The organism is Aliidiomarina sp. (assembly GCF_022565475.1).
Classification (GTDB): domain Bacteria; phylum Pseudomonadota; class Gammaproteobacteria; order Enterobacterales; family Alteromonadaceae; genus Aliidiomarina.
This window is the reverse complement of record NZ_JAIUMR010000012.1, coordinates 1-57671: the sequence shown is the minus strand read 5'-3', so window position 1 is coordinate 57671 and position 57671 is coordinate 1. Positions and strand designations below refer to the sequence as shown.

Below are 57671 nucleotides of genomic sequence, written 5' to 3'. Positions count from 1 at the left end.
CAAGAAAGCATAGAAAGCACAGAAAACACGACAAGCACAGAAAACAAGCAAGTAACGACACAAAGCGACGCACCTAAATCGGTTTTACCCGTTTCGCGCCGTGCTAAACGCAAGTTAGCGAACATGTTTGGACTACGGAAGGCCGGACCGATTAAGCAATCCGATCCAGAACGTGAGCTGCTTGATCAGCAAATCAATTTAGTCGAAAACTCCAGTTACTTTGACCGTCAATGGTATTTACAGACTTATCCTGACGTGGCTGAAGATGTACTGAAAAACGACGCAAACCCAGTTGAGCATTACATTCGCTACGGCGGATTTGAAGCGCGCAACCCAAGCCCGCGTTTTGACAGCCAGTTCTATTTGGACAGCAATCCGGATGTCGCCGAAGCGGAGATGAACCCGCTGGTGCATTATTTGCAATACGGCAAAGAAGAAAGCCGACAGCCGCTGCCGACAACTGTTGTAACAGGATCTTAAGATGGCGCGTCAACTGATTTATATTGGTGCGGGTCGTGCACAGCCGATTAAGGCGTTACAACAACGATTTCAGCCGTCGCGGACGATACTGGTGGAAGGGCAAGAGCCACTCGCTAGTCAGTTAACAACGAGCGACGTTATTGACGTTCAGCAGGCGTGGGTGAGTGCGGATGGCCAGCCGGCGACGTTTTATCATTACAATTTGGTGGAATTTGACGGCTTGCTAAAGGCCTCTGGTTTATATGAGTTGTTTCCGAGTTTAAAAGTCAAGGCGAGTGAGCCGGTGACGACCACCGCCCTCACCGACTTGGTCAAGAACGCATTGGACGACGCGGACAGCAAAGACCATGTGTTAGTGCTTGATGTTCCTGGGCAAGAGCATGCACTGCTGAGTGCCTTAGCTAACGCAGATCTGCATCGTCGGTTTGAGCACATTGAAGTGGTGACATGCCAAGACGCGTGGTTCGACGGTGTAAAAACCACACCAGCGACACAAGCACTGCTGAATGACATGGGTTTTAAAGCGACGGAGATCAGCTTAAGTACCGACCCTGATTTTCCTGTCATTGCTGGCTACCGAGATGCGCTAGCGGATGAGAACCAAGAGCTGAAAGCGCAAGTTAAGACGTTGCAGAAGCAGCTGGAAGAGGCGAAAAAGGTTGCAGACACGCACTTGAAAGATTTAGGGGCAGCTCAACAAGCAGTTAAGACCAAAGAGCAAGATCTTGCTGAAACACAGCAATTAGCCGAAGCGCGGAAGAAGCAAGTTGATGAGTTGAAGCCAAAGCTCGAAGAGGCCAGTAGGGCGAAACAAACACAACTTGAAAAAGCTGAGGCGCTGCAGAAGCAATTAACGGAAGCGCAAGAAGCAGCACAAGCGAAGAGCAAAGCGTTTGAAGCACTGCAGAGAACGCACGAAGAAGAAAAACGCGCGTGGGAAGTTGAGCGTCAGAAGCATACCGAGTGGGCGCATTCCCTAAATAAACAGCTCGACGAATTAACGCCTAAGTATGAGGAAACGAAAGATAAGTTGACCAAGCTACAGGCACAAAGCGAACAGCAACAAGCGCAACTACAAAAATATGAGAAAGAAATTGAAAGCGCACGGGAAGACGCGCGCAACGCGCTACGCCTAGTAACCATTCGTGATGGTGACTTAAAAGATTTACAAGAGAAGTACGCAAAGTCGCTCGACATACAAGCGCGTCAGTTTAAGCTGCTCGACACCATGCAAGATCGTCTTGAGCAAGCGTCAAATTATTTACTAGAACTCGACGGCGATAGTGTAACGGCCGAACTACTTCTGGCGGACGATTATGACGCGGAACAAGACGAGGAAATGATTACAGAAGCTGTTGCAGAAAAAAAGAATAGTCCCGCAAACAAAACCTCGGCACCGCAAGCTTCAAGTACAAAGCCAAACACAAAAAAGCGGAGCTCAGCGCGCCGTGGCAAATAAAAAACATCATATTTCCAGTTACCAGCTCGCTGAGCATTTGAACGAGTCGTTGGACTTGCTGAAACATGAGCTAAATGCGCTCGGTGGCAATCCAGATCGAATTGAGCTAGCCGAAATCGAACGGAATATTGTTCAGGAGTTACAGTCGTTAAGACATGAGTCGGAACTACTCACTCAGCAACCAATACGCACCATTCACCATTTGTCTTGTACTGGCGGTACGTTGATAGCCAAGTGCATTGCCGCACTACCCAATGTGCAGTTGCTCAGTGAAATCGATCCGCTAAGTACGTTACAAGACAAGAGTAAGCCCATGTTCGGGCCAACAGACCTAATTAAGCAATGGCGACAAAGCTCTCGTGGAGCGAGTAATGACGACATCATTGAACTGTTTTTGACGGACATGAAAGTTATACTTAAAGCTGCCACGCGTGCAGGCCAAAATGTCGTGATACGTGACCACTCGCATAGTCATTTCAATTCAGGCCCAGAAATACCTGAACGCCCAACTATAAGGCGAATATTGCAACGTGCGTTTGATGTGAAGTCTTTGGTGACAGTAAGGCATCCAGCGGATAGTTACGTGTCTATGGTAAAAAATGGCTGGCATACGCATTTTCAACCATCTGATTTTAAAGAATATTGCGATCGTTATTTTTTCTTCCTAGAAAATTATTCAGACGTATATCTAATCAAATATGAAAACTTCGTAAAGTCCCCTTCAGATATCATGAGAAAAGTGGCTAACGAACTTGCTCTTGATTACGCCGATACTTATTTATCGACGTTTTCAGCAATAAAGTTAACAGGCGACAGCGGTAGAACTCAAACAACGATTATAGAGCACGAGCCAAGGAAAGAAGCGATAACGCTTCGTGAAGAAAATGCGGAGTTGGTGGTTTACAAAGAATTATGCTCAAAACTCAGTTATGACCTTGTCTAGAATTAGTTGGTTGAAAAATCGTCATAAGGATGAGACTTGTGTCATTGTTTGCAATGGCCCATCACTCAATGAAATGGATTTAAAGTGGTTGCGCGACTATACGGTCATTGGCCTTAACAAGATATTTCTCGGTTTTAAAAAGTTTGGGTTTTATCCAAAGTACCATGTTACCGTGAATCCGAAAGTCGTCGAACAATCGGAAAAAGAACTGAAAAAGCTCACCTGTGTGAAGTTTATCGGAACCCGAGGAATTTCTGAGAACAGCTCCATTCAAGAAGACGCGCTTACGCATTTTATCAATACCAAACAGCCAAGATACCGTTTTTGTAAGGACCTCAATGACGGATGTCGCGAGGGTGGTACTGTGACTTATGCTGCTTTGCAGGTCGCATACCATTTGGGATTCAAAAAGGTCATTATTATTGGCATGGATCATAACTTCGAATATGAAGGGAAACCGAACGAAGCTAAGGTCATGTCCGGCGCTGATCCTAATCATTTTATTGACAATTATTTCGGCTACGGGCAAACCTGGGATAACCCCGATTTAGAAAAGTCGGAAGAATCTTACCGGATCGCAAAAGAAATTTTTGAGCAAGATGGGCGCGAAATCATTGATGCAACAGTGAATGGCAAATGCACCATTTTTCCTAAAGCAGATTATCGAGAGTTTATTCGTACGTGAATGTATTTCATGATCACCCTTACCCTTTAGCTGAAGGCCCATTATGGCTTCCTCAACTCGCCGCGTTTTTCTGGGTAGATATTATTGATAAACGAGTGTGCGGAAAGAAATTTACCAATCAGAGTAGCCTACTTGATTTCGAGCTAGAGCTTGAAGCAATTCCGACCGCATTATTGCATGACAGTCATTCTGAAGAGCACATTTGGATCGTGACTAACCAAGGTCTTTTGCATTGGCATCCTGTAAATCATGAATTGAAACTGTCACTTCCTTTCGAATTACCTGTTACTCACCGCACAAACGATGCAGGTGTCGACGGAGTTGGCAACCTCTGGATTGGTGTCATGGAAAAGAAGCCTACGGGCAAAAATGGTTGGGTATTTGTCATTAACGGCCATGGCGACGAAGTTTTTCGAGTTCAGGAGGTGGGTATCGCAAATACGTTCTGCTACCTATCATCGAAAAACAGCATGTTAGTATCTGACTCATTTCAGCAATTAACGTTTGAAGTTCCCTGTTCAGAAGTGACCTCAGGAGCGTTTATCAATGATTATTCGATATGGCAAAATTTGAGTCAGTCGAAAGCAACACCGGATGGCGGCTGTATAGACATAAACGAAAATGTTTGGAATGCGCACTGGGACGGTTCCTGTGTCCATCAATTAAAGCCTGATGGCTTAAAAGTTGGTAACGTTGATATTCCTGCAATACAGGTAACCTCGTGTTGCTTCGGTGGCCCAGACATGGAGCATCTTTTGATTACTTCTGCAAATGACGGTTTAATTCATTTAGACAATGACAATAGCCTACAGGGTCGAATTTTTATTACTAAGGTGGAAGGCCATCATGGCACCACTCCGAAAGGATTTGGTTTGAAGGTAGTTACATGAAAGCAAGCGTAGTTATACGTACCTATAACGAACAAAAGTATCTCGACCGTTTACTTAGAGGGGTTACCTCGCAAACAAGTGATCTGGTTGAAATCGAAGCTGTCATCGTAGACTCAGGCTCAACGGACAAAACCCTTGAAATTGCGGCTAAACACAACTGTCGCGTGACACATATCAAGAAAGAAGACTTTACCTTTGGGCGCTCCCTGAATGTAGGATGCGAATTTGCTGATGGAGATTTTTTGATTTTCGTCAGCGGTCACTGTTTCCCCGTGAATGATGACTGGGTGCATGAGCTTGTCAAGCCACTCGTAGAAGGTTTAGCTGACTACAGCTATGGGAAACAGGAAGGTGCGGAAACAACCAAGTTTTCAGAATATCAGCATTTTAATAAATTTTTCCCCGATTGCAGTCAGATTCCGCAAAAGGGATTTTTTTGTAACAATGCAAACGCAGCAGTGACAAGAAAGGTATGGGAACAATACAGGTTTGATGAGTCTTTAACCGGACTTGAAGATATGTATTTGGCCAAACAGCTTGTCGCTGATGGCGGTAAAGTAGCTTATGTTGCAAGTGCTCCGGTTTATCACATTCATAATGAAAGTTGGAAGCAAGTGAAAACACGCTATGAGCGTGAGGCCTATGCACTTCAAAAAATTATGCCCGAAGTACATTTTACCTTGGGTGATTTTATGCGATTTACCACGTCTTCCATTCTAAATGACTTCTCCGCAGCATTGGCGCAAAAGCAGTTTCTGCGAAAATTCGGAGAAATCGTCAAGTTTCGCACCATGATGTATTGGGGAACTTATAAAGGTAACCATGAAGTCAGAAAACTTTCAGCTGAAATGAAGCAGCGTTACTTTTATCCAAAGAATTCGTCCACAGAAGGAACAAATGAAATATGAGCAAGCGCAGAATAGTCGCACTGTTACCCATGAAGGCGAACAGTAGTCGTGTACCCGGGAAAAACTTCAAAGACTTTTGCGGTAAGCCTTTATTTCGTTGGATTCTGGACAGTTTGCTAGCGGTTAAAGAAATTGATCAAATTGTAATCAATACTGATGCTCGTGATATCTTAGCTGAAAATGGCTTAGTAGATACTGATCGGGTGAAAATTCGCGACCGCAAGCCAGAAATTTGTGGTGACGATGTGTCGATGAATATTGTATTAGGCGATGATGTTGCTAACGTTGATGCAGACATTTACCTAATGACGCATACAACGAACCCGCTATTGAGCTCAACAACGATGCGCAAAGCGATTCAGCAGTACGCGGACGCACTCGACGCTGGCAGTGCTGATTCGCTATTTACTGTGAATAAAATTCAAACGCGGTTTTACCGTGAAGACTGCTCACCCATTAATCACGATCCGGACAACTTAATCCCGACCCAGAATTTAGAGCCGTGGTATGAAGAAAACTCCAATATCTATCTGTTCAATCGTGAGAGCTTCGCAAAAACCAACGCGCGTATTGGTAAAAGGCCCATGATGATGATTACACCAGCAATGGAGTCTTCTGATATAGATACTCCAGATGATTGGGATAGAGCTGTGGTTACTACACACTACTTTATTCAAAAGGGCCTCATTGAGGTTTAGGGGGCAAACATGAAAAGAGTTTTAGTCACATGCCCTCCAATGTTGGGTATGTTTGAGCAGTTTATCGAACCTGCAAAAGAGCTGGGCTTGGAGCTAGTGCCTGCACAAACCACACAAGTACTCAGTGAAGAAGAGCTCATCAAGTTATTGCCGGACTATGATGGTTGGATTATTGGTGACGACCCTGCAACACGAAGAGTTTTTGCGGCGGCGAAAAGTGGCAAGCTCGTCGCGGCGGTCAAGTGGGGGATTGGTGTTGATAATGTCGATTTTGAAGCCTGTAAAGATTTCAATATCCCAATTATTAATACACCGAATATGTTTGGAACCGAAGTGGCCGACGTTGCGATGGCCTATTTACTCGGTTTAGCACGACAAACGTATTTTATTGACCGTGAAATTCGGCAGAACCACGCATGGCCAAAACCCGCAGGAATGAGTTTGACCGGTAAGCATATTGGCGTCGTGGGCTTTGGTGATATTGGCTACAATGTGGCTAAACGCTTAATGGGTTTTGATGTGACGGTCACCGCTTATGATCCGGGCGTTGAAGGCAATCGGGACCTCCAATATGTTCAACGAAAGTCATGGCCAGAAGGACTAGAAGAGCTCGATTTTCTGGTATTTACTTGCGCCTTGAACAAGCACAACTTTCACATGTTAAATGCAGAAACATTAAGCCAACTTAAGGCTGGGGCGCATGTTGTAAATGTGGCTCGAGGTCCATTGATTGACGAGAAAGCTCTGATTGCTGCGTTAGAGAGCGGGCATATTACTGCTGCGGGGCTTGATGTGTTTGAAGTAGAGCCGCTACCCAAAGAATCGCCACTACGAAAAATGCCTCAATGTATTTTTGGATCACACAATAGCTCAAACACCAAAGAAGGTGTGATTCGAGCAAGCCATAAAGCTCTTACCGAAATAGCTCGATTTTTCAAAGAGGTGTCAGCCAGATGAGTAGCCAAGAGCGCCAACAAAAGTTTGTTGTGATTACCGGTGCTAACGGCGGTATAGGGGAAGCGCTCTGCGAAACGTTTGCGGCTAAAGGCTACAATGTGATTGCTACCGATATTCAAGACGCAGCAAAAAGTGGACTACAACACCGTCATTACGTGTCAATAGACCTCAATCGTTTCGTTGCAGATGAAGGTTATGGGAATAACAAAACGGCGGAAATACTAACCTTAGTCGGCGAAAGCAAGCTACATTGTCTAATAAATAACGCCGCTGTACAGATTCTTGGTGGCGTTGATTCACTTTCTCGAAGCGAATGGCAAACAACACTGAATGTTAACCTTCAAGCGCCGTTTTTCCTCGCTCAGGCGTTCACAAATAAGTTGGAAGCAGCGAAGGGCTCAGTTGTAAATATCAGTAGTATTCACGCGAAGTTAACAAAGAAAAATTTTGTTGCCTATGCAACCAGTAAAGCGGCACTTAGTGGAATGACACGAGCTATGGCCGTGGATTTGGGCCCACGAATACGAGTGAATGCTATTGAGCCAGCAGCGATTAAAACAGCGATGTTAATAGATGGCTTTAAAGATAAGCCTGAAAAACTAGAAGTACTAGAGTCTTTCCACCCTGTTGAGCAACTTGGAAAGCCTGCGGAGGTTGCTCAGTTGGCACATCTCCTTGCCGAAAGTTCGATGCGATTTATGAGTGGTGAAGTATTGAGTATCACCGGTGGAATCAGGAATGTACTGCACGATCCAGCATAACAGTCAAATAATGGCTAAAGCACATGGAGAACATCATGAGTGCCGTTAAACAATTAGAAGAGTTTTTACGCGAGGGTAAAACTGACAGTGCAATTGAGTTCTGTAAAAACCAGCTGAAGAACAACCCTCAAATGTCCTACTATCAATTTTGGTTGGATAGGCTAACTAAAACATCCCGTCGCTCCGACACTCGCTCTCTACTTCCGGCGAACGTAGAAAGCGAAACTGAAACTTCAGCGTTGACGATCGATGATGCTGTGGCGTCATTCCGAAATGCATTTAAAGATCTTCAATACCAATCAAACGAACAGTATAAAAAGATCATCTCAGACCAAGATGAAACCTCAGTACAACGTGAGAAATTGGTCAAAGCGTTACCATACAATGGGGACATTTACCTCCCCACTGAAAAAATAGGCACTTCAGAGCAAATTGAAGGATTAAAGTCAGTTCATGAGCTGATAACACCTGAAAATAAAAAGGTGACAAAACTTCGATTCGATCAGCTAAAAAATGCTCTTCAAAAAACAGGGAAGAGGCGTATTTTTGTTATAGGTAACGGGCCTAGCCTGAAAGAGACTGACTTAAATCTTTTGAAGGACGAAATTACTATTGGCTTTAATGGTATATTTCTGCATGAAAGTTTTACGCCTACAATTTTTGTTGTGGAAGACCATTTAGTTGCAGAAGATCGAATTCAAGAAATTACAGATTATCAGTGTCCAGTCAAAATATTCCCCTCTTACCTGCGTTATTGCCTCCCTATACAAGAGAATACAATATTTCTTAATCACCTGCCCCGCAGAAGCTTTCCTGTAGACACTGATTTTTCCGATGATGCAGGGACGATTACTTACACGGGTGGAACCGTTACATATACAGGACTCCAGTTAGCAGCTTCATTGGGTTTTGATGAGATATACCTTGTCGGAGTGGATGCTAGTTACAAAGTAGAGAACGTTGACCGTTCGACGGATTACGGAACAGGCGTGCTTTGCTCAAAGTCTGATGATGTGAACCACTTTGACTCAAGGTATTTCGGTAAAGGATATCGATGGCATGATCCTAATGTAAACACAATGCTTCAAGCATATCGGAAAGTGCGTAATTACGCTGAACTAAACAATAAAATTGTTCGAAATGCGACCATAGGAGGTGAGCTCGAAGTGTTCCCTAGGGTCAATTACTACGACCTATTTGATTTTAGGCGCGTATATCCCAAAGTAGCGGTTGTTGATTTTACGCACGTGAACTGGTTGTGTGCGACTGGAATAGTAAAGCGGAACATGTTTTCAGGCTGGTCAAAACATTCGCTTTTGCATGTTCATGCTCAGAATCCTAAAACCATATCAGCATTTCAGTCTGTACCAAATGACTGCTATGCAGCAGGAGCAGACAGTACAGGTGCATGGGCTGCATTGCGTTCCGTCATCGAATACGACCCGGATATTTTGTATTTGCGTCCGACCCCTGATCGTCCATTACTTACATTATTGCAACTAGCGCTACCAAGCCTATTAGGTAAGCCATTTGTTGTTCACTATATGGATGATTGGTTAAGTAAAATCGAAGTTACGATTGGAGCAGATACAGCTCAAATATATCGAAGAGTGATGGAGTATCTATTCACACATGCTGCGAAGGTTTTGACGATCTCAAGCAAGATGTCAGACTATCTAGAAAAGGAGTTTTCAATTGAAAAGTCAAAGCTGCAAATTGTGCATAACTATATTCAAAATGACAGTCAATTAGTTCTTCCTAAGAATAAGGACGTAAAAATCATCCGCTATTTCGGTGGTATTCAGCCAGATATGAGTTTAGCTAGTGTAATCGAAGCTGCTCGCGTTGTTGAGGAACTCAATAAAGATGGTGAGAAAGTCCGATTTGAAATCTACACGGCTGGTGACCATATCAAGAAGTTTGGTACTGAGCTTCTAGCATTCGAGAATACGTCAGTATTTGAGCAGCACGACGATTACCAAGTCTATCTAGCGTTATTAAAAAACTCTGACTTGAATCTACTATGTTATAACTTCGATGAGGTCTCTCAACGCTACTTGCGGTACTCAATGGCTAATAAATTGCCAGAAATAATCGGTGCTGGGGTGCCGTTTGTTGCCATCGGTAGCAAAGAAATCGGTACTATTAGCTATTTATTGAACGCAGGGTACCCTATGGTAGCGTCTGAAAACAATAGACGCAGAATTTACGATTTATTTCATAGAGCGCTGATGTTTCCCTTGATTCAAACTGACGATTACAAACAGTCGTATACGGCGCTACTGTTAGAATTTTCGAAAAATAAGAACTGCGATGAATTTCAATCTATATTGCGAGACTTAGGTAATAGTGACTGTAGTGAATTTAATTACTTTGATTCTAAAAAATCAAGCTTAATTGACTTGCTAGATCTGTACATTAATGAGAATTTAATTGACTCAAATTTTTCTTCTTATATTAACAAGCTGCTGGCTCTGCCAATAAAGGACCGGCTTGGCTACCTTTCTGACATTAAATCACATGGACATACATGGCAGTTTAAAGATATAAGTGTGGATGTAAGCACGGATGTTTCTGCTATTCCCCAAGTCGAGCTCCTTAAGTTTCTGCTGGTTTCTTTAAACCATGACCGATTCTCAGAAGTTAATACGTATTTATTTAAAAGTTTCTTGAAATTGAACAATGATTGAATTATTTAGTTTGGGAAAATTAACTGGTTGGCATGATTCAGATTGTGCATTCAAGACCAAAAATTAACGGAATTATTCTTATGTTGTTGTCTTCTGTTGAGTTGGTGGAGTTATACCTATTGAGCGGGGATTTAAAATGAAAGTAGTGTTAAATGTTAATGCAACTCCACGTATATTAACATACATACCTTTATATCTTCGCCTCAAGAAAATAGCAGATGAAGTTGTACTATTGTTCCCTCCCGGAACTGACGTTTCCGAGGTTATAAGTCTGGGCGTTGGGGAGAATGACATTTTATTTCTCGAATCTGATAGATTATCAGAGATTAAGGGCTTAGATGTATTTGTTAGTGCTGAAAGTACAATGTCTTCGATTCCAAATAATTGCGTGGCGATCGGGCTTATTCATAGTCTTCCTCTGAAAGGAGAACTTAACTTCGACTACTCGACAGTTCTTAGGTTAAAGCCAAATATTCTTCTCAATTTTGACTACTTAATTCTACCGATACGCCAAGAGGACGAGTTTTGGTGTCCTCATAGATATGAGAGGCATGTGAGAGGAGTTGTCCCTGATAGAATGAAACGATCGAGTAGGTTGGGTATTTTGCAGGGCGGATATCCAAAAATTGATTTTTTGAAAAATCAATTTGCACAACGGAAGTCATGTGGTAAGTATATTATATACTCGCCAACAAATGCTAATATATCTGGTGGAGAAGTTTTAAAGTACGGTGAGTTAATAATAAGTGTTTTGCTCAATGAATTTCCAGATAAAACAGTTGTTTTTAGACCCTACCCTGGGAATTTAATTCCTTTTATATCGTCTTTTAAAGAGAATTCAAGGTTCATAATTGATAATTCAGAAACCGGCTTGAAGTATCAGAAAGATGCTTTTCTAACTGTTACTGACAACTCATCTTCTTCTATTACATTTTCTTTTTCAAGTTTAATACCATCTATTTTTGTGGAGCTTGAGAAAAGCAGTTTGATTAATGGCGCTGGAGGTGAGGTTGATTCAGTGCATAAACTTGGTTTTGGGTTTCATGTTCGTAGCATTAGCGGTTTTACTGCTGCACTAAAAGAATTGAAATCTCAGAAGGACGATTGGCCTTCAATCATCAATGATTTTGGTGCTAAAAGGTTGGCGAATTTTCAATGCGCTAGTGAAGCTATCGCGGATTTTATTGTGGATAGTAAAAGAAATGAAAATCCAAAGTTGCTATGGGTGAGTTCTGAACCCAGCAAAATTGAGTATAATGCAGAGAAAATACAAGAAATTCTTTGTAAAGGAAAAGCCCCAAACAGGTGGCAAGCTGATTTTATGAAAAAGATAAAAGAATATCATTGTAAAGGAGAGATTTTGTGATCTACATAGGAACTCACCATCGTTGCGGAACCGTGTTAATGCGTAACTTGTTTCGTATGTATTGTAAAAAGACTGAGCAATCTTTTTTTAAAGGAATTTATGATAGTAGCAATCTAAATATAGATATATATCAGGATGCCCACAGCCGAGAAATGTCAGCGATTGCCGATGCAGCATTTGGGATTCATTTATTCAGAGATCCAAAATCGTTGCTTTTGTCACATTTGAAGTACCATTTAGTCTCAGAAAGTGAAGCTGAAGCAAGTAATAGAATATTAATAGATGGTGTTGTGTATCGAGAGTACCTTAGATCCATAAGTTCAGATGATGATAAACTTATTTTCGAAATGAATAATATATTTTCTCGTACCGTTAATGCGATGTCGGGTTGGGACTATGAGGATGAGCGATTTCTTAATATTAATTTGAAAGTGTTTCTTGAAAGAACGCCTGTGGAAATTGTTGACCTGATTACTGAATATTTTCCTGATTGCTTTGATCGCGATGCATTGCTTCACTCAGTTGTTGCTGCAATGAATAACAAGGTTAAAGATCGGCACGGCACATCAAATCAGAATCAGTTGGAGTTATCAGCTGACTTAGAATTGTTATTGCAAGAAAGATTTCCAAGCCTTAAGGTATTTAACGAAAGTACGTTAAGAACACATAAGAAGAACATTATTAGTTAATTTCAGGGAGATATATGATTACTTGGATTATAGGTCTTTCTGGCAGCGGCAAGACCACAGTAGGCAAAGAGCTGTTTATCACTACGAAACATTTACATCCAAATACAGTATTAATTGATGGAGATGAAATTCGAGAAGTTTTTAAGCACAATCGAGGTAACACTCCATATTCTATTGAAGGACGCCGCCAAAATGCTGAACGTATACAGGCGCTGTGTAGATGGCTTGACAATCAAGGCATTAACGTCGTTTGCTGTATACTCTCAATCTTTGAAGAGTCTCGTGAGTGGAATAGAGAGAACTACTCTGATTACTTCGAAGTTCTAGTGGACACGCCGATAGATATTTTAAAGACGCGCCGAGATATGTATGGTAGGGCAGAACGTGGCGAAGCAAGCAATGTCGTTGGAATTGATATTCCTTTCCCACATCCTAAGAGTCCAGATCTCGTTATTGATGGAAGCGGAAGTGGAAATACACCAGAACAGAATGCTGCACTGATCTTGGAGCATATTAAGGAGCGGTTGATTTGAGCACTCGTTATGAATTTATAACTAATGCTCCTTTAGAAGAGCGGCAAAGTTACACCTATACTCAGTATTTTGGTCAGCCATTTCTAAATGAGTGGCGATGGTCGAGGCATCGGGTTATTGAGCATTCACTTTCTCAAGCGTCCTCTAGTTCCTTCAGAAATGAAGTCGAATCGGTAGGAGAGTTTAAGGCTGGTGGTTTCGTTAATTCGAAAGCATGTCTTGAGCAGTTATTATCAGCTCCACCTAAGCGTGAGCATTGGAAGTGGTTGGATTTCTTTATTCAGCGTTTTGAGGTCAGTAAGCGGCTTTTCGATGAATATACACTCACTGCAAGCCGACCTAAAAGTATAGGTAATTACACAGACCTCGAACTCTATTTGCTTTTTGCTGAGTTATTGATCCGAAGAGTTTCGTTAGATTTATATTTCCCAGCAGTAAACGCTCTGTTGAAAGTTGTTGATACCCTTTTAGGGTTAGAATCGAAACTCAGCCAGTCTCAACGCTCTCGCCTTGTTACTATTGTTTCTAGCGAGTTTGAAGTTGTAAAGCGAATTGCTGATAGGAACGTTGTTTCTAGTAATCCGTTACTAGAGAACAGCCAACCGGTGACAGTTAGAAAGTCACCTCAGAAGTTTGACATGAGCCATACGACATTCATCGCTGCGGATACCGTAAGAACACGAGCTTACGCGTTGGCACTCAAGCAAGTTGGATATCGATTTGATTCTATAATTTTTTTGAAATCGACTAAACCGAAGTGGGGTCAAGCAAGCGATCTGCCTGCATTTACGAAATCGTTAGAGTGTGGCGTCTTTTCTGCTGATTTGAATGTTAATCTGGAACAACTATTGAATCGAATCTCCGATAACGTTACCGAAGTCACTACCGACACTGTTAACTGTATAGATGTAAAAAACCTGATTAGCGAGCTATCGTCAACATTTATAGTATTTTCGGGCTACGGTGGTGAGATTGTAGATGTTCGTGGGTTAGCTCCTACTACTCCTATGCTTCATATTCATTCGGGTTACCTTCCTCATTTTCGTGGCAGTACAACGGTTTATTATTCCATTTTAGAAGATAATTCCTGCGGCGCTTCTGCAATTATTCTTGAGCCAGCCATTGATGAAGGCGTAATTTTAAATAAGAAGAAATTCAGACTGCCAGTGGTTACGGAAGAGATTGATTATTATTATGATAGCTTCATTCGAGCTGATGTATTAGTTGGAACACTTAAAGAATTGATCGATGGGGCTGGACAAATTGAAGTTGAGCAGCAGCATCCAGAACACGGTGTATCGTACTATATTATCCATCCAGTACTCAAGCACCTATCTATCATGAAGGTGAACGGTATTACGCCAACTCTAGCTACCTTTTGAATGCAAACAGTCAGCAAGGATTAAAATAATAATGTCAAAGCGCTTTGTTGTGTTAGGTGCTGGTGCACCGCAAGTCGGCTCTCAGTCTCCTTTACTTCATGATGTTATCAAAGGTCGTCAATTACTCGAACTACAATTACAAACCGTGGGGTTGAATCGCGAAGAGGTATATTTGGTAGCAGGATTTGAGGCTGAACGTTTTGAACCATATCGTGATTCTGTTCAAGTGGTCGAGAATGCGCGTTGGAAAGAATCTGGAAGCCTGATGTCACTTGCAAAGGCTTGTGAATACATTGTCCGCCAAGATAAGGGTATTCAAGAGTTAGTGGTTGCATACGGAGATATTCTGTTTCGTGAAGAAGCGCTTGAACTCCTAAGAGAAACCAATGCAGAGATCTCTGTAGCTTGGTCTAGCCAAAAGCTAACCAATCAAAACTTCAAACCTCGCTCGACCACTGAGAAAGTTGCGGTAAATAGGGGAGTGCTGAAGTCCATCAGCACACAGCTTCCCGAATACATGATTGATGGATATTTTGTTGGACTAGTTCGTTTTTCTGGTAAGGCCCTTGAAACGTTATTCGAATTTTGCGGTGAGCCATCGAGAGAACTCCAGAAAGCAACGGTTGGAGAGTTTGTTGAATTACTTCGGTGTAAAGGTGCACAGGTTCATGCTGTAGACTTAAAGGGCGAATGGGCAGAAGTAGGCTCTGAGCATGATATTGTTCGATTCGTTCTTGGCACAAAAGCAGAAACATTGTCTCGCCTTCGCAAGCTTGTGGCATCCTCACAAATTGAAGACCAAGTGTCTTTCGATGTCAAAAGCTGGAAAGAAGATGCGAAGAGTATTCTGTCAATTATCCGTAATAAATTCTCTGGTGCGCTGATTGTTCGTTCAAGCGCACGCAGCGAAGACTCATTCACGCACTCAAACGCGGGCGCGTATACCAGTATTTTGAACGTCGACCCGATCAACGGTCTTCAAGAAGCAATAGAAGAAGTGATTGCTTCGTACCACAATCAGCAACCAGAAGATCAAGTATTGGTACAGCCGATGCTGACAAACGTGACGCGAAGTGGCGTTGCCTTCACGCGTACACTTGAGCACGGTGCTCCGTACTATGTGATTAACTATGACGAAACAGGCTCCACTGACGGTATTACGGCAGGAAACAATAATGAGCACAAAACTCTAATTGTGCGCCGTGGAGCTAAACCTGAGCAGGTCGCAAATCCTGATTTGTTACCTCTGTTAGAAGCAATGAAAGAGATCGAAGGACTGCTTAGTTTTGACTCGCTTGATATTGAGTTTGCCATGACAGCTGGAAATGTTGTTCATATTTTGCAAGTACGCCCTATAGTGGTGAAGAAATCTGACGTTGAGGCCAGTAGCGATACATGCTTTGACGTTTTGAGTCAAGCAGAAGCGTTGTGGCAGAAGTTGGCAAAACCGGCGAACCACATTGTAGGCCAATCACCAATATATGGTGTTATGCCGGATTGGAACCCTGCTGAGATTATCGGCACAAATCCAGGAAAACTCTCTGAAAGTCTCTATAAATACTTAATTATGGATGAAACTTGGGCAACGCAGCGGGCTGAATACGGCTATCGTGATGTCCGCCCGCAACCCTTGCTAGTTTCGTTTGCAGGAAAGCCTTACGTGGATGTGCGAGCAAGCTTCAATTCGTTCCTGCCGGTAAATTTGAGTGACGAGGAGTCAGAATGCTTAGTTTCCTTCTATCTCAACTATTTAAAATTGAACCCTAAACTCCATGACAAAGTCGAGTTTGATGTTTTGCCTACCTGCGTAGGACCGGGCTTTTATCGTTGGGAGCAGCGTTTAGTTAACGACGGTGGCTTTAGTGCCGAACTAGTGAGTAGGTTAAAAAATGGGTTGCTCGATGTGTCACGTCATGCGATTGAGCATACGCATGATTACTTAGAAAAAGTGAATAAGTTGCAAGCGCGTATTGATGGTCGCCGTCACGCAGAAGCTCAAGGACATTCGAAACTACCAGCAACCATTCGTAATATTCGCTTGCTACTCGACGAATGCCGTTTATATGGCACTTTACCATTTGCACACCTTGCGCGGAGCGGTTTTGTCGCTGCGACGCTGTTAAAAGAAGGGGTAAAAGAAAAATGGTTAACCCAAGCAGCAATGGACTCGTTTATGGCCAGCGTACGCACAGTATCACACGAGTTAACCGCAGATGCCAAAGCGGCGGCGACAGGCACAATGAATTGGAATGACTTTGTAGCAGCTTACGGACATTTACGCCCTGGCACATACGATATTACTTCACCTGCTTATTTTGATGATCCTGAGAAGTTCCTTAGACCCATTGTTGACGCAGCATTAAACGCTGATGGCGAACACGAAAGTTACGATGAGGCAGCTTGGTCACAAGAGCGAGGTGTTTTCTTTGAGAAAGTTCGTTCACTCGGACTCTTGTATTCAGATGAAATATTGGAAAAGTTTCTGCGGGATGCGATTGAGGGGCGAGAGAAAGCTAAGTTTATTTTTAGTCGAAATCTATCAGAAGCTCTGGATATGCTGCGGGATCTGTCTGTTGAGTTTAATCTAACCGTTGAAGAATCTGCGAACTTATCGATTTATGATGTGTTCGGCTTATCAGAGTCAACGTTAAGTCAGCATGAACAAGTAGAGCACTTAAAAGCTGAAGCGGCAAAAAATGCAACACAACGCAAACTCGCGGCAACCTGTGAATTGCCAGCATTGCTTACTGACATCAATGACTTCTATTCGTTTGAGTTAAGTGCGGGCGAACCTAACTTTATTGGTTCTATGCGGATTATGGCACCTTGTATTCATTTACAAGGTTCGGAGAAGGGCGATGTGGATGTGAAGGGTGCAGTGGTGCTCATCCCCCAAGCTGACCCCGGCTATGACTGGCTATTCGGGCAAGGAATCGCGGGACTTATTACCATGTATGGTGGAGCGAACTCGCATATGGCCATTCGCGCTGCGGAATTTGGTCTAGCGGCTGCGATTGGTATCGGTGAGCAGCTTTTTAAACAGCTATCCCAAGTGAAAGAGATTGAACTTGACCCAGTAAACAATGTGATGCGAGCGATACGCTAATGTTAAATGCTAGAAAAAAGCGCATTGCTATTAGTCAACGCTACGACCAAGTTCCTGGTCGCGATGAGTGGCGCGATGCATTGGATGCAAAGTGGGCGCAACTACTTGAACAGTTAGGATTCTTGCCAATTTTGCTGCCGAATTATCTCCACGATGTAGTGCAGTATTTGGAGTCGGTTGGTATTGATGGCCTCATTTTGAGTGGAGGTAATGACATTGGCTCGGCTCCTTTGCGTGATGTATTGGAAAACGAGGCGCTACTGTATGCACAGCGTCAGAACTTACCTGTGTTAGGCGTATGCCGTGGTATGCAGTTCCTAAGTCACACCGAAGGTGGGAATCTCCATAGTCGCTCAGGACATGTTGCAACTAGACACAAATTAAATGGACATTGGGCGCACAAGCACGGTTTTGTCCAGGTGAACTCCTACCATAATCAAGCGATATTGCAAAACGATTGCCCAGAAGCTTTTGAAGTATTGGCAACAACCGAAGACGGTGTTGTGGAGGCTTTTCGCCATAAGCAGAGAAACTGGTTAGGTATTATGTGGCACCCAGAGCGGGAAGTTCCGTTTCAAGAAAGCGATTTAGCGCTGATCCAAGCACACTTCCGGAATTAAATTTTAGAATTAGGTTTAAAAATAAATGGATAACAATACACTTCGAGTCATTGTACTTGCCGCCGGTCAAGGAACGCGCCTACGTCCGCATACTAATGAGAAGCCTAAATGTCTCGTTGAACTGTGTGGGAAGTCATTAGTGGATTATCAGCTCGATGCGTTCAAACGAGCTGGGGTATCGGATATTACCCTCATAGCGGGTTACAAAGAAGATAAACTCGTTCGTAACGGTGTAAAAAAGATACTAAATCCGGAGTACGCAAGCACCAATATGGTTAACACGTTAATGTGTGCAAAAGAGCTCTTTGATGGTAGTTGCGATGTCCTGATTACCTATGGAGATATCGTTTATGAGCAACGTATTCTTGATTCGATACTTGCTGCGAAAGGTGATATTTGCTTAACCATCGATAAGGAGTGGAAGCGCTTATGGTCATTGCGCATGGATAACCCACTGAATGATGCTGAAACCTTAAAGTTAGAAGGTGATTTAATTAAAGAGCTCGGAAAAAAGCCGAACTCTTATGATGAAATTCAGGGGCAATATATGGGGCTCATTAAAGTTTCAGCTAATAAAGCAAAAGAGTTTGTCGAGACTTGGGAAGCAATGGATCGCGATGTTCAGTATGACGGCAATGATTTCGATAACATGTACCTTACGAGTTTTATTCAATATTTAATTAATAGTGGCTGGCCTGTTAAAGCGGTCCTCGTCCAAAATGGTTGGCTGGAAATCGATACGGTTGAGGATCTTGAGTTTTATGAGCAAATGATAAGAAGTTCTAATAGGAAGGAACTTTTTAGCATCAGGTAACCTTCCTACGGAAGGCTAGGTCTTTTTCTGACGTTTTATAAGGATTAACTGGTGAATACAGGAAATCCGCGTATGGATTTTGCAATTATTGGTTTTCCCAAGTGCGGTACAACTGCATTAATACAAGAGCTAAGTAAATATAGAGAATATAATATCTTAAAAGATGAGGGGGCGAAGATTGAATATAATGTAGCTCGGTTTCATCCTAATATACAAGAACACATTGGAAGCAATTTAAAAGGCGATGCATTGAATGGCCATAAATTTGTAGCTTATGCGTTCTCAAAGTCAGCAGTCCGCAATCTTCTCCGATATAACCAAAATATGAAGATGATTCTTTGTGTGCGCACGCCTTTGAAAGCGCTTATTTCATGGCATAACATGCACAAAAGAATCGCAAACTCAAAAGATCCTTCAAATCACTTTGCCTACAAAGAGCGAAATTTTTATGGTAGCTGTAATTTGTTAAGTTACTATTACAATTACGCAAAAGAAAGGTTGCGATACGATATATATCTTGAACGAGTTTTTGAGTTGGTGCCCGAAAATAATTTAATGTTGGTTTATCAGGAGGAAATGGCAAAATCAACCTCTAACACGCTTCTTGCTGTAGCAGATTTTTTGGGAACTGATATTAGAGATGCGATTAGTAAAGAAGAGCATCCTTCAAGTCGTCATGTTGGGTTTGCAGATAAAGGGTCTCATGAAATCCCGAATCTAATTGTTGAAGAGCTTAATGATGTTTATCAAAGAGTGTTGTCTTTTGATAAGAGAAATAATATCCCAAACAACAGATGGTGATACGGTAGATATTTATCGTATTGAATGGAGTTATTAAGGTAAATTTCTTATTAAATGATTCGAGTGAATTGTGCGGAGGTAAACATTGGATTTCTACATTAATGTTTTTCATAAATGCGGTTCGAATTGGTTCAGGCCAGTATTTAAAAATATAGCGAAATGTACGAGCGGTCATTATTTTCCTCATACAAAAAACTCGTTTGGTATCAATAGTCCTGTTAGTTTTGGCGAAGAACATGTCTTCAATGTCTTTCCTGGAGGGAATATTAAGAAGGTTCAGCGCCTTACTGAAAACCTAAATTCGAGTAACTTGATTTTGTGTGTTCGAGATCCTCGAGACGCGTTAGTTTCTCAGTTTTTTAGTTGGCGCAACTCTCACCGCAATAATACTAATTCTATATTACAATATAGAGAGCGATTTCAACAGATGTCACCGGTTGAAGGAATGAAAACTATTGTGAATGAGAATGTGTTTGTGTTTGCTAATCAGATGTTACCTTGGTCACAAGAGATTTTTTCTGTTCCGGTTCACGAAAGAAATTTTAAAATAGTAAAATATGAAGAGTTACAAAGTGACTTTATTGGTACGATTCAAAGGTTATCAACTTTTTTTGACTTGCAGTTATCCCTAGTGGATATAGAGTCCATCGAGAAAACTAACCGATTTGATAAGAAGGCAAAGAGAGAGAAAGGTCAAGAAGATCAGTATTCGCACTATCGAAAGGGTATAGTCGGTGATTACATGAACTACTTTGACTCGGAGTTACGAGAGCTATTCGATGAAAAATATGGATGGTTAGTCGAGCTACTCGACTACGATTCACGAAAATAGCATATTCGTGCAGGAATGAGTGACACTACGGACAATTAATTAAAGCGAAATATCGAATTATGAAAACAGCATTGATTACCGGTGTAACCGGTCAGGACGGCTCTTACTTAGCCGAGTTTTTGTTAGAAAAGGGATATCAGGTTCACGGTATTAAGCGTCGTGCATCGTTGTTCAATACACAGCGCGTTGACCATATCTACCAAGACCCACATGTGGATAATCAAAACTTTGTTTTGCACTACGGTGACTTAACCGACAGCTCAAACCTGACACGTATTATTCAAGAAGTGCAACCCGACGAAATTTACAATCTCGGCGCGCAATCTCACGTTGCAGTTAGCTTTGAAGCACCTGAGTATACAGCTGATGTTGATGGAATGGGCACCTTGCGCATTTTGGAAGCCATTCGTATTTTAGGCCTTGAGAAGAAAACTAAGTTCTATCAAGCTTCGACATCTGAGCTCTACGGCTTGGTGCAAGAAATACCTCAGAAAGAAACTACGCCGTTTTATCCGCGCTCACCGTATGCCGTGGCGAAACTCTATGCTTACTGGATTACCGTGAACTACCGCGAATCTTACGGTATGTATGCTTGTAATGGCATTCTCTTTAACCACGAGTCACCACGCCGTGGTGAAACCTTTGTAACTCGCAAGATTACCCGTGGTTTATCCAATATTGCTCAAGGTCTTGAAGAGTGTCTATATATGGGCAATATGGATGCTTTGCGCGACTGGGGTCATGCCAAAGATTACGTACGTATGCAGTGGATGATGCTGCAACAAGACGAACCGGAAGATTTTGTGATTGCTACGGGTGTTCAATACTCGGTGCGTGAATTCATTACTTGGTCAGCTAAAGAGCTTGGCGTAACCCTTCGCTTTGAAGGCGAAGGCGTTGACGAAGTGGCGATTGTCGAAGCTATTGAGGGTGACGATGCACCTGCACTTAACGTTGGCGATGTGATTGTCAAAGTTGATCCACGCTATTTCCGACCTGCTGAAGTTGAAACCTTGCTCGGTGACCCGACTAAAGCCAAAGAGAAACTCGGCTGGACACCAGAAATTACCGTGCAAGAAATGTGCGCCGAAATGGTGACTGAAGATCTAAAAGTTGCCAAGCGCCATGCTTTGCTTAAAGAGCACGGTTACGACGTGCCGGTTTCGGTTGAAGGTTAACAGGTAATCGAATGCAGACTAAAAAAGTATTTGTCGCCGGCCATCGTGGAATGGTCGGCTCTGCGATCGTTAGACAGTTAGAAGCACGCGGCGGTTTTGACATTGTCACCCGCACACGCGCTGAGCTTGACTTAACGAACCAACAAGCGGTGCATGATTTCTTTACCGCTGAGAAGTTTGACCAAGTGTATCTGGCTGCAGCTAAAGTGGGTGGCATTATTGCGAATAATATCTATCCAGCGGAGTTCATTTACGAAAACCTGATGATTCAGGCGAACATTATTCATGCTGCTCATGCAACCAATGTGCAGCAGCTATTGTTCTTGGGTTCATCTTGTATTTACCCTAAGCTCGCGAAACAACCCATGGCAGAAGCCGCGATGCTAACGGGCACGCTAGAGCCTACCAACGAGCCCTATGCCATTGCTAAGATTGCCGGTATTAAGCTGTGTGAAAGTTACAATCGTCAGTATGGACGTGATTATCGCTCTGTGATGCCAACAAATTTGTACGGGCCGAATGATAACTTCCACCCCGAGAACAGCCATGTCATTCCTGCGCTGTTACGTCGCTTTCATGAAGCTAAACTTGAGGGTGCGTCACAAGTTGTCGCATGGGGCTCCGGCTCACCCATGCGCGAGTTCTTGCATGTGGACGACATGGCCGCTGCCAGTATTTTTGTGATGGAGCTTGATAAGCACACTTACGAAGCCAATACCCAGCCGATGCTGAGCCATATTAACGTCGGCACTGGTGTCGATTGCACCATTAAAGAACTAACCGAAACGGTCGCTAAAGTGGTGGGCTTTGAAGGTGAAATAGTTTGGGACACCTCAAAACCCGACGGCGCACCGCGTAAGCTCATGAACGTTGACCGTCTGAAGGCTCTTGGCTGGCAGTATTCGATTGAACTTGAAGACGGTCTACAGAATGCTTATGCGTGGTTCTTAGCGAATCAAAGAGGCTTCCGCGGTTAATGTCAAGCATGCAAAATGGTTTGAGTACATCCGATAAAATTAAAGCGCTGATATTGACCTATGATAAACAGATAGGACTAGCGCAACTTTTAATCAAAAAGTATCGTCAACTAGAAATGGCGGATGTTTTGAGTTTTGTTGTTCCAATAAATGGTCAGGATTCTATTTTTAGTGTTGATGCTGTCGATATCGAGTTTATTCAATCTGATTCAGACATTTTGTCCACAATGCATGCACTATTAAGTGGTTTTGCTGACGACGATTGGATTTTCTGGGCTATCGATGACCGCTACCCGTTGACTCTTGATGCGAAATCGTTTCTCGAGATTACGCAGTACCTTAGCACTGCACCCGCTAACATTAACGGTATCAAACTTTTGCATTGGCGTGAGAAATTGACCACGGATGCAATTAAGATTGGTGAGACGCGGTATTTTCTGCAAGAAGTAGAGAATACCTTTGGGTTATGGCATCACCATTTTCTAAGAGCAAAGGTACTTAAATCTTTATTCCTCAGAGAGAATTCACAGCAGCTCAATAACATTACAGCTATCAACGAATACTTTTGTAATTCGGTGCCATTATCTTTCTTGGAAGGTATCTATGTGCCAGAAAGGCCGATAGCAACACTAGGCGAGCCCTTATATCAAGGAAAGCTTACTTTAAATGGCAAGGCGGACTTGATTCGTTATGATTGCAGAGTACCTGAGTACCCAGTGATTGAGCGATGCATGGCTTTTTACGATGGACAAGAGCAGATAGAGCTAAATCCGTCCGCTCCAAAAGTTGTCCCGAGCGATTTCTTTAAGGCTTAATGACCTGCTGCAGTGCCAAAGCAGGATCCTTATCAAACCCACTGTTTGCTTATGCAAGCGTTGTCTTAGATGGAAACTCCTATGTTTACTCAACAGGATCTTGAATTAGCATTTTCCAAGTACAAAGTATCGAATTTAGTTGGTATTTCAGAAAAAGCATTCTATGAAAAGCTTACAGGTGAGATTGGTCGTGTCGATCATGAAATTGAAGGATATAAAACGTCTGAACTTGAACAGCAGCGAGACCTTTCCCTAAAGTTTCACTGGGGGCATAACCACGACTTTGGCAGCTTTAAGTTAGAAGGCCGCATGGGTGACCGACACCTCAATTTACTGAGCACTTTTTGTGACCTTTTCGATGTACCTTCAGGATACTTCGAGAATAAGAATATTCTAGATGTTGGGTGTTGGACCGGAGGCACCACATTATTACTGAGTGCTTTGGGAGCAAACGTAACCGCTGTTGAAGAAGTTCAGAAATACGCGAATATGGCAGAGTTTCTAGCACAGAGCTTCGGGCTGCAAGACAGCGTAAAAGTACATAAAAAGTCGCTGTATAATCTTACAGAGCCGCATCTTAAAAACGCTTTTGATGCTGTCTACTTCCCTGGAGTCGTTTACCACCTGTCTGACCCTGTGCTTGGCCTCAGAAGGCTTTACAACACTCTTAAGCTCGGAGGTGAACTTTTTGTAGAGTCGGCGGGTATAAACGTCAAAGAGCCCTATTGTAAGTTCCAAGGTAACTACGTTACTACCGAGAAAGGTGGTCGAGAGGAGCTGAGCCGAGGCGGATGGAATTGGTTTATGCCTTCGCCATCTGCTTTGGAGCGAATGATTAAAGAAGCTGGATTTGACGATATTCAATCTGTTTGGGACGATAAAACTAAACGAGTTTTCGCCTTTGCAAGGAAGGTTCAGCACAAGCCTATCTGTAAGGCAGGCTTCTCTGTGCCTGATATTGACTAATCTAATGTCCGTTGTACGGATGTACGAAGGTAAGCTAGTCGCCGACAGTTGATAAGGGTCTTTCTATGGCGGGTTTTCTGGTAAATTCAGTTGGAGGCTGCGGCTCTAAGTATGTCGTTAAGAAATTAATGGCAATTGGTGACGATCCAACTTTAAAGAAGTGTCATAAACACCTGAAATCTCCCGATTTAGTCGATGAGGGTGTCGAGAAAGTTGTTTTTGTTTTTGGCGATGTGATTTTAAGCGTTGTTTCCTTCTTTAATCGAAGATTGATAAATACCGTCAATCATGGGTTTGTACCGAAGGAGAGAAATACTCGAGGCGATTTGCAATGGGCCAAGAAGCATTGCGAGAATTTAGGTGGTGATTTTGAGCGGATGGATGAGCAGTGGGGGCTTGAAGAGTTCGTTCTCCGAGGGGAAGATTTTTTTGGGTTACATGATTTTTATTCTGATTGGTTTGAGTTAGCAAACTCACCAGCTAAGTTTGATACGTGTTTCGTGAGATATGAAAGTTTGCCGGATAACTTTGATAGGGTTCTGGACTTTTTAGACATCAAAGCAGATGTTGATATGACAGATTTTATAACTCGTGATAGTAGTGTTGATTCTCTGAATACAGAAGTGGCTAATCGTCTTGAGACGATGTATGAAGGCTTGAACCGGCGGATCATGGACTTTCCAGACTTTTACGTAACAAGCTGAACGTGAGTACTTTTAAGCGTTAGCTGAATAATCGCATTTTATAGGACTTTATCTTTAACTGTGAAGATATTTGGTTGATCTTGGAGGAAGTCAGTAGATTAGTTAGATTAACGAGCGCTGTATGATTATTTCTCATAAATATAAATTTATTTTTATTAAAACAGTTAAAACCGCTGGCACAAGTATAGAGGTTTTTCTATCTGGTTGTTGCGGAGATAATGATATATTTACGCCGATTATACCGCACGTCAAGCCTCATCGAGCACGAAATTATAAAGGGCTTTGGAATCCACTTCCTGAGCTTCTTAATACAAAAGACCAGAGCGTGAGTCGTTCAGTTAGAAATTTGTATGCGACCGCACGGGCAATTTTAGGTAGAGACAAGTTTTACAACCATATTCGTGCGTCAGTTGTGAGGAACAGAGTTCCTGAAGATATATGGAATTCATATTTTAAGTTTTGCGTAGAGAGAAATCCTTGGGACAAAACGTTGTCGCATTATCATATGCTAAATTATCGTTCTGGAGGAAACCTTTCGTTTAACGATTATATGTTACGCGGTAAGTTCTGCACTGACTTTCCAAAGTATACGGATACTCATGGAAATTTACTGGTAGATAAGGTTGTTCAATACGAGTCTCTACAGAGTGAGTTAAGTGATGTGTTTTCAGAATTAGGGATTCCTTTTTATGGCTCACTAGGAGTTAATGCCAAGTCCGAGTACCGTACTGACAGGAGACCTTATCAGGAGGTTTTTTCTGACACCCATAGGCAAATTATAGAAGCCGCATTTTCAAGTGAAATTAAGATGCACGGATACACTTTTTAACTGGTTAATGCCGACAAATACGGGAATATGTCATGCCGTCACTTGAACATCATGCAGCTGCAAAAGAAATAGAAGCTTACGTCAATAAATTGTTGAAGTTGTATAAGCGCGATGGCTCAGTTGCTTTTTCACGTTTAACTTCATTGATTGAGACTTTATGGAGACAGCATATTCCTTCTGGCCTTTCTGCTTTCTTCCGAGAGTGCGAGCGTTTTACTGCTCACTTACCTGATGAGATGGTATTTGAAGGTAATTTTAGACAGCGGAATGAAAAAACCGATATGGCTGAACTTCGCCTTTTCGCTCGGTCTGGTGAAGTACTGCAGCCACACGATGGCGCACGCCTATTTCGAAACGGCACCAAGGGTCTGGCGATCATGCTAACCCGGTCTAACGGTGCGAAGCGTAGCACACAGTGGGGTGAGTTTTTTCTTTGGCGAGCATTGCGAGAACTTGGTATGTCGCTTCTTTTGATGGGTGACCGTCAAAATTTGATCTTTCAACAGGGATTTGGCGAATTCTATGGGAGACTCGGTGACGGCTTAAAATGGATTGATATGCAGCTGTCCCCTTACGACTGTGCTTTTTTTGTTGGGAATTCAGCGTCGGGTTTTCCTGCACTGCAGTTTGCGGCAAATACAAAGGCTTGCAATGCTTTAACATATTCAGCTGGAACTCACTTCCCTAATGAGGAATATCGTGTGGTTGAGTTGAAGCAGCGATTACAGTCACGCATTGTAGACAGGCCTTTAGACGTAAGACCCATGCTACACAACTTCCGTGGTGCAATGCATTTGCACTACCCGGCACAGCATCCTGTTGACATATTACATGCTGGTCACTTAGCTGACCTCCCTACCGCACGATTGATCCCTCATGATACAGATTTTCATCCACTTTTCGGTATCACGTCATCCGAGACATTCATAGAGCATATTCAAGCACTGTATCGAGATCCTAACTTCCACCGAATGCGCTAGTATTTGGGCGTGGGTAATCGTTTAGAGGTCCTTAAACGGTGCTTTACATAGCGGTGTCAACAACAGGTGAAAACTGATCCACCTACACGCATCACCGAAGTCAATGTGTGCTTCCAGTGACGTATACACTCTTTTGAGAAAGGGAGAGCTCGGCTGATGCACGCACATAGCAAAGATGGCTACAGCTCAGCAGATAGCAACATATAGCCATCGCTCGTACTTGCAAGCGTAGCATCATATCGTGAAATATTTAATCGGGTATTACTGCCAGCTTCGGCCGCATCTGCATAACAGTGGTATGGGTCCGAACCAGGCAGAGGAAAAGTACTGGATTAACTAAAAAACCGGTGGACAGTTATACTTAATCACTACACGTAATGGAGAGGAAATGAAGTATGCGAATTTTTTCGTTTAGCTTTCCACACAAAACTGCATCTATGTTTTCTTATAAAATAGCGGTGAATTTAGCTGAGAAATTCGAAATGCCACTGTATTCAGCTAATGGTGAAGGGAAAGGAGTAAATGATGCGAATCATGCTAAAGTAGACTCTGTTGTCGGTCCTTTGCGTAGTTATTTGTTAAACAAGCATATAATAGATAACTCATTTGTCACTGAAATTTTTGATGTTGCTCAAATACGGGACCCGCTCGATATCTGTGTTTCCCAATTTTTTTCACATGGCTATACTCATTCAGACTCTAATTGGACGGATGAGCAAAAAGCTCAGCGAGAAAATATAAGATCTGGAAACATTAGCATGTTTCAATATGCATTGATGGAGCTTAAAGGTGAAGCTCAGTTTGGCGGCGCGTCCATATTAGAAAAATGGTCCTTTTTAGAGCCAAGAGATGATCGTGTGAATAGGAAAGTTGTCAGATATGAGGATATGATGGATGATTTCACCTTTTGGGCATCGGAGGTTTCCAAGGGGCTATGTCAGGGGGGGGATTTCGAGAAAGTGATCCACTCGTTAAGACCTCAATATAAGGCGAAAGTGGATAATGAAGAGCAGTTCTTTGATGAACGAATATTTGACTATGTACAATATAAACTGAAAAATAATCACATTAGGTCCGCTTGGCCTAGAGATTACAAAAGATTCTTATCTCCAGAGCAAATTGCTGAACTTCGAGAGTTTATAAGAGTTAATCAACCTCTCATAACGCAATACTATGGCTAGAAAAGTTGAATCTAGGAAGAATTAAAATGAAAGAAGCATTAATTACCGGTGTAACCGGCCAGGACACGTCGCGTATTTTAGAGGCCATTCGTATTTTAGGCCTCGAGAAGAACACTAAGTTCTATCAAGCTTCGACATCTGAGCTGTATGGCTTGGTGCAAGAAATGTGCGGCGAAATGGTGACTGAAGATCTAAAAGTTGCCAAGCGCCATGCTTTGCTCAAAGAGCACGATTACGATGTGCCGGTTTCGGTTGAAGGTTAACAGGTAATCGAATGCAGACTCAAAAAGTATTTGTCGCCGGCCATCGTGGAATGGTCGGCTCTGCGGTTGTTAAACAGTTAGAAGCACGCGGCGGTTTCGACATTGTCACCCGCTCACGCGCTGATCTTGACTTAACGAACCAACAAGCGGTGGATGATTTCTTTACCGCTGAGAAGTTTGACCAAACCCAGCCGATGCTGAGCCATATTAACGTCGGCACTGGTGTCGATTGCACCATTAAAGAACTGACCGGAACTGTCGCTAAAGTGGTTGGCTTTGAAGGTGAAATAGTTTGGGACACCTCAAAACCTGACGGTGCGCCGCGTAAGCTCATGAACGTTGACCGACTGAAGGCTCTTGGGGGGCAGTATTCGATTGAACTTGAAGATGGTCTACGCAATTCTTATACGTGGTTCTTGGCGAATCAGGATGGGGTTCGGGGGTGATTGCGTTAACGGATATTCCGGTGTTGTGTCTAACACTGCCAAATGCTAGAGAGCGTCAAAAGCTAGTTAAGAAGGAGTTTGTGAGGCACCAGTTTAAACACTATCAATTCTTTCCTGGTGTTGATGCACATAGTGTCAAGGTTAGACAAGCGTTCGAAAACAGCCGAGTCATACCATTTCCCGGTTGTTTTCGTTGTGGTCAAGGTGATTGTGGGAAAGACTGCAACAATATTCTGATACCTCAACAGGTTGCTGTTGTTTTGAGCTTTCAAGCGTTGCTTCGGCAAGTTGCGAATGGCCCTCACGAACTTATGTTCGTTTGTGAAGATGACATTGTCATAGCTGATTACGCAAGCGACGTTTTTTCTCATCAAGCTGTTCAATCACTTTTGCAGAATGCACTGGAAGACCCTGAACGACCATTTTTGCTTCGACTTGGATCTCCGAAAGTACCGGGTTATTTCAGTAATATGGGCGATTTGCCAGATGTTCGGCTTGATAATGAAGTTCGTATGTCGAACTATGCCTTCGTCGTGAATCGGAAAATGGCTCATATCGCAACGACTAGGTTGGAACACATTAATCATACAGCTGATGTTATTCTGCACAGTGATTTGGCAGATGCCGGCTCTTGTTTTTCGCTAACGCCGCAAATTGTTCACGATCGTTCATGGGCTACGGGCGAACTGATGTCAGGTATTCACCCGAAGCGAAAAAATGTAGATTATGCGCTGAAAGTTTATGGTGCTGAGTCATTGGAGTACAAGCAAGCGGCTTTGAGCTTGAAAACGCATCGCAAGAAGGCACGGGAAACTGAATTTGCTTTTATAGGATCGCCTCGTTGTGGTAGCCACTATTTAAGTGAACTGCTTATTGAGAACGGTGTAGATGTAGGTCATGAGAAATTGGGTAACGCAGGGATTTGTGCATGGCAATATGCTGTTTATAGTGAAAGTCACCCTTACATAGCTGACTTGCTGGCGTCGAATAGCTTTTTTCTTTACCCCAAGAAGTATTTTCTATACGTTCGTAATCCGATGCGGGCTGTCCCCTCTCTTATTACTGAAAATCAGCAAGCGCCGCTTTCCTATGGGTATCGTCGTGACCGTATACTCGAGGTGCTCGGAATCAACCTCGATTCGTTTTCTTGCGAAATTGAGCGGGCGGCTAGAGCTTATATTCACTGGTATGAATTAGCTTTGAGAAACACCATTTCCGGGATTGTGCGAATTGAGCACGCTGTTGAAGATCTTAATGGAATGAGGGTTTTCGGTGAGGTTCGCGAATTCACAATTAGTGATAAAAAATCTGGAAAAGGTAAGCCCTATCTCGGTGTTGCTCATGAGAATCCAGATCTGCCCGAAGATTGGGTACAAACTTTAGCAACAGATACGAGAGTTCGCCTACTGATGATGGCGAGACAATTTGGATATACTGTTGAGTAGGCTCCAAGACGTGAGATTAAAAATATTCGGTGAGAGAAATACATCAACAAATGCCATGCGCTCAGTATTCGCAAAGAACTACCCTCAAATTGAGCTTTTACCCGCAACGGTTTTAGACATTGCCCCAGAATCCCATAAAACTATCCAGCAATTTGATAAGTTAAGGCGTGGATTGCCAGATCCGCGATTGTCAATACCAGAGAAAGAAGCACATATTGATGCAGTCTTCGCTGACACGGGGTTGTTAAACGCATGGAAACATTCGGCACTTAATTTCGATAATGATGAAAGCTTGCCACACGATGTTTACATCATTCTTATGGTTCGGCATCCGATGTCTTGGTTACTGAGTTTATTTCGTAAGCCTTACCATGCAATTTATCCGCTCGAAGATAAATTTGAAGATTTCTTGACTCAGTGTTGGCCAACGGTTGCGCGCGACCGTCTGAATAAAATAATAACAACGCCGATTGATCTCTGGAACCTAAAGTTAGAGTCTTATAAAAGATTCTATGAGTGTTACTCCGATACAGGGCAAGTGCGTATTATCAAATTCGAAGACTTCGCTTGGTCACAAAAGTCGGCTATTTCTGGTGCTTGTCGAGATCTGCAATTAAGTACGGAAAATTTTATTGAACTTACACAGTCAACCAAGGAAGGGCGCAAAGATGTTAATTGGTATCGTAATTACTATCAATCTGAAATGTGGCGAATTGAAGTCAGTCAATTAGGCTGGCAAATTTTGGATCATAAATTAGACAGAGAGTTAAGTCGGTATTTCAACTATGTCTGCTGATTTACTTGGAATAGGTCTTATGCGCTACCGCGAGTTGCTCCTTAGCTGCCTTAATGGGGACAAAACAGAAACGAGTCCCGTCTCGGCTTGGCAGCACAAGCCTAAAATTGATCAAAATGCGGAAGCTTTCGCTGCGGCAACGCTTGCAGACTTCGCTCGGTATGATTTTGATTTTGTAAAACTTACTCCGGCGTCGACGTGGCAGTCGATCGACCAAGGGTTAGAAGATTGTAGAAATCATGACTTTCTAGGGCGACGAGAAATTGTTAGTCACAATGTTACGAAGATAAGTCAGTGGGAAGATATCTCAGTCTGTAATCCTTGGCAGGGGTTTTCTGGCCGAATTCTCAATGCCGCTCGTCTACTAAAAGCTGACCTCCCTCAACACGTCCCGTTGCTCGTAACTGTGTTTAATCCATTTTTTCAGGCAGTGCAGCAAGGTGGTTTGGCGCTGGTTATGCGTACAGCTGAAGAAAGTCCACAGTTATTGGAGCAAGGACTAGAAGTACTGTTGAGTAATACCCTTCGTCTAATTTCTGAGATTGTGAACCTAGGTGTCGATGGAATTTTCTTTGTTACTCAGCACGCAAGTGCGGAGCTTGTTCCTGAGGATTTTTATCGCCGATGGGCATTAACCGGTGACTTAATGTGTCTTGATGCTATAGCCAAGCTACCACTAAGTATGTTGCACCTGCACGGCTCAAAGACATACTGGCAGTTGTTTGCCAGCGTTCCAGTTGTGCTTCATTGTGATGAGTTAAACCATCAAGATGTCACTCAGCGCATAGACACCTTCGCCGCCCTAGCTGGCACTCTTCCGAGTAATAGCTTGTTCGTTAACGGGAGTCGGCAAACGATTCAGCAGGCTGTTATTGCACGTAGAGCGTTGCTGGCGCACAAATCGTTTATTGCAACTCCCGGCTGCGCTTTACCGCTTGCAGTTCCAGTCAAGAATATTGAGGCGTTAGTGCATGGAGCGCGTGTAAAAATCTGAATTTACGGCTATTCACATTATAAATAGAGAGAGTTATGCATAAGCCACTGCAGCCTATCGACTATGGTGGACCGGCAGATGTTGAATTTGAAGCGATACTGCCGTCGATACTCGAGCAAGGAGTCTATCGAGCCTTTATTGCAAGTGCTGCGCGGTATGCGGATAATCTTGCGGTAGCAGATTTGCAGACAAGGCTGACGTACGGTGAACTGCAGCAAGAAAGTCTGGGTTTAGCGCAATACTTGCATGATGTTTCATTGGCGAGCTCTGCTGATGGAAATGCTCCAATTGCAATATATCTGCCACATCAAGTTGAGTTGACCGTCACTATTCTTGCCTGTTTAGCATTAGGCGTGCCCTATGTTCCACTGGACACGCTATTCCCGCTGAGTCGGAATCGCGCAATTTTAGAAAATAGCGCCGCTCAGGCTATTGTGACTCAAGCGCAGTATGCGGAGATATGTCGAGATATTGCACCACATAATTGCCAAGTCATTGTACTCGACACGTGTGATCACAGTGAGGCACCTAGTGAACCACAGTGTGAAAAGACAGTTCGTGGTAATGCCAAAGATATCGCTTATATCCTGTATACTTCGGGTAGTACTGGAGCCCCGAAAGGAGTGTATCAGAATCAACGTGGTTTATTGCATGACGTGATGCAGTATGTGAATGCCGCCCATATTAATGCCACTGATCGGCTGACCATGTTGTATTCAGGGAGCGTGATTGGCTCAATACGTGATCTATTCGGCGCTTTACTGACGGGGGCGTCGGTGTGGCTTTTGTCGGCGAAAGAGCTTGGGGTTTCAGGAGTGCTTCGGGTTATCGCAGATCAGAAACTGTCGATACTGCATGCAGTTCCAGTGCTCTTTCGGCAGCTAATGCAAGACACAGATGCGAAAGCTCAATTACGAAGCGTTCGGCTTGCCTATCTCGCTGGCGATCGTTTGGACATTGAAGATGCGCAGTCGTTTCAATTGAATTTCCCTACTCACGCCTATCTGTATACCGGTATTGGATCGACTGAAAACTCAACACTTTATCGTCATTGGTTTATCGCTGCGGATACACCACTAACGTACGAGGTTTTGCCCGTTGGTCGCGCGATTCCAGATCGGTTTGTTCGATTGCTAGATGATAATGGCAATGAAGTTGCCGCAGGAGAGGTTGGTGAAATTGAGGTCACGAGTGCTTTTATGGCGCTTGGATACTGGCGAAATGAAGCGCTCTCAGAACGTTTTTTTCAAAAGAGCAGTTTGATTCTGGGAGCTCGAAGATTTCTCACTGGTGACCTAGCCCGCGAGAGACGAGATGGGCTACTTGAGTTTTATGGGCGGAAAGATTCGCAGGTGAAATTACGGGGTTACCTTGTTCATCCGGGAGAGATCGAGCGAAAAGCGAAAAGTCTTAGAGGCGTTGGCGAAGCGGCAATTATTGTCCGAAAAGATGATAGTGGCCAAGCAATTGGGTTGGTACTTTATTGGTCTGCGCAATCAGAACATCTTACTGAGTTTGATCTCAGGCAGTATCTTACCGAGCACTTGACCTTGGCGCAGATGCCAGCGCGCTTTTATAGATTGCCGCAATTACCGCTTTTGGGAAACTTCAAAATTGACCGCCAAAAATTGAGCGCTTTAGATTCTGTCTACCAAACACAATCAACCGCACAAGCGAGTTATGATAGCACCATGCTAGGTCGCACCCGCAGGGTTGTTCACGAAGTAATGGCCGGTGGCGCAGTTTCTCGACATGATGATTTGAATAGTCTACATGCGGATTCGCTGGATATTATGCGAATGGTACTGGCGCTAGAGCATGAATTTGCAGTGACAATTGACGCTGAGGCATTTGTGAAGAACTTTAAGTCGGTTGAAGCGTTAACGAATTTTATTGAAACACTAAAAAATGAAAAATGCGATGAATCTTGCTGATCTTGCAGAACATCTTCAAGACGCGCTAGAGAAAGGCAGCGAGCCAGAATGGTCGTTGGCAAGCAAGGGGAGCTGGAATGCCTGTTTAAACAAACTTGTCGACCAGAGCCCGTTCCCAATATGTGCCTTGGCAGTAATGAAGATGAAGGAAAAGTTTTCGAGTCCAGCCTCTAATTCATTGTTATCAGATCTTATTCATCACGCGGCAATTTTTAAACCATTGATTCCATTTCAGCCAATCGCTGGCCGAGATGTCGTTGTTCATAAACACCCGACGAGCAAAAAGGTGCTTCTCGTCTTCTGCGGAAATGCATTTCGAGTAGGTATTCCATTAATAGTTGCACATCAGTGGTTTGGTAGTCTCAATATCACAGTGATATACCTTTTCGATTACAGTAAGCGTTTCTATTTTCATGGACTTCAGTCGGTGGGTGGTAGTTTCGAAGAAACCATTGAGTATTTAAAGAGTCTCTTTGAATCAGTGGGTGTGAGTGAGGTCTATTGTTGTGGCTCGTCAGCTGGAGGTTATTCTGCTATTCGGGCAGCGCTTGCTTTGGGGGCAAAAGGCGCTCTCGTATTTTCAGCACCGACTAATTTAACGGCCGATTTTTTGATCGAGCACGGAATAAACCAAGAATTCTTGCCACTCGTTATGGAACTCCCTGATCATGCGCGAGACCTACGCTTGGAATGGATGCAGAGCGCCTGTCACCCGAGTTTATCCTTGTACTTCGGTGCTGAAAATGACAAAGACCGACTGCACGCCGAGAACTTGGCTGGTTTAGACCATGTAAAGCTTATCGCGATGAAAGGTCAAGACGCACATAATATTGTTCCGCCCATGGTATTTTCGGGACAATGGGGTCATGCAGTTCGTAATTTAGTTACTCAGTAATTCTGTGCAAGGCCACTTGGAAGGGAAAGTAATCGAGCTATGTTTTTAAAAGAAAAAGTGTTTACAACCGTTCTTGACAGCACACCATTAGTCTCAATTGATCTGGTTGTGCAAAATATTGACGGAAAGGTTTTGCTCGGTGAGCGCAAGAACCGGCCAGCTCAAGGTTATTGGTTTGTGCCTGGTGGGCGTATCTTCAAAAATGAGTCATTAGCTGACGCGTTCCAACGGTTAACCTTAGCGGAGCTTGGTCAGGAATTTTCTATTTCACAAGCTGAATTGCAGGGGCCTTTTGATCACTTCTACACTGACAGTGTTTTTGGGGGTTCACCTTCGACCCATTATGTTGCTATCGCTTATCGATTACTGGTCCGCGAGCTCACGAATTTACCGGATGAACAACATAGCGGCTATCGTTGGTTTACGGTGGATGAGCTGCTTAGCAGCGAGAAGGTGCACCAGCATACCAAGGCGTATTTTTTGTGAGCTAAGTACCAACGTCCTCCGCACCTTGAGATTTATTGAAATACGGGGATAATGTAGAAATCTTGTGATCACTTCCCGGAAAAAGGAATAATGAAAATGATTCTTCCAGTAATTATGGCCGGAGGCAGCGGAAGCCGATTGTGGCCACTTTCTCGTGCTGCTTATCCTAAGCAATTTTTGAAGCTCAATGGCGGCGGCACTATGCTACAAGAGACGGTTACACGTCTTCAGGGCATGGAAGTTGATGCGCCCATGGTCATTTGTAACGAAGAGCATCGTTTTCTTGCTGCGGAGCAGTTACGTCAAATCAAGCAGTTAAACAACAATATTATTTTAGAACCAGCCGGTCGAAATACTGCACCAGCCATAGCGTTAGCGGCGTTATGCGCGACCCGACAAGGTAATGACCCTTTACTTCTTGTACTCGCTGCGGACCACGTTATAAAAAATCAACAAGCGTTCCAAGTCGCGGTGCGACAAGCTATGTCGCATGCGCAATCTGGAAAGTTAGTTACATTCGGTATTGTGCCGACTGGCCCTGAGACCGGATATGGCTATATTGAGCGCGGTGCAAGTGAGTCTGAGGCCTTCCAAGTTGCTCGCTTTGTGGAAAAGCCCGACTTAGCAACGGCTGAAGAATATGTAAATAGTGGCGACTTCTACTGGAACAGTGGCATGTTTATGTTCCGAGCCTCCCGGTATTTAGAAGAGTTGAAAGCGCACCGTCCTGACATTTATGCCGCCTGTGAAAAAGCCATCGGCGACACGAGTGCAGATTTAGACTTTGTGCGAGTCGATAAAGACGCATTTATGGCCTGTCCTGAAGACTCGATTGACTATGCGGTAATGGAGAAAACCAAAGAAGCTGTTGTCGTTCCGCTTGATGCGGGATGGAGCGACGTGGGATCTTGGAGTTCTTTGTGGGATGTTTCCGACAAGGACACCCAGGGCAATGTACACCATGGCGATGTCATGGCGCACAATAGCCACAATAACTATGTATTTGCGGAAACTGGATTGGTTGCCACCGTCGGTGTGGACGACGTCGTGGTGGTACAAACGAAAGATGCAGTGTTGGTGACCAAGAAAGACCAAGTACAAGATGTGAAAAGAATAGTAGAAGAGCTAAAAGCGGCTGACCGCTCTGAATATAAACTGCACCGAGAAGTTTATCGCCCTTGGGGTAAATATGACTCTGTAGACGCTGGCGATCGTTATCAAGTGAAGCGAATTACCGTGAAACCGGGTGAGAAGCTGTCCATTCAAATGCACCATCACCGTGCTGAACACTGGGTGGTGGTGTCGGGTAGTGCGAATATCACGATTGACGATGAAACGAACCTTGTGACCGAGAATGAGTCGGTTTACATTCCAATTGGAGCTGTTCATTCACTGGAGAATCCTGGCAAAATTCCTCTGGAATTGATTGAAGTTCAAGTCGGCCCTTATCTAGGTGAAGATGATATTGTTCGGTTCGAGGATCGTTACGGACGAGTTTAGTCTTGAGGTGTTAGTTTGAGAATATTGAACATTAATCACCCGCGCTGCAAGGCGCGGGTTTCATTTCGCATTCAACAACCTCAGCGCACGGGCAAGCTTAGTGTGCGCATAGCGCAGATAAAAAATTAGGACAATTGGAATTACTCATGGAAAAGCTTACCTGTTTCAAAGCCTATGACATTCGTGGCCAACTCGGCACTGAATTGAATGAAGACATTGCTTACCGGATTGGCCGCGCCTACGGTGAGTATTTAAAGCCACAAACGATCGTGGTCGGCGGCGATGTTCGTTTGACTTCGGAAACGCTGAAGTTGGCACTTGCTAACGGATTACGCGATGCTGGCGTAGACGTGTTAGATATCGGCTTATCGGGTACAGAAGAAATCTATTTTGCGACTTTCCATTTGGGTGTCTGTGGTGGTATCGAAGTCACTGCAAGCCATAATCCGATGGATTATAACGGTATGAAACTTGTTCGCGAGGGTGCGCGTCCGATTAGTGGTGATACCGGATTGCGCGACGTACAGCGGTTAGCGGAAGAGAATAATTTTGGCCAAGCCGTTGCAAAGCGCGGAAGTTACACAGAAGTTTCGGTTCTGGATGAGTACATTGAGCATTTATTGGGTTACGTTGATTTAAACAACTTCGAGCAGCCAATGAAACTTGTCATCAACAGTGGCAACGGCGCAGCCGGTCATGTGGTAGATGCCATTGAAGCGCGTTTTCAGGCGCTTCATGTACCGATTGAATTGATTAAGATTCATAACGAGCCGGACGGTAATTTTCCAAACGGTATTCCCAATCCATTGTTACCTGAAAACCGCCAAGACACCATTGATGCTGTGCGAAAGCATAACGCAGACATGGGTATTGCCTTCGACGGCGACTTCGATCGCTGCTTCCTGTTTGATCATGAAGGCGGCTTTATCGAAGGGTATTACATTGTTGGCTTACTTGCTGAGGCATTTTTGCAGAAGAATGCTGGCGCCAAGATTATTCACGACCCGCGCTTAACTTGGAATACCATCGACTTAGTTGAGCAAGCAGGCGGTGTACCTATTATGTCGAAAACCGGCCATGCCTTTATTAAAGAGCGCATGCGCAAAGAAGACGCCGTGTACGGTGGTGAAATGAGTGCGCATCATTATTTTCGGGATTTTGCGTACTGTGATAGCGGCATGATTCCGTGGCTGTTAGTTGCCGAATTGGTTGCTGTAAAAGGGCAGCCCCTGAAGCAGCTTGTCGAGCAGCGAATGGCTGCGTATCCGTCGTCGGGTGAGATTAACAGCAAACTTGAAGATGCTCCTGCCGCGATTCAGCGGGTATTAGAAGAGTTCGAAGGCGAGGCGTTGCTGGTCGATCGCACTGATGGCATTAGTCTTGAGTTTCAGCATTGGCGCTTTAATTTGCGCAGTTCCAATACCGAACCGGTTGTGCGCTTGAATGTAGAAAGCCGTGGCGACACGGCGTTGATGCACGAGAAAACGACACAGATACTTGCCTTGTTACGTGCTTAGTTTTACGGATACCGAGTTTTATGGCAGAAAAACAAACGCTGGATGTCAACGATGAAGCCTTTCAACGCATACAACACTGGGTAGTGACGACTGAGTATGACCCAAATAGTACCTACTTGGATCAGCGGCTGCGGGATTGGTGGTATGCCGTTGGCGTTGAGCGCGATAGGCTGGCGAAATTGATTGATGCGAAAATTGTGGCCTCGGCACTTGCTGATCAAGCAATTTCATTCGATCTGGACGTCTCTAGCGAACGTCTAAGAATTTTTATAGATGAAGCTGAGTTGCCTGTGTGGCTTAAGAGAAAGGTTAAGTAGTTGTGGCAAAGATTAAGATTCATTTATTTGGTAAACATAGCCATCGGACGCCACTCAGCTATGCGGTTTATCAGCGCTTATTCTCGCCCTACGTCGAGTTTGTAGACGATATTAAAAACGCAGATGTGGTTGCATCGGGCACCTTTACCGATTTTCGTCGGAATGCGCGGGAATTAGCCGCACTGGAACATTCTCCTCGATTTTTGGTGCTTTCTGAGGAACCCTATTGGGACGTGTGCTGGGACCCCGTTTTTGAACATCGTCATGGCGATGTGAGCAAGGGCGACTCTACGGTTGTATTTCAGCGAGTGAATCACACGAACAGCTCCATTTATTCGTTCGTTAACCTGCCATATTACATTACGACGGATAATGAATTTTATGCGCGATATGCATGGTTCTTCAAACGTAATGCAACATTCAGGGCGAAAGACTGGCTTGCTCATTGGCAGCGGTGTCGCTATCGCGAGGCCTATTTAGTTGAGCGGCGACTCGAAGAGAAACATTTAGTCGACCGACCTGATTTAAGTATGTGGAGCTACTCTGTTTTACGAACACAGCTTGCTGAGCGGGTTTTCACTTTTGACAACTCGGGCGAAGGGCTTGTTGCTGGGTTTCGTTGGCGTGATGATGTTCGTCGCCAAAAGCTTCCGGACTGGCACCTTGATAAGATTCAAATGCTGGATGGGCAGGCGCAACTGATTAATGCGCTAGAAAATACGCATCAACGCGATTATGTGTCCGAGAAACTGTTTGATGGGTTTGCCCTGCAGGGGATCCCTATTTATTCAGCAGACAAAGATCATAGCCTATTCCGTTTATTACCGAACCCTGCTTGTATTAACCTGTTTGGTCACTCTTTTGAGCAGGCAGCTGAGGCGATCGATAACTTCGCAGTAGATTCTGAGTTTGCCGAGCAATACACGGAGAATCAGCAACAACTTGCGCTGCTTTTTAGTCAGCCGTGGCAACTTCATGAAGAACGCGCTCGCGTTGTGCGCGAAGTGGTTAACGTTCTCTATCAGCTTTAGTTTATTTGAGCTTGGCATCCAATAAGAAGAATAATGAATGAAGATATCGAACAAGCAATGGATTTATATCTCGACCGTTTTATTTTTACTCATACTTGGTACTTTGGCGGCAGTTTGGCTACATACGACGAAGAAGCAAGTCGATTTGACGGCGTTCACAATCGCAGTGCTGTCGGCGGTGATTTCGCTGGTTGCGTTGTTCGTCGCTTTGCAAACCTATATTTCAATTGATAGCGTAAACACCATTACAAAGATGGACGGTAACATACTCGATAATGAGCACTATGTAACCTGCATTCCAGAATTGATTGCGATGTACCGTCAAACCGAGGAAGCGGCACTGCGCGAAGCGATTCTTGGGCACATGACCAAAAACCTACGCGAGCATTCAAACACGGCAGTTAATTTTGCCGATACGTTGCAAAGCATGATCGATGTTTTGGTGTTGTTCCCCGCTATCGATCTAAAAGGGCAAACGCGAGACACCCGTTATGCCAAAGATATTGGTTGGATTATTAAGCGAATCAATGATCGTGCGGATGAACTACAGAGCATTAGTAAAGGCAATTCGATTCAAATCCGTGAAGCGGTCAAACTATTTACTTCCGTGTACGAATATCAGCGGGCGGTGGAAAGTCGCAGTCTACTCGAGCAAACAGGGCTGTTACAAATTCGCGCAACCATGCTGCGTAATCCGGTAAGTGCAACGGTATATCATAATTATTTGGGGCTGTATTATCGTAAGTGCGCAATGCGTATTATTGATATTGAAGACAAAGCTGATGTTGTGTCGTTGCAACGTTGGAGTGATATACGCGAGAATTTGCATGGTGGTGAACTGGAAAAGCTGCGACGTTATTTGTCGCATGCGGAGGATTCATTCGCGAAAGCACTGCAATTATCGCACGCCGATCCGATGTGGCGCGGTTATATTTTGTTTAACCAAGCGCGTGTGGAATTCATTCAGCGGATCTTCTTTAACGATGAAAATGCAAATCCTTTGCGCCGTATGGAAGCTGCAATTGACGCACGTGCGAACTTGAATGAACTTATTGATGAAATTCTTGTGCAACAAGAAGAGTTGTCAATTCTTCAACGCCATTATCTTTATCAAGAAGAATACGCCCGTCAGCTTTACGTCAACTACAGCTTAGTTTTGGGGCAAGCAGCATCGTATCGTGGCGAGCCAGTCGTCGCGGGTGACCAGTACATGGCATTAGTAGAGCCGCATGTAGCGAAGCTGCAAGACAAGAACCAACGTGGGTTGGCGCGGTTGCACGCGGGGTAATCAAGATTGTGCGAGTTTACTGAGGGGCAATGAAGAAAAAAGTACTCATCCACATCGGCTATGCGAAAACAGGGTCGTCCGCTGTGCAGGCATGGTTGCATGAAAACCGATGGCTACTTGCGGAAACCAATCGGATTTATCCGCTGCGCTCAATTGATGGTGATCATTTGATTTCCAGTGGTAACGGCCAAGTGTTGATCGATTACTTAGGCGGTAGGCGGACTTTCGATGAGGTTGATCGTTTGTACAAGTTTTCTGATCCCTCAACGATCACGTTAATTTCGAGTGAGCGGATTCGTTTAACACCAGACGCGATTGATAAAGTGCGTGCATTAGTGCAAGCATTTCAGCTGGATATTGAGTTTTTGGCGTATGTACGGGATCCTTTTTCATGGCTGCACTCTCGGTATTTACAACGCGTCAAACGACATAATTTCACCGGCGACTTTTTAAGCTTTCTGCAACGAACGAAGCGAATTTCGTTTATTACCGAGAGCTTCAATTTAAAGCACTCTGGGTTTACCTATAAACTTGTCAGTTATGATCAACATCAAGACAATGTATTGGCCCCATTTTGTGCATTTATCGGTGTTAACTGCGACGACTTTGTTCAGGTTGCGCGAGTCAACCGATCATTGACGCAAGAAGAGGCGAGCTTAGTTGCTTCTTTCGAACGTTTTTTAAAAGCGATTGAACACGAGGGCAAAGGACGTCAACTGGCGGACCAATTAGTGGCGAAACATGTGCCCATCGGACGGGCAATGACCGCAAAGTATTCGAAGCCAGAGGCGAAATTGGCCACACGGCGTTACCGCGAACAAATTGACAGGTTTAATCAGGATATTGGCCAAGACATCGGGATTCTGCTAAACACAAGCCCGGAAATTGCGCGCAAGAAAATAGACAATGCCGCCGTTTTCGCTGTGCTAAACGACGAGCGGTTTAAGTCTGCGTTCGATCAAGCGTTTGCTGATGATCTCGCGGTATTAAATCGCTGGTCTGACTTTGTCGCGTTTGTCGAAGCGTCAGATAATAAGGGACAGTAAAAGATGACAAAGAATTTTTTATTGGGCCTTGGTGCCATGAAATGCGGCACGACGTGGGTCCATGACTACCTTGCCGAGCACCCTCAGGCGAGTATGGGTTTTATTAAAGAGTTTCACGTCTTTGATACCTTGTATCTCGATGCAGATGTCTCGCCTCTGAAGGGTGAACTCAACACCCTTGCAGAAATCGCCGACACCGGGCAACTGAAGGGGGGCCGTCAGCGGGCGACACTGACCCGTTTGGCGATGGCGTCAAACCCGAATTTGTATGGTGCCTACTTTCAAAGTCTCGCTGCGGCGGAGCAGGTGCGCGTGGTCGGCGATATTACGCCGAGTTATAGTGGTTTGTCGGTGGACAACTTATTAGCGATTAAGCGTTTGCTGAAGCGTTACGGTTTTCGCCTGAAGCCACTTTATATCATGCGCGATCCGGTTGGCCGTTTAAAGTCGCACGCAGCGCATGTATCGCGTGGCAGCGAACCGCTGCGACCTGTTGACGAAATGCGTCGGATGGAAGATTTAATTGAACGAAACTCAGTGCAAGCGAAATCCAGTTATATTCGGACCCTGACGACGCTATTTGATGCCTTTAAGATGGAAAGGCTGGTCCTGGTTTTTGAAGATCTTTTTCGCGAAGAGTCATTGCGCCAACTCACTGACTACTTAGAGATTGATTATGTGCCGGCAGATTTTACTAGCCGTGCTAATGCGTCGTCGTCTAACTATGAGTTAACTGAGGCAGAGCGGGAACACTTCGCCCAGTATTTTGTCGACGACATTCGTGCAGCAATGATTTACTTTGGTAAAGATTATATTCGCAAGCACTGGCCCAGTGCGCAATTTGTTCAGTTCACGTGAGTACCGGCACGTTTGTATTCGGCTTTTTAAGCAGGTTAAAAATAGGCAGATGCCTTGTCGCTTCTGTGCCCTGATTTTGTTATTCTTGCTGACAAAATTCAACCCGTTCAACTTAAACGACGAGTAATTCCATGGACGTTAATGATCGTATGACCCATTTGAAAGCGCTCGAGAACGAGTCGATTCAGATTTTCCGCGAAGTGGCGGCTGAATTTGAAAACCCTGTGATGTTGTATTCTGTAGGGAAAGATTCGTCCGTGCTGTTGCACCTCGCGCGCAAAGCCTTCTATCCGGGGAAAATTCCATTTCCATTGATGCATGTGAACACCACCTGGAAGTTCCGCGAAATGATTGCGTTTCGTGATCGTATGGCCAAAGAAATGGGTTTTGAATTGATTGAATATATCAATCCAGAGGGCATTGAGCAGGGGATCGGCCCGTTTACCCATGGTTCGGCGAAGCATACCGACGTGATGAAGACGCAAGCGTTAAAGCAAGCATTGAATAAATATAAGTTTGATGCCGCGTTTGGTGGCGCCCGCCGCGACGAAGAAAAGTCGCGGGCGAAAGAGCGGGTTTATTCATTCCGTGATAAAAATCATCGTTGGGACCCGAAGAATCAACGTCCTGAGTTATGGAACATTTTTAACGGCAAAGTTGACAAGGGGGAGAGCATTCGTGTGTTTCCTTTGTCGAACTGGACCGAGCTCGATATTTGGCAGTACATCTATTTAGAAAATATCCAAATTCCTGACCTGTACCTAGCGAAAGAGCGTCCTGTGGTTGAGCGTGACGGTACCTTGATTATGGTTGACGATGAGCGCATGCCATTAGAGCCAGGTGAGACCCCGGAAATGCGATTGGTGCGATTCCGCACATTAGGTTGTTACCCGTTAACGGGCGCGGTGGAGTCTTCGGCGGCGACCTTGCCGGAAATTATTCAAGAAATGTTACTCACCAAGACATCTGAACGCCAAGGTCGGGTGATTGACCGCGATAGCGCTGGATCCATGGAGAAAAAGAAAATGGAAGGGTATTTCTAACATGAGTCATGCATCTCCTTTAATTGAACAAGACATTCTTGCCTATTTGAAACAGCATGAAAGTAAGCAGCTATTGCGCTTTATTACCTGCGGTAGCGTCGATGACGGTAAAAGTACCCTGATCGGCCGTTTATTGCATGACAGTAAAATGATTTTTGAAGATCAGCTGGCGGCCATTACCGAAGACTCGAAAAAGTCTGGAACCCAAGGTGACGAAGTGGACTTGGCGTTGCTTGTCGACGGCTTACAGTCTGAGCGAGAACAGGGCATCACCATTGATGTTGCGTATCGTTATTTCTCGACGGACAAACGCAAATTTATCATTGCCGATACCCCGGGACACGAGCAATACACGCGTAACATGGCGACCGGTGCGTCGACCTGTGACCTTGCGATTATTCTTGTCGATGCGCGGCACGGCGTACAAGTACAAACCCGTCGCCATAGCTTTATTTGTTCACTGCTCGGCATTAAGCACGTCATTGTCGCGGTGAACAAAATGGATCTGGTCGATTATTCGCAAGAGCGCTACAAAGAAATTCAAACTGAATACTTAGAGCTTGCGGGTGCATTGGATATTCCTGATATTCGCTTCGTGCCTATTTCTGCCTTGCGCGGTGACAATGTGGTGAATCCGTCGGAGCATTTGAGCTGGTTCCGTGGTTCGACCCTGATGGAATATTTAGAAAACATTGAAGTTGCTGCCGACACGGACAATCAAGATTTTCGTTTTCCGGTGCAATTAGTCTCGCGTCCAAATTCGGATTTTCGTGGCTTCCAAGGCACGATTGCGTCTGGCGCAATTCGTGTTGGCGACACGGTTCGGGTATTGCCGTCGGGGACGATTACCACGGTAAAATCAATTGTCACTTTTGACGGCGAGCTAGACGAAGCGCGTGCACCGATGGCGGTGACATTAACCTTGAGTGATGAAGTGGATGTGTCGCGCGGCAATATGATTGTCCGCAAAGACGAGCTGCCGCATGTTTCGTCGCGTCTGCGGGCGAAAATGGTGTGGATGCATGAAAAAGCGATGGAGCCCCATCGTGAGTACTATTTAAAATTCACTTGTAAGCTGACTTCAGGTGAAATTGAAAAGGTTCACCATCGTATTGATGTGAATACGCTCGAGGAAGTGGACGCCGGCAAGTTAGAATTGAATGAGATTGGCTTGGTGGATGTGAAGGTGAATGAGCCGGTTGCATTCGATGCTTACCAAGTGAACAAGCAAACCGGTGGCTTCATTGTCATTGACCGCTTGACCAATGTGACTGTGGGTGCTGGCATGATTGACCAAGCCTTGAAGTCTCACGAAGTTGCGGCGGAAAAGCATGACTACAGTGAGTTCGAAATTGAACTCAATGCACTGGTTCGCAAGCACTTCCCGCATTGGGGTGCAAAGGACTTATTGAAATCTTAGTTCGTTTTTTCAAAAAGGGATCCGAGTATGACGCTGCCAATGATTGCGTTGTTAGGCTTGCTGGTATTGATGGTGGTGGCATTGATTCGTCACCAAGAGCGAGCGACGGCGATTTTTGGTGGCGCCATGTTGGTCACCATTGCGGTAGGTTGGGTGTCAACCGAGACGATGTTGCGAAATGCGTCGAACTCGGGACTGATGACACTGGTCATGCTCGTGTTGATCTCGATTGCTTTAGAAAAAACTTCGGTTTTACGTCGAATTTCAAGTGCACTGTTTAGCCCATCGGTCGCCGGATCAACCTGGCGAGTCATGGGCTTTTCTGCATTAGCCTCCTCGGTTTTAAACAACACGGCAGTTGTTGCTGCGTTACTGAATGCGGTGCGTTCAAATAAGTTTGTGGCGCCGACCAAACTGCTCATTCCTTTGTCTTACGCGGCGATTATGGGCGGCACATTGACTCTGATTGGCACGTCAACGAACTTGATTGTCAATTCGATGTTTACTGAAACGGGTCATGCGGGCTTTCGATTCTTTGATTTTACGTTGGTAGGGTTAGGTGTTTTAGCGGGCGGCATGCTGGTGTTGTTTGTCATGACTTGGTTTCTGCCGTCCGTGGCCACGGAAAAGAGTACCGTTAACGAATACTTTGTCGAGGCAGAAATTACAGCGGACTCCCCCCTGATCGGTAAGTCGGTGGAAGCGGCTGGTTTACGTCATCTCGACGACTTGTTTTTGGCCGAAATTATTCGTGAGCAAGTCATCATTCGGCCGGTAGCCCGTTATGACGTGCTGCAAGCGGGCGACAAACTGGTGTTTTCCGGTAACGTCGAGAAAGTGATGGTGCTGAAGCAGTTTCCCGGCTTGATACTGTTTGCTGACGAAAATGGCTTAGCGACGCAGTCGTTGACCGAAGTGATTGTGAAAGAAGATTCGGTGCTCGTGGGCCGAACATTAAAATCGACTGGTTTTCGCGCGCGTTTCGACGCCGCCGTGGTTGCATTGCGGCGAGATGGTGCACGAATTAGTGGCAAGCTCGGTGAAGTACGTCTGCAACCTGGTGACTTCCTCTTGCTAGCGACGGGCCCTGACTTCGCAGCGCGTCCAAACATCGCCAAGAACTTCTATGTGCTCAGTGGCGTAACGCCCGACGACATGCTCGCAGGCTGGCGCGAGAAACTGACCATCTGGGGTTTTCTCGGCATGATCACAGCAACTGTCGCGACCGGTGCGTCATTATTTGTCGGAAGTTTGTTTTTACTCGGCGCGTTGTTGTTTACCGGTTGCCTGACCGTGAACGAAATTAAACGCCGTTTCCCAGTCGAGATTTGGCTGATTGTAACCAGCGCCTTGTGCATCGCTTCAGCGATGGCGAGCACAGGAATGGCGGACTGGATAAGCACCTTTGCGGGCACGTCATTGAGCGGTCATGCGCCGATTGTGACCTTTATTGGCATTTTCTTACTCACCTACTTGCTCACTGAGTTGATTACCAATAACGCAGCCGCGGCATTGATGTTTCCTATCGCCTATAGCTTGTCACTCGGTATGGGCGTTGACCCCTTCCCGATGGTGATGGGAGTGGCCTTTGCCGCTTCAGCGAGCTTCTTAACCCCTTACGGCTATCAAACCAACCTGATGGTGTTCAACGCCAGCAGCTACCAACTCAAGCACTTCCTGCTCACCGGTGTGCCAGTCGCCATCACCTATATCAGCTTGTGTATACTCTTAATCCCCCGCGTTTTCCCGTTTTAACCTTCACTCTCCCTACCAAAAATAGCTTCCCCTTTAAAATCAATACGCTACCATTCCGGCTCGGAGCCGCAATTTTTTTCACTCCGGCTCCGACCCCGAATGCCAGACCCAGAGTGCCGTTCGAAAACGATAAGTTGAATGCGTGGTTTGAAATTTGAAGTTGCAAATGTTAACTTTCTGTAAAGTTCAAGTCACTTTGAGAGAATGGAATAATGATTCGTCATATTAAGGGTACCTCACGGAAGACTACTGTCGCACTTTTGTCGACGTTCTTCTCACTTTCTGCTTTCGCCCAAGAAGTTGATATTCCCCACCAATTCAGCCCCAGCACCCCAGCAAAAGCAGAGGAGGTGAATGAGAACTTCGCGTTTTTAGGTTCTCGACTTGCTGAAGTGCTTGAACGGTTTGAGGCAAGTCCTGCAGATAACCATGTTTTTCAAAAATATGTGAATTGTGCTGAGAATCCTTATGGATTGCGTGATGCGTATGCAGAAGGTCTAGAGTACACATTTATTTCATTAGTTATCGAAGGCGCTTGTTACGGAAATTTTAAAGCTGGTGTTGGGGCTAAACGAGGTCAACATATTCAGCTAACCGGCGTAGCCGCAACAGGTGAGAGTAATCCACGCATTATCCCTGAGCCAATTTCCCAACGAACTAACTTGTTTTCGGTTGATGGCGGCTTATATTTGTATCGACTTCAGTTAGAAATGGGTGAGAATGATAGCAACGGTGTTTTCTTTGCAAATAATGCAACTGGCATCCTACAAACAGTTACTATAAGTGGACGTGGGATTAGTGCAGGAATAAGAGCAACCGAAGGAGCTTCAGTCCGAGTGGTCGCAACTAATATTGATAATTTTGATTTTGGTATTTCGGGTATTAATGCGGCCAATTTTCAAATTAGTGATGTGCTCATTACATCCGTTAATACTGGGATCGATTTAAATAATTCAACAGTTCAACAAAACGGTGATGTTGAAGTTCATGCTGCGCAGTTCGCTGCAATGATCAATACATCGAGTTGGAACAACTGGGACTCGCAGCTTATGACTTTGGGTCAAGGATCGATACATTTGAATCGCGGAAGTACATATTCAGCACGCTATCTCGTTAATCAATCACATATTAGCATCAATGCAAGTAATGTAATTGTCAGCGAACACATTACCGCAAATAGTTTAAGTGCGAATCGCCAAAGCTTTTTAGAGTTAGGTGGCGGAACCATTGCAGCAAAGCTTGATGTGGGAAGAAACGCCACTGTTGATTTAAATAATGTAACTACCAATGACGTTGCAATTTCAGACTATGCTACGCTGCGGAGCAGAGATTCGACGTACCAAGGTAATTTACAAGTGAATAGTGCCAGCGCTTCATTTGAAGGTTCGGTGTCGATAGATCTCTCACGTGTTCGATGTACTGGATTTTCGCATATTGATATGCAGTCGGTCGATTGGTTAAATGACCATCCCGAAACTCGATGTTTGACTTCAACGGACGTTTATCGACTTTATGATGTATTCCGCGACGCACTTATCAACTAAAGTTTTTACAAAAACAGGTACCATATGAAAAAAATTCAAATGCTAAAGATTGTTGCGGTTAGCGGCATCTTGTCTTGGCCAATTTTCGCCCAAGAAGTTGATGTTCCCCACCAATTCAGCCCCGGCACCCCAGCAAAAGCAGAGGAGGTGAATGAAAACTTCAGCTTTTTGGCTGCCGAAATTGCTGATTTGATGAAGCGCTTTGATGAGAGTACGGCTGGTAAAGCTCGTTTTGCTAAGCATGCCAATTGTCATGAAAATCCGTATGCATTGCGCGATGCGCTTTGGGAAGGCGTCAATTTTGACGATGTTCGGATTAGCCTCGAGGGTGAATGCTACGGGAGTTTTTGGCAGGATGCGACGGAGTTTCGTCGAGGCCAGAATATATGGCTACTTGGTATCGGCCCAGCGCCTGAAAATCGTGCGAGCATTGTGCCTCACCCTGATACAAATCGTGTTAGTTTGCAGGGCACCGATGATAATCTGTTCTTGTCGCGTTTGAATATTTACTTGGGCGATGCGGATGTCCATGGCGTTTACTATAACAATAATGCCAAAGGTGGGCTGTCTGACGTCACGTTCTTTGGTAAGGGCAGCGGAACCGGTGTTGTCGCTCGTGAGGGTGCGACAGTTGGAATGAATGCACTCGAAATAGTTAATTTTGAAACGGGCATCTTAGCTTTAAATGGCGCGAGTATTGTGACTTGGAGGGATGTCGCAATTCGGCAGGTTCAAATGGGTGTTGATTTGGGCTTTTCGACTTTTCAGCAAGCGGGCCATGTTTATATCGAAGCCAGCCAATTTTCAACAATGGTAAGTTCTTCCCATTGGAATGTTTGGGAACATGAACTAGAGACCGTGGGCGACGGCTCCGTCCATTTAATTAACAATAGCACGATGACGGCCTATCAATTATCGAATCAAACAAACGTTAATATTGATGCCAGTAAGTTAATCATCAGGCAGCCTACGACTCTTCATTCCGTTAGTGCGGGTCGTGGAAGTCTTGTTGAACTTAATGGTGGAACAGTGACTGAAACTTTTCGGCTGTCCCGACATTCGATTGCTGATGTGCGGCAAGTGACGATAGGCGAGATGGATATTCGTGATCAATCGAGTCTGAATGCCAGTGAAACGCAGTTCATTGGGCGTTTAAATGCGAGTAATGGGAATGCTCAAATAGACAGCAATAGTGTTGTCGATTTATCGCGATTAAGTTGCTCAGGAATCTCACAAGTTAACATCTCGAATATAAACTTGTTGCGTGATCATCCAGAGACACGCTGCATGGGCGGAGAAGACATAAATATTCTTTATCAATTGGTTCGTGACGCGGTGTTAAACGAATGAAAAACAAAAATTTTATATTAACCTCAGTGCTCCTCGTCATTGGTGTTGCGAGCGTTTTCCGAGTGAGTGCGGAGACGTTAGTTTGGAACGAGTCCAATTGGAACCAAGCGCAATGGTCAACACCGGTAGTACTGCGCGTGAATCGAACTGGCTCTGGCGAGGGGTTAGTACTCGGCAATGGCATTGACTGCGGTGCAGCTTGTGAAGTCGAGTTGGACTCTGGAACCTTGGTAGAGTTGGACGCCCATGCTGATGTCGGTTCCTATTTTATCGGTTGGAGTCATGCGACATGTTCGGTCGCAGAAAGTTGCCAGTTTCGTATTATGCAGTCAAGTGAGTTGAGTGCGGACTTCATTGCGCTGAGTACGAGTGATCCCGAGCCAATAGATGTTCCCGTTTACCAAGATGCCCAAGATGGTCGCTATGCTGAGTCTGCACCTATCGCAATTCGTGGAATCAATGGCCCGGTCGTTGTCACTGTGAATAACGGTGAGATCTCGTTGAATTGTACAGGCGAATATATCAGCGGTGAAGTGCTCTTATACCCTGGCGATACAATCTGCGTACGTCATTTTGTTGACGGCAATCCAGGTCAAACGATCCGTACAACATTGACGATTGGCAACTATAGCTTTGAGTTTGTCAGTGTCGTTGAGCGAGCAACTCAGCGTCGTCGCAATACTCTATTAAACTTGATTATCTTGTTGGAGCAATAGCCCTAAACGTTATTAGTGTCTTTATTGTCAAAGCTTTGTTATATTTCGGCATCCGCTGTTTAAAAATTAAACAGCGCAGCCGCGCATAACGAAGACGTTTCAATGTGCGCTTTACAAAGGAAGTAGCGCATGAATGCACGCACCCTGGTGGCTTTGTTTTTCGTCTTCTTTTCTGTTTCTTCGCAGGCCAATCAATATGAGGTATCTGGCGTAACTGGCGAATTATCAAACCTTAACGGAATCTACTCGCAGTTCTCAACGTTGAATGGAAAGCCTGTCTACACGAAGAACGACATTTACTTCATGCCGCTCGCTTACCTCTATTTTCATAGTCCCGATTCAGAATCCGGTGAGTGGCGCTTCGCCAGAAGCTTGACTGAGATCCCTCTAGCTACTAACCAAAGTCAATCTGAAATACCGCCGGAAACCGGCTGGATATCCTTCCTTCCCGCTTTAAACAACTTTCAACTAACTCGTCATGTGCCAAGGATTACTTTTTCCCGGACAATCTGGATAGAATCCGCCTCTAACGACGGGACATTCCCACAAATTTCGCGCGTAACCCACAATAACGCACTCGGGTATAAATTTAATGGCAGCGTGGGCGAAGACTTTATCGATACTGGTCGAGTGACAGTCACAAACCTCCCCGATGGTCTGACTGCTAAAGTAATCTATCAAAGCGAAACTGAGCTTGAAGTCTATTTTGAGGGGAACGCTGTATTTTCGGCACGCGCAAATTCTGTCGACGACGTCACGTTTGTTTTCAATGATTCTGCGTTTACTGGGCCTTTGGGAACAGTTCCAGATGAGACCCTTGGTGCAGTCAGGAGTGATATCACACTACAATTCCGGGATGAAATTAACGTTGGCGATGAAGGTGATTATGGAACAATTGCCGCAGCGGTGAGTGCCGCGCAAGATTTCGATATTATTCGAGTGGCTGCGGGTATCTATACAGAAAAGGATATTGTTATTAGCAAGAACCTGTCGATCATTGGTGCTGGAGCAGGGCAAACGATCGTGCAGGCGGCTGAAACCCCAGGAACCGCAGGTATCACAGCGCCCGGCGGTGGGATACCGCTTGCGCCGACGGGACGTGTATTTAGGGTGTTTTTTAATCTGACGGATGTCCTATTTTCTGATTTAACCATTCGGCACGGTCATCTCCGAGGACAAGGACTGAATGGCGCGGGAATATTAGCCAACAGTTTTTTCACGCTTCGTAACTGCCATATTACGTTGAATAAAGCTGAAGGAACTTCCAGCTCTTTTGGTGCAGGCGTGTATGCTGAAAACGGTCTTCGGCTCGAGAATTGTCTTATCGACGAGAATGAATTGAATCTATCTACCGCGGTCACGTCTGGAGGCGCTGGACTTTATGTTGGCGGCTCATCAACGATCGTGAACTCGACTTTTACAGCGAATCATCTTACCTCTCAAAATAGTGGCTCGGCGGATATGCGTGGTGGTGCTCTTTTGTCACAAACCTCTGCAAGTGTGCGAATTATTAACTCGACGATCGTGGGTAATAGCTCCGTTGGCGAAGGTGGCGGCATTGTGTTTAATCAGTCAAATAGCGCTGCAAATTACGAAATTATTAATAGCGTTATTACCGACAATGAATCGATTCTGGCGATCGATGGACAGGATGTTTATGTCAATGCGGGTGATGGGACTGTCTATGTCCGGCATTCGATTATTGATTTAGTTGACTCATCAGGCTCCGCGCCGTTTGTACTCGAGAACACTATGAATGTGCCCCCACTGCTTGATGTGTTAGACAATTACGGCGGCAACACGAATGGCTTTCAGCTTTTGTCTGGCAGTCCAGCTATTGGGGCTGGCGTCATAACTAATGGTGTTCCGGATCTCGATCAGCGTGGCTTTAGCCGGTCAGGCAATCCAGATATTGGTGCTTTTCAATATGATGGCACGCTTCCTGTGTATGTGACTTATTTCGCCAATGGCGGCAGTGGCAGTGTTCCGGAGCTTGGCCATAGTTTGTCGAGCGGTAAAGCCTTCACGGTAAGCAATGGCGACGGGTTAGCTTTGCAGGATTTAAATTTCGATGGCTGGAACAGCTCTCCGGATGGTTCGGGTGTGAAGTACGTGCCGGGACAAATTGTCATCGCAGACATAGCCGATATCAACTTATACGCGCAATGGCTGCCGGATGTGTTGCATTACACGTTGACTTACGTGGCGGGTACTGGTGGTTTTATTGACGGTGACGCTTCGCAGACCGTAATTGAGGGGGACAGTGGATCAGCGGTCACTGCAATTGCGGATACGGGTTATTCGTTCGTTGATTGGAGTGACGGGGTGACCAGTGCGACTCGTCAGGATATGGATGTTTTTTCTAATTTGTCGGTAACTGCTAACTTTGCGTTAAGTGAATACACAGTCACATTTCTCGTTAATGGTGTTCAATTTGATCAGCAAACCGTTCAGCACGGCAGCGGTGCAGTTGATCCCGGTGTGCCGACGGTAACGGGCTATGATTTCATCGATTGGGATGTTGATTTTAGCGATGTTACGAGCGACTTAACGGTAAATGCTATTTTGCTGATCAAGACCTATCCGGTCAATTTCTATGATCATGAAAATAATCTAATTGTAACCGTTTATGTTGAACATGGTAGCAGTGCACCAGCGCCGATTGCACCTGCTCGCGATGGTTATACGTTTACGGGCTGGAGTGTCGACCTTGCCTCAGTCACCTCATCTTTAGATGCGATTGCACAGTACGACATCAACACCTTCTCCGTTCGGTTCTTGGATTGGGATGCCTCGGTGTTGTCGACGGAAACTGTGAACTGGAACGAAGCCGCAACCGCGCCTGCGGATCCGACACGTGATGGCCACACCTTCACGAGTTGGGATGTTGGGTTTGCAGCTGTGACTTCGGATTTAGATGTCACTGCACAATACGACATCAACACCTTTACCGTTCGGTTCTTGGATTGGGATGGCTCGGTACTGACAACGCAGGCAGTTAATTGGAATGAAGCGGCAACAGCGCCGGCGGTTCCAGAGCGTGATGGCCACACCTTCACCGGTTGGGATGTTGGGTTCACGACGATCACTTCGGATCTCGATGTCACCGCGCAGTACGACATCAACACCTTTACCGTTCGGTTCCTCGATTGGGATGGTTCGGTGTTGTCGACACAGACGGTGAATTGGAATACTGAGGCAACAGCGCCGGCGGTTCCAGAGCGTGATGGCCATACCTTCAACGGTTGGGATGTTAGTTTCACTACGGTTACGTCAGATCTCGATGTGACCGCGCAGTACGACATCAACACTTTCACCGTGCGGTTCCTAGATTGGGATGATAGCGTCCTCACAACTGAAACCGTGAACTGGAACGAAGGAGCAACGGCTCCAGTAGATCCAGAGCGTGAGGGTTATACCTTCACTGGTTGGAGCGCGGCGTTTGATGTGATTACAGTAAACTTGGACGTGACTGCAAAGTATGAAATAAATTATTACACCGTTACAGTCAACGTGATTGGTCCGGGGTTACCTATTCCAAGTCTGTTTATGGTGGCACATGGTGAACAGATTGAATTTTTGGTAGAGCCTCAACCGCAGGCGCAACTTGTCAGTGCCCTCGGGTGTGACGGTGCTGTAGATGATGACAACATGTATCGCACTGCGGGTATTGTCAATGACTGTGAAATTATTCTGGAATTCGAAGCAACGCCGAGAGAGTTAAAACGAAGAAGATCATTATTGTTGATTATTGAAGCTATCCGCCGAACTGAAAACCAACTCTAAGGCCATATTGACTGAAGCAAATAATGACTTGCAGCGGTAATTCTAGCCTATCGTTTTTATACAGTTTTTGAAACGATGTTTAAATTATGTTATTTTGGTCATTCGTTTACCACTCTCGCACAGTCATTCAGTTAAGCAGTCGTTTGCATGTGCATTTATTACAAGGACGTTGCCCATGAATGCGCGCGCTATCTTTAGTTTAATTATTCTTTTCTTTTTGCTTCACACTCATACTCAGGCGAGTGAATACGTTGAGTATGAGGTGTCAGGTGTCCTCTTACCAAGCTTCAACGGCATATACACCGAAGCGGGTACGCATCAAGATCGACCTTATTATATTAAAATAACGGATACTGAAGATTCTTATTATGTTCGCTATCTTTTCTATGGAAGACTTGGATGGTCGATGAGCTATAACTTAAATACTCCCGTTGAAGAAGCTTTCAACCCTAGCAATGCACAAACGCCACCAGAAACCGGATGGGTCTACGTAGATGACTGGTATAGCGACGAAGACGAACATGATATTCGAGTTGTCCCCGCTGGACCTCGGGTATCTTTCTCAACTAAAGATTTTTTGGAGTCGTTCGAGAACGCTGGGTCTTTCGAACAATCCGCTCGGATTACAATCGTTAACCAAGATATTCAATTCTTCGCAGGCAATGTTGGAGATGACTTCATCGATTTTGGATACGCTATCATTGATAACCTACCCGACGGACTCACCGCAAAATTAATTAAGCAAGGTGATGTTGAACTTGAGTTGTTTTTCGTAGGTCAAGCCAATGCCGCTAAGCGGGGAGATAACGTTGAAGTTAGTTTGTCCTTTCAGGATGCGGCCTTTGAGAATGGCTCTGCGGAGGATATGCGCAATGCATTGTCAAACGATTTGTCACTCAGATTCCGTGATGAACTTTGGGTAGGCTCTGGTCACGATTATTCAACGATTACGGCTGCAATAGCTGCTGCGAATTCCGACGATATTATTCGAGTGGAGGCAGGGACATATACGGAAAAAGACATTGTTATTGACAAGAACCTGTCAATTATTGGAGCGGGGGTCGGATTAACGATCGTTCAAGCCGCAGCTGAGCCAAACGTTGCGAATGGACGAGTTTTTAATATACCGGCGATGCTAACTGACGTATTGCTCTCCGATATGACGATTCGTCATGGTAGCCTTTCCGGCGATATGTCCTATGGCGGAGCGGTTCGAGCTGAAAGTCCGATTACCATGCGAAATTGTGAGGTTCACAACAATCAAGTTGACGGCTTGTCTCCCGGTACCGCTTCAGGTGGCGGAATTTATGCGAGAAGTGGTTTGGTTCTAGATAGCTGTACAATCTGGAATAATCGCGTTGTAACAGGCCCGAATTGGCGATTCATCGGTGGTGGTGGTATCCACAGCTGGGCAGGAGCAACAATTGTAAATTCAACCTTCTACAACAACAGAGTTGATTTAGTAGATGCCGTAGGGTGGTCTAATCCGCACGTAGCAGGCGGCGGTATTTTAATTGATAGCGTACACAACCCATCTGATTTTGGTATTTTCAATTCCACGTTTGTGGGAAACACATTACATGGAGAAGGGACACAAGGCGCAGGAATTGCTCTTTATGCAGTTTTCGAACGAGATATGCCCGTGGAGCTTGTTAATAATGTTGTTGATGGGAACTTTACACAGGGGGCGCGTGATGAATTCTTCCTTCATGAATCAGTTCAGGCACAGCTCAATGTGCGTCACTCAATAATTAGAGATTTGCCTGAAGACAACCGCATAAATCCAATTAATGTCATGGATGTAAGCCCAGGAACTTTTGACTTTTACAACGACTACGGCGGTAACGTTTGGGTGGTAGCGTGGTCTCAAGGAAGCCCTACCAACGGTGCTGGGTTAATCATGGATGGGGTGCCTGATTTAGATCAACGCGGTTATAGCCGCTCAGGCAGTCCGGATATTGGATCTTTTCAACATGATGGGACACCACCGGTGTATGTGACCTATTACGCGAATGGAGCTAGCGGCATTGTTCCAGAGCTTGGTCATAGTTTATCGACGAACAAGTCTTTTGTTGTCGGAAACGCCAATGAACTAGCGTTGGCTAATCATAACTTCACAAGTTGGAATACTTCACAAGATGGCACTGGGCTGGACTATGAGCCTGGCGAAGCAGTGACCACTGGCACGGAGGATATTCATTTATACGCGCAATGGCTTGCTGAGTATACATTGACCTATACCGCAGGGCCTGGCGGTCGAATTGTCGGCAACCAAACGCAGATAATTAATGAGGGCGCAAGTGGTACCGAAGTCGCTGCAATTGCCGATACTGGGTATTCATTCGTTGATTGGAGCGACGGATTGACGAGTCCAGCGCGTCTTGACACGAATGTTTCTGCTGACTTGTCAGTGACTGCGAATTTCGCGATTAACGAATATACCGTGACTTTTTTCGTTAACGGTGAAGAGTTTGACCAACAACAGGTTGAACACGGTAGTGCTGCACTTGACCCGGGTACACCAAGTGTGACGGGCTATAGTTTCGTCGACTGGGACACTGATTTCAGCGCTATTACTAGCGATTTAACGATAAACGCGATTCTGGTTATCAATACTTACACGGTTCGATTCTTAGACTGGAATGGGGGCGTGTTATTAACGCAGACGGTAAGATGGAATTCGCCAGCTAAACCTCCTGAATCACCGACGCGCGAGGGATACACGTTTAGTGGTTGGGATGTTGACTTTGCTACAGTGACTTCAGATTTAGATGTCACCGCGCAGTACGACATCAACACCTTCACCGTCCGGTTCTTGGATTGGGATGACAGCGTCATCGCAACCGAAACCGTAAATTGGAACGAAGGAGCAACTGCTCCAGCAGATCCAGAGCGTGAGGGTTATACCTTCACCGGTTGGAGCGTTGCGTTTGATGTGATTACGGCAAACCTCGATGTCACCGCGCAGTACGATATTAACACCTTCACCGTCCGGTT

General features: G+C 44.8%; 48 protein-coding genes and 2 pseudogenes (1 of these 50 running past the window's edge). All 50 read left to right on the top strand.

Annotated elements, in window-relative coordinates; all coding sequences use genetic code 11:
• Positions 1-480, top strand: the final stretch of a protein-coding gene (locus LAT77_RS10665) for a hypothetical protein (RefSeq protein WP_290564550.1). The gene continues 1605 nt to the left of window position 1, outside the view; the window shows 480 of its 2085 coding nt (coding positions 1606-2085); the start codon falls outside the window, past its left edge; the stop codon is at positions 478-480.
• A 1-nt stretch (position 481) separates the two neighbouring features.
• Positions 482-1939 carry a hypothetical protein gene (locus LAT77_RS10660; RefSeq protein ID WP_290564549.1) on the top strand — a complete coding sequence of 486 codons (1458 nt, stop codon included), beginning with the start codon at positions 482-484 and terminating at the stop codon, positions 1937-1939.
• Positions 1929-2882 (top strand): hypothetical protein, encoded by a 954-nt coding sequence (locus LAT77_RS10655; protein WP_290564548.1) that lies wholly within the window; start codon positions 1929-1931, stop codon positions 2880-2882. The genes LAT77_RS10660 and LAT77_RS10655 overlap by 11 nt, the downstream gene beginning before the upstream one ends.
• A gap of 10 nt (positions 2883-2892) precedes the next feature.
• Complete coding sequence (locus LAT77_RS10650) at positions 2893-3567, top strand: 6-hydroxymethylpterin diphosphokinase MptE-like protein (protein WP_290564547.1); 675 nt, start codon at positions 2893-2895, stop codon at positions 3565-3567.
• Positions 3564-4457: an SMP-30/gluconolactonase/LRE family protein gene (locus tag LAT77_RS10645; RefSeq protein WP_290564546.1), complete on the top strand. Its 894-nt coding sequence runs from the start codon at positions 3564-3566 to the stop codon at positions 4455-4457. Before LAT77_RS10650 ends, LAT77_RS10645 begins: the two co-directional genes overlap by 4 nt.
• On the top strand, positions 4454-5365 hold the full coding sequence (locus LAT77_RS10640) for a glycosyltransferase (protein WP_290564545.1): 912 nt from the start codon (positions 4454-4456) through the stop codon (positions 5363-5365). The genes LAT77_RS10645 and LAT77_RS10640 overlap by 4 nt, the downstream gene beginning before the upstream one ends.
• Positions 5362-6063, top strand: coding sequence for an acylneuraminate cytidylyltransferase family protein (locus LAT77_RS10635; protein WP_290564544.1), 702 nt, complete (start codon positions 5362-5364; stop codon positions 6061-6063). Before LAT77_RS10640 ends, LAT77_RS10635 begins: the two co-directional genes overlap by 4 nt.
• Before the next feature lie 9 nt (positions 6064-6072).
• Entirely contained in the window at positions 6073-7020 is a 948-nt protein-coding gene (locus LAT77_RS10630; protein ID WP_290564543.1) for a phosphoglycerate dehydrogenase, read from the top strand.
• A complete protein-coding gene (locus LAT77_RS10625) occupies positions 7017-7781 on the top strand; it encodes an SDR family NAD(P)-dependent oxidoreductase (RefSeq protein ID WP_290564542.1) in 765 nt (254 codons plus the stop codon). Before LAT77_RS10630 ends, LAT77_RS10625 begins: the two co-directional genes overlap by 4 nt.
• Before the next feature lie 35 nt (positions 7782-7816).
• Positions 7817-10471, top strand: coding sequence for a 6-hydroxymethylpterin diphosphokinase MptE-like protein (locus LAT77_RS10620; RefSeq protein WP_290564541.1), 2655 nt, complete (start codon positions 7817-7819; stop codon positions 10469-10471).
• 136 nt (positions 10472-10607) lie between these two features.
• Positions 10608-11837 carry a hypothetical protein gene (locus LAT77_RS10615; RefSeq protein ID WP_290564540.1) on the top strand — a complete coding sequence of 410 codons (1230 nt, stop codon included), beginning with the start codon at positions 10608-10610 and terminating at the stop codon, positions 11835-11837.
• Positions 11834-12526 carry a hypothetical protein gene (locus LAT77_RS10610; protein WP_290564539.1) on the top strand — a complete coding sequence of 231 codons (693 nt, stop codon included), beginning with the start codon at positions 11834-11836 and terminating at the stop codon, positions 12524-12526. The genes LAT77_RS10615 and LAT77_RS10610 overlap by 4 nt, the downstream gene beginning before the upstream one ends.
• A 14-nt stretch (positions 12527-12540) precedes the next feature.
• Entirely contained in the window at positions 12541-13059 is a 519-nt protein-coding gene (locus LAT77_RS10605) for an adenylyl-sulfate kinase (RefSeq protein WP_290564538.1), read from the top strand.
• Positions 13056-14441 carry a hypothetical protein gene (locus tag LAT77_RS10600; RefSeq protein ID WP_290564537.1) on the top strand — a complete coding sequence of 462 codons (1386 nt, stop codon included), beginning with the start codon at positions 13056-13058 and terminating at the stop codon, positions 14439-14441. The genes LAT77_RS10605 and LAT77_RS10600 overlap by 4 nt, the downstream gene beginning before the upstream one ends.
• A gap of 31 nt (positions 14442-14472) precedes the next feature.
• Positions 14473-17547, top strand: a complete 3075-nt coding sequence (locus LAT77_RS10595) for a PEP/pyruvate-binding domain-containing protein (protein WP_290564536.1) — start codon at positions 14473-14475, stop codon at positions 17545-17547.
• On the top strand, positions 17547-18167 hold the full coding sequence (locus tag LAT77_RS10590; RefSeq protein ID WP_290564535.1) for a gamma-glutamyl-gamma-aminobutyrate hydrolase family protein: 621 nt from the start codon (positions 17547-17549) through the stop codon (positions 18165-18167). Before LAT77_RS10595 ends, LAT77_RS10590 begins: the two co-directional genes overlap by 1 nt.
• A 25-nt stretch (positions 18168-18192) precedes the next feature.
• Positions 18193-18981, top strand: a complete 789-nt coding sequence (locus LAT77_RS10585) for a phosphocholine cytidylyltransferase family protein (protein WP_290564534.1) — start codon at positions 18193-18195, stop codon at positions 18979-18981.
• Between the two features lie 72 nt (positions 18982-19053).
• On the top strand, positions 19054-19782 hold the full coding sequence (locus tag LAT77_RS10580) for a sulfotransferase domain-containing protein (protein WP_290564533.1): 729 nt from the start codon (positions 19054-19056) through the stop codon (positions 19780-19782).
• Positions 19783-19867: 85 nt separating this feature from the next.
• The gene (locus LAT77_RS10575) at positions 19868-20614 is read left to right on the top strand and encodes a sulfotransferase domain-containing protein (RefSeq protein ID WP_290564532.1); all 747 of its coding nucleotides are present in this window, start codon (positions 19868-19870) and stop codon (positions 20612-20614) included.
• Between the two features lie 59 nt (positions 20615-20673).
• Complete coding sequence (gene gmd, locus LAT77_RS10570; RefSeq protein WP_290564531.1) at positions 20674-21792, top strand: GDP-mannose 4,6-dehydratase; 1119 nt, start codon at positions 20674-20676, stop codon at positions 21790-21792.
• A gap of 11 nt (positions 21793-21803) precedes the next feature.
• On the top strand, positions 21804-22769 hold the full coding sequence (locus tag LAT77_RS10565) for a GDP-L-fucose synthase (protein ID WP_290564530.1): 966 nt from the start codon (positions 21804-21806) through the stop codon (positions 22767-22769).
• On the top strand, positions 22769-23584 hold the full coding sequence (locus LAT77_RS10560) for a hypothetical protein (protein ID WP_290564529.1): 816 nt from the start codon (positions 22769-22771) through the stop codon (positions 23582-23584). The genes LAT77_RS10565 and LAT77_RS10560 overlap by 1 nt, the downstream gene beginning before the upstream one ends.
• 81 nt (positions 23585-23665) lie before the next feature.
• Positions 23666-24550: a DUF1698 domain-containing protein gene (locus tag LAT77_RS10555; protein WP_290564528.1), complete on the top strand. Its 885-nt coding sequence runs from the start codon at positions 23666-23668 to the stop codon at positions 24548-24550.
• 65 nt (positions 24551-24615) lie between these two features.
• Entirely contained in the window at positions 24616-25254 is a 639-nt protein-coding gene (locus tag LAT77_RS10550) for a hypothetical protein (RefSeq protein ID WP_290564527.1), read from the top strand.
• A 121-nt stretch (positions 25255-25375) separates the two neighbouring features.
• Positions 25376-26083: a hypothetical protein gene (locus LAT77_RS10545; RefSeq protein ID WP_290564526.1), complete on the top strand. Its 708-nt coding sequence runs from the start codon at positions 25376-25378 to the stop codon at positions 26081-26083.
• 32 nt (positions 26084-26115) lie between these two features.
• Positions 26116-27063: a hypothetical protein gene (locus tag LAT77_RS10540; protein WP_290564525.1), complete on the top strand. Its 948-nt coding sequence runs from the start codon at positions 26116-26118 to the stop codon at positions 27061-27063.
• Positions 27064-27458: 395 nt separating this feature from the next.
• On the top strand, positions 27459-28244 hold the full coding sequence (locus LAT77_RS10535; RefSeq protein ID WP_290564524.1) for a hypothetical protein: 786 nt from the start codon (positions 27459-27461) through the stop codon (positions 28242-28244).
• Positions 28245-28270: 26 nt separating this feature from the next.
• Positions 28271-28411 (top strand): annotated as a pseudogene (locus LAT77_RS10530) (GDP-mannose 4,6-dehydratase); the annotation flags it as partial.
• Between the two features lie 107 nt (positions 28412-28518).
• Entirely contained in the window at positions 28519-28953 is a 435-nt protein-coding gene (locus LAT77_RS10525; RefSeq protein WP_290564523.1) for an NAD-dependent epimerase/dehydratase family protein, read from the top strand.
• Positions 28950-30398, top strand: coding sequence for a hypothetical protein (locus LAT77_RS10520; protein WP_290564522.1), 1449 nt, complete (start codon positions 28950-28952; stop codon positions 30396-30398). The genes LAT77_RS10525 and LAT77_RS10520 overlap by 4 nt, the downstream gene beginning before the upstream one ends.
• Before the next feature lie 10 nt (positions 30399-30408).
• Positions 30409-31194, top strand: coding sequence for a hypothetical protein (locus tag LAT77_RS10515; RefSeq protein ID WP_290564521.1), 786 nt, complete (start codon positions 30409-30411; stop codon positions 31192-31194).
• Positions 31184-32188, top strand: a complete 1005-nt coding sequence (locus LAT77_RS10510; RefSeq protein WP_290564520.1) for a uroporphyrinogen decarboxylase family protein — start codon at positions 31184-31186, stop codon at positions 32186-32188. Before LAT77_RS10515 ends, LAT77_RS10510 begins: the two co-directional genes overlap by 11 nt.
• 35 nt (positions 32189-32223) lie before the next feature.
• Positions 32224-34122, top strand: coding sequence for an AMP-binding protein (locus tag LAT77_RS10505; protein ID WP_290564519.1), 1899 nt, complete (start codon positions 32224-32226; stop codon positions 34120-34122).
• The gene (locus LAT77_RS10500) at positions 34109-35017 is read left to right on the top strand and encodes a hypothetical protein (RefSeq protein WP_290564518.1); all 909 of its coding nucleotides are present in this window, start codon (positions 34109-34111) and stop codon (positions 35015-35017) included. The genes LAT77_RS10505 and LAT77_RS10500 overlap by 14 nt, the downstream gene beginning before the upstream one ends.
• A 39-nt stretch (positions 35018-35056) precedes the next feature.
• Complete coding sequence (locus tag LAT77_RS10495) at positions 35057-35503, top strand: GDP-mannose mannosyl hydrolase (RefSeq protein ID WP_290564517.1); 447 nt, start codon at positions 35057-35059, stop codon at positions 35501-35503.
• A gap of 96 nt (positions 35504-35599) precedes the next feature.
• On the top strand, positions 35600-37003 hold the full coding sequence (locus LAT77_RS10490) for a mannose-1-phosphate guanylyltransferase/mannose-6-phosphate isomerase (protein ID WP_290564516.1): 1404 nt from the start codon (positions 35600-35602) through the stop codon (positions 37001-37003).
• Between the two features lie 146 nt (positions 37004-37149).
• Complete coding sequence (cpsG, locus tag LAT77_RS10485; protein ID WP_290564515.1) at positions 37150-38520, top strand: phosphomannomutase CpsG; 1371 nt, start codon at positions 37150-37152, stop codon at positions 38518-38520.
• A gap of 20 nt (positions 38521-38540) precedes the next feature.
• Entirely contained in the window at positions 38541-38837 is a 297-nt protein-coding gene (locus LAT77_RS10480; RefSeq protein WP_290564514.1) for a hypothetical protein, read from the top strand.
• Between the two features lie 2 nt (positions 38838-38839).
• Positions 38840-39868, top strand: a complete 1029-nt coding sequence (locus LAT77_RS10475) for a glycosyltransferase family 10 (protein WP_290564513.1) — start codon at positions 38840-38842, stop codon at positions 39866-39868.
• Positions 39869-39905: 37 nt separating this feature from the next.
• A complete protein-coding gene (locus LAT77_RS10470; RefSeq protein ID WP_290564512.1) occupies positions 39906-41156 on the top strand; it encodes a hypothetical protein in 1251 nt (416 codons plus the stop codon).
• Between the two features lie 29 nt (positions 41157-41185).
• The gene (locus tag LAT77_RS10465; protein WP_290564511.1) at positions 41186-42202 is read left to right on the top strand and encodes a hypothetical protein; all 1017 of its coding nucleotides are present in this window, start codon (positions 41186-41188) and stop codon (positions 42200-42202) included.
• A 3-nt stretch (positions 42203-42205) separates the two neighbouring features.
• Entirely contained in the window at positions 42206-43060 is an 855-nt protein-coding gene (locus LAT77_RS10460) for a sulfotransferase (protein WP_290564510.1), read from the top strand.
• Between the two features lie 131 nt (positions 43061-43191).
• Positions 43192-44103 carry a sulfate adenylyltransferase subunit CysD gene (cysD, locus tag LAT77_RS10455; protein ID WP_290564509.1) on the top strand — a complete coding sequence of 304 codons (912 nt, stop codon included), beginning with the start codon at positions 43192-43194 and terminating at the stop codon, positions 44101-44103.
• 1 nt (position 44104) lies between these two features.
• Positions 44105-45523: a sulfate adenylyltransferase subunit CysN gene (gene cysN / locus LAT77_RS10450; protein ID WP_290564508.1), complete on the top strand. Its 1419-nt coding sequence runs from the start codon at positions 44105-44107 to the stop codon at positions 45521-45523.
• 24 nt (positions 45524-45547) lie between these two features.
• Positions 45548-47278 (top strand): annotated as a pseudogene (locus LAT77_RS10445) (SLC13 family permease); the annotation flags it as partial.
• 212 nt (positions 47279-47490) lie between these two features.
• The gene (locus LAT77_RS10440) at positions 47491-48822 is read left to right on the top strand and encodes a hypothetical protein (protein ID WP_290564506.1); all 1332 of its coding nucleotides are present in this window, start codon (positions 47491-47493) and stop codon (positions 48820-48822) included.
• Positions 48823-48846: 24 nt separating this feature from the next.
• Complete coding sequence (locus LAT77_RS10435; protein ID WP_290564505.1) at positions 48847-50172, top strand: hypothetical protein; 1326 nt, start codon at positions 48847-48849, stop codon at positions 50170-50172.
• Positions 50169-50888, top strand: coding sequence for a hypothetical protein (locus LAT77_RS10430; RefSeq protein WP_290564504.1), 720 nt, complete (start codon positions 50169-50171; stop codon positions 50886-50888). The genes LAT77_RS10435 and LAT77_RS10430 overlap by 4 nt, the downstream gene beginning before the upstream one ends.
• Before the next feature lie 129 nt (positions 50889-51017).
• A complete protein-coding gene (locus LAT77_RS10425) occupies positions 51018-54674 on the top strand; it encodes an InlB B-repeat-containing protein (protein ID WP_290564503.1) in 3657 nt (1218 codons plus the stop codon).
• Between the two features lie 175 nt (positions 54675-54849).
• The coding region (locus LAT77_RS10420) for an InlB B-repeat-containing protein (protein WP_290564502.1) at positions 54850-57671 on the top strand (2822 nt) is incomplete at its 3' end.

Bases quoted from the DNA above. Each gene is read 5' to 3' on its own strand.
- LAT77_RS10660 (WP_290564549.1), top strand. From the start codon at position 482: ATGGCGCGTCAACTGATTTATATTGGTGCGGGTCGTGCACAGCCGATT.
- LAT77_RS10640 (WP_290564545.1), top strand. From the start codon at position 4,454: ATGAAAGCAAGCGTAGTTATACGTACCTATAACGAACAAAAGTATCTC.
- LAT77_RS10635 (WP_290564544.1), top strand. From the start codon at position 5,362: ATGAGCAAGCGCAGAATAGTCGCACTGTTACCCATGAAGGCGAACAGT.
- LAT77_RS10630 (WP_290564543.1), top strand. From the start codon at position 6,073: ATGAAAAGAGTTTTAGTCACATGCCCTCCAATGTTGGGTATGTTTGAG.
- LAT77_RS10625 (WP_290564542.1), top strand. From the start codon at position 7,017: ATGAGTAGCCAAGAGCGCCAACAAAAGTTTGTTGTGATTACCGGTGCT.
- LAT77_RS10620 (WP_290564541.1), top strand. From the start codon at position 7,817: ATGAGTGCCGTTAAACAATTAGAAGAGTTTTTACGCGAGGGTAAAACT.
- LAT77_RS10615 (WP_290564540.1), top strand. From the start codon at position 10,608: ATGAAAGTAGTGTTAAATGTTAATGCAACTCCACGTATATTAACATAC.
- LAT77_RS10605 (WP_290564538.1), top strand. From the start codon at position 12,541: ATGATTACTTGGATTATAGGTCTTTCTGGCAGCGGCAAGACCACAGTA.
- LAT77_RS10595 (WP_290564536.1), top strand. From the start codon at position 14,473: ATGTCAAAGCGCTTTGTTGTGTTAGGTGCTGGTGCACCGCAAGTCGGC.
- LAT77_RS10590 (WP_290564535.1), top strand. From the start codon at position 17,547: ATGTTAAATGCTAGAAAAAAGCGCATTGCTATTAGTCAACGCTACGAC.
- LAT77_RS10585 (WP_290564534.1), top strand. From the start codon at position 18,193: ATGGATAACAATACACTTCGAGTCATTGTACTTGCCGCCGGTCAAGGA.
- LAT77_RS10580 (WP_290564533.1), top strand. From the start codon at position 19,054: ATGGATTTTGCAATTATTGGTTTTCCCAAGTGCGGTACAACTGCATTA.
- gmd (WP_290564531.1), top strand. From the start codon at position 20,674: ATGAAAACAGCATTGATTACCGGTGTAACCGGTCAGGACGGCTCTTAC.
- LAT77_RS10565 (WP_290564530.1), top strand. From the start codon at position 21,804: ATGCAGACTAAAAAAGTATTTGTCGCCGGCCATCGTGGAATGGTCGGC.
- LAT77_RS10560 (WP_290564529.1), top strand. From the start codon at position 22,769: ATGTCAAGCATGCAAAATGGTTTGAGTACATCCGATAAAATTAAAGCG.
- LAT77_RS10555 (WP_290564528.1), top strand. From the start codon at position 23,666: ATGTTTACTCAACAGGATCTTGAATTAGCATTTTCCAAGTACAAAGTA.
- LAT77_RS10550 (WP_290564527.1), top strand. From the start codon at position 24,616: ATGGCGGGTTTTCTGGTAAATTCAGTTGGAGGCTGCGGCTCTAAGTAT.
- LAT77_RS10545 (WP_290564526.1), top strand. From the start codon at position 25,376: ATGATTATTTCTCATAAATATAAATTTATTTTTATTAAAACAGTTAAA.
- LAT77_RS10540 (WP_290564525.1), top strand. From the start codon at position 26,116: ATGCCGTCACTTGAACATCATGCAGCTGCAAAAGAAATAGAAGCTTAC.
- LAT77_RS10535 (WP_290564524.1), top strand. From the start codon at position 27,459: ATGCGAATTTTTTCGTTTAGCTTTCCACACAAAACTGCATCTATGTTT.
- LAT77_RS10525 (WP_290564523.1), top strand. From the start codon at position 28,519: ATGCAGACTCAAAAAGTATTTGTCGCCGGCCATCGTGGAATGGTCGGC.
- LAT77_RS10510 (WP_290564520.1), top strand. From the start codon at position 31,184: ATGTCTGCTGATTTACTTGGAATAGGTCTTATGCGCTACCGCGAGTTG.
- LAT77_RS10505 (WP_290564519.1), top strand. From the start codon at position 32,224: ATGCATAAGCCACTGCAGCCTATCGACTATGGTGGACCGGCAGATGTT.
- LAT77_RS10500 (WP_290564518.1), top strand. From the start codon at position 34,109: ATGAATCTTGCTGATCTTGCAGAACATCTTCAAGACGCGCTAGAGAAA.
- LAT77_RS10495 (WP_290564517.1), top strand. From the start codon at position 35,057: ATGTTTTTAAAAGAAAAAGTGTTTACAACCGTTCTTGACAGCACACCA.
- LAT77_RS10490 (WP_290564516.1), top strand. From the start codon at position 35,600: ATGATTCTTCCAGTAATTATGGCCGGAGGCAGCGGAAGCCGATTGTGG.
- cpsG (WP_290564515.1), top strand. From the start codon at position 37,150: ATGGAAAAGCTTACCTGTTTCAAAGCCTATGACATTCGTGGCCAACTC.
- LAT77_RS10480 (WP_290564514.1), top strand. From the start codon at position 38,541: ATGGCAGAAAAACAAACGCTGGATGTCAACGATGAAGCCTTTCAACGC.
- LAT77_RS10470 (WP_290564512.1), top strand. From the start codon at position 39,906: ATGAAGATATCGAACAAGCAATGGATTTATATCTCGACCGTTTTATTT.
- LAT77_RS10465 (WP_290564511.1), top strand. From the start codon at position 41,186: ATGAAGAAAAAAGTACTCATCCACATCGGCTATGCGAAAACAGGGTCG.
- LAT77_RS10460 (WP_290564510.1), top strand. From the start codon at position 42,206: ATGACAAAGAATTTTTTATTGGGCCTTGGTGCCATGAAATGCGGCACG.
- cysD (WP_290564509.1), top strand. From the start codon at position 43,192: ATGGACGTTAATGATCGTATGACCCATTTGAAAGCGCTCGAGAACGAG.
- cysN (WP_290564508.1), top strand. From the start codon at position 44,105: ATGAGTCATGCATCTCCTTTAATTGAACAAGACATTCTTGCCTATTTG.
- LAT77_RS10440 (WP_290564506.1), top strand. From the start codon at position 47,491: ATGATTCGTCATATTAAGGGTACCTCACGGAAGACTACTGTCGCACTT.
- LAT77_RS10435 (WP_290564505.1), top strand. From the start codon at position 48,847: ATGAAAAAAATTCAAATGCTAAAGATTGTTGCGGTTAGCGGCATCTTG.
- LAT77_RS10430 (WP_290564504.1), top strand. From the start codon at position 50,169: ATGAAAAACAAAAATTTTATATTAACCTCAGTGCTCCTCGTCATTGGT.
- LAT77_RS10425 (WP_290564503.1), top strand. From the start codon at position 51,018: ATGAATGCACGCACCCTGGTGGCTTTGTTTTTCGTCTTCTTTTCTGTT.